Source organism: Streptomyces sp. NBC_01571, assembly GCF_026339875.1.
Classification (GTDB): domain Bacteria; phylum Actinomycetota; class Actinomycetes; order Streptomycetales; family Streptomycetaceae; genus Streptomyces.
Genome location: NZ_JAPEPZ010000001.1, coordinates 8,974,877 through 9,032,547 on the forward strand (window position 1 = coordinate 8,974,877; position 57,671 = coordinate 9,032,547).

Below are 57,671 nucleotides of genomic sequence, written 5' to 3' on the forward strand. Positions count from 1 at the left end.
CCTGTCCGACGTCGTCGGCCTCTCGATGGGCCTGTACGCCGAGTCGCTGCCGTCCTTCGTCGTCTGCGGCACCGCCCTGGTGCTCCTGGTCGTGGCGCGCCGCGAGTTCTACGCCGACTCCCGGCGCGGCGCCGTGTGGCGGGCCCTGGCCGTCCTGGTCGCCGGGCTCGCCGTGGCGATCCTGCTCGGCTGGGGCCTGGTCGAGCTGTTCCCCGGCACCCTGCCGCGCGGCGACCGGCTGACGTGGGCGGCCGGCCGGGTGTGCGGCGGGCTCGTCTCCGCCGACTCGTTCGGCGGACGCCCACCCCATCAGGTCTACTTCTTCCTCGGTCTCTTCGGCGCCGTCGCCCTGCTCAACGCCGCCGCCACGCTCTTCCGCTCCCAGCGGCTGGAGGCTGCCCTGCACGGCGACGAGGAGGCCCGCATCCGCTCGCTGCTGCGGGCCTACGGCGCCCACGACTCCCTCGGCTACTTCGCCACCCGCCGTGACAAGGCCGTCGTCTTCTCGCCCAGCGGCAAAGCCGCCGTCACCTACCGTGTCGAGGCCGGGGTCTGCCTCGCCAGCGGCGACCCGGTCGGCGACCGCGAGGCCTGGCCGCACGCCATCGACGCCTGGCTGGACCTGGCACGCCGATACGCCTGGGTGCCCGCCGTCATGGGCGCCTCCGAGGACGGCGCCACGGCCTTCGTGCGGGCCGGTCTCGGAGCACTCGAACTCGGTGACGAGGCGATCCTGCACGTCGCCGACTTCGACCTCGGCGGCCGCGACATGCGCGTCACCCGCCAGGCCGTCAACCGCGTACGCCGCACCGGGGCCACCTGCCGGGTACGCCGCCACTCCACTCTCACCGACGAGGAGATGGAGGAGGTCGTCGACCGGGCCGACGCCTGGCGCGACACCGAGACGGAGCGGGGCTTCTCCATGGCCCTGGACCGGCTCGGCGACCCCGCGGACGGGAACTGCCTCCTCGTCGAGGCCATGGACTCCGACGGCAGGCTCCTGGCGCTGCTCTCCTTCGTGCCCTGGGGCGACGACGGCATCTCGCTCGACCTGATGCGCCGTGACCGCAGAGCCCCCAACGGCGTCATGGAGTACATGGTCGCCGAGGTGTGCGCGGTGGCCGGGAAGTTCGGCGTACGCCGTGTCTCCCTCAACTTCGCGGTGTTCCGGTCGGTCTTCGAGGAGGGCGCCCGGATCGGCGCCGGGCCGGTCCTTCGGCTCTGGCGCAAGCTGCTGCTGTTCTTCTCCCGGTGGTGGCAGCTGGAGGCCCTGTACCGGTCCAACGCCAAGTACCACCCCGAGTGGTACCCCCGCTTCCTCTGCTACGGCGACGCGGGCTCCCTCGCCCGTATCGGCATGGCGTCCGGTATCGCCGAGGGCTTCGTCTCCGTGCCGTCGCTGCGCAAACTGTGGGGCAAGGGACGCACGAAGGCCCGGACCGCACCGGTGGTCACCGAGGGCCTGTCCGCACCGCCGGCCGCGGGCCCCGGCGGAGGGGCGACGGCCGAGGCCCCCGATCCGACGGCCGGACTGCCCGAGCAGGTCCGCGTCCGGCACCGCACGCTCGAACGGCTCCGCGCCGCGGGCACCGACCCGTACCCGGTCGGCGTCGCGGCGCGCACGCACACCCTCGCCGAGGTGCGCGCGGGACAGCAGGTGACCGTCGCCGGGCGGGTCATCCTCGTACGCGACTTCGGCGGCCTGGTCTTCGCCGTACTGCGCGACTGGTCCGGCGACCTGCAGATCGCCCTCACCCGCTCCCGATCAGGGCCCGCGCTCGACCGGTTCCGCGCGGACGTCGACCTCGGCGACCACCTCACCGCCGAGGGTGTCTCCGGTGCCGGCGACAGGGGCACCCTCACCGTCTTCGTGACCGACTGGCAGCTCACCGGCAAGTGCCTGCGCCCGCTGCCCGACAAGCACCGGGGCCTGACCGACCCCGAGGCGAAGGTGCGCCGCCGCCATGTCGACCTGCTGTCGAGCCCCGAGGCGCGTCAGGTCGTCCGGATCCGCTCCACCGCCGTGCAGGCGCTGCGCCAGGGGCTGTTGGACCGCGGCTACCTGGAGGTCGAGACGCCGATGCTCCAGCAGATCCACGGCGGCGCCAACGCCCGCCCTTTCACGACCCACATCAACGCCTACGACCTGGACCTCTATCTGCGCATCGCCCCCGAGCTGTACCTGAAGAGACTGTGCGTCGGCGGCCTGGAGAAGGTCTTCGAGATGGGCCGCACCTTCCGCAACGAGGGCGTCTCCCACAAGCACAACCCCGAGTTCACCATGCTGGAGGCCTACCAGGCGTTCGCCGACTACGACGTCATGCTCGACCTCGCCCGCGAACTGATCCAGGGCGCGGCGACCGCCGCGTTCGGGGCGCCCGTCGCCCGCAGGGCCGGCACCGAGTACGACATCTCCGGTCCGTGGCCGGTCAGGACGGTGTACGGCGCCCTCTCCGAGGCACTGGGGGAGGAGGTCGACGCCGACACCCGGGTGGAGGCGCTGCACGGGCTGTGCGACCGTGCGGCCGTGCCGTACCGGGCGGACGACGGCCACGGTGACATCGTACTCGAGATGTACGAACGACTGGTGGAGGCGAAGACCCGACTGCCCACGTTCTACAAGGACTTCCCGACCGACGTCTCCCCGCTCACCCGGCAGCACCGCACCGACCCGCGCCTCGCCGAACGCTGGGACCTCGTCGCCTTCGGTACCGAACTGGGCACCGCCTACTCCGAGTTGACCGATCCAGTGGAGCAGCGTCGGCGGCTGACCGCGCAGTCGCTGCGGGCGGCCGGGGGTGATCCCGAGGCGATGGAGCTCGACGAGGACTTCCTCGACGCGCTCGAATACGCCATGCCGCCCACCGGTGGGCTCGGCATCGGCGTCGACCGGACGATCATGTTCCTCACGGGTCTCACGATCCGTGAGACCCTGCCGTTCCCCCTGGTGCGCCGTCGCTGAACTGGTCCCATCGGGTGCATTCGCGGGTCCGCACCGGTGTTTCTCAGCCGCGTCGCCCGCCCGTTGGGCGACTGATGGGTCATGGAAAAGGACCAGTTGCTCCCGCGCCGCCGGGCATTGACCGCCGGCACCGCGGTCCTGGGAGTGGCGGGGGTGACGGGCACGGCCCGCGTCCTCACCTCCGCACCGGCCGGGAGCCCGGTGCGTCCTCCGGCCGCCGGCCCGCAGGCCCGCGCGGGCCGCAAGCCGTCCGCCTACCGCCTGCTGCCCATGACGGGAGACGGCCCCGCGAGCAGCAGACCCTTGCGTCCCCCCGTCCGGCGCGAGCCGCTCCTGCACGTGTCCGGACGCGGCCGCGCCATGGTGCTGACCTTCGACGACGGCCCCGATCCGCGCTACACCCCGACCATCCTGAAGACCCTGCGCGAGCACGACGTGCGGGCGATGTTCTTCGTCTGCGGGAGGATGGCCGCGGCCAACAAGAACCTGTTGGCCGAGATGGCCGACGACGGGCACGTCGTCGGCAACCACACCTGGACGCACCCGTTGCTGACCCAGCTCCGGCGCTCGCAGATCCGCTCCGAGATCGAGCGCACCTGCGACGTCATCGAGGACGCCTACGGTGAGCGGCCCCTGTGGTTCCGCGCGCCCTACGGTGCCTGGAACCGAGCGACCTTCCAGATCGGCGCCGACCTGGGCATGGAGCCGGTGGCGTGGACGGTCGACTCCCTCGACTGGACCACGCCCGGCACCGGGGCCATCGTCCACCGGGTGGAGCACGGCGCCGCCCCGGGCGTCATCGTGCTCTCCCACGACGCGGGCGGCGACCGCTCGCAGACCGTACGGGCGATGCGCGACTACCTGCCCCAACTCCTCGACCGCGGTTACCACTTCACCGTGCCGCGGCGGCGCTACGCCTGAGACCGGCATACGCCGGCACGAGCCGTGCCGGGACCTGGGACCGGTGACCGCCGACCGCCGACGGCCGGGACGAGCCAGGCCCGGCCCCGGGGCCGCCGGCGTGCCGGGACCTTCCGCCCGCCGCCGGCCGGTGCGTGAACCCCGGCCGGTGCGTGAACCCCGGCCGGTCCGTGGTCCCCGGCCGCTCCGTGAACCCCGACCGGGAATCCCGGCCGGGCCCTCGCGCCGGGTCGGCGGGCCGGAAAGCGTTCGGTGGACTCCCTGCGACGCTCAGCGGACGCCGGCGAGACGGGCGAACACGACGACATTGCCGTCGTAGCCGTGCTCCTCGGAGAAACCCCCTCCGCAGGTGATGACGCGCAATTCCGGGGTGCCCTTACTGCCGTACACGCGGTCACCGGGGAAGGCGCTCTTCTGGAACACCTGGATGTCGTAGACCTCGAATGTCGCGGTCCTCCCGTCCTTGCGCAGGACCTCGACCCGGTTTCCCTTCTTGAGGGCCCCGAGCGCGTAGAAGACGGCGGGGCCCCGCGCGTTGTCCACATGGCCGACGACGACGGCGGTGCCCTTCTCGCCGGGAGAGACCGCGCCGGTGAACCAGCCCGCGAGATTCGGGTCGTCGGGGGGCGGCGCGCCGACCCAGCCGTCCGTGTCGAGACCGACCGGGACGACCGGTGCGTCGACCCGGATCGCCGGGATCCGCACCCGGTCCACCACGGAGTACGGCAGAGGAGCGGGCGCCTTCGCGAGGGTGCCGGCGGGGGTCCGGCCGTCGGCCGCTGCCGCCGCCGCGGGCTGCGGAGGGCCCACGTCGAACTCACCGGAACCGTTGCGCATCAGTGCGAGGCCGGTCAGCAGAACAAGCGCCATCACGCCCCAGGGGACCCGCTTCCTCTGCCGTTCCTCCTCTTCGGGCCATGCGGACGAAGACATTCGCCATCCCCTCTCGACACGGCCGTCACCGCGTCCGTCGCGCATACGAGAAAGCTAAGTGGAGCATGCCCGGCGGCCGACGGGGCACGGGCGAACAGATGGCGGAGCACCACGGTGGTGCGCCATCCGAGTTGCCGAGTGCAGGATATTTCCGGCAGTCCGTGACCTGCGGCAATATCTGATTATGTGTAAGTCATTCGGCGTGTCTTCTCACCAGGACGGACCATTCTCGAAATGCGGCCTCTCGCGCGGCATCTGAGGGTCTGACTGGGAGACGCTTTCTCGCCGATCGACCGGGGACGGGTCCCGGGGCGTCTTCCGCGGAGGATCACATGCGTACCATCCGTGCCCTCGCGGTCTCTGCCGCCGCGGTCGCCGCGCTGGGGTTCGCCGCCCCCGCGGCCATGGCTTCGAGCGAACCGGGCTACGGCGAACGGGGAGCCGGTGAAAGCCTGGACGACAGCGGGCGAGCGTACGACGACGCGGATCCGGGCGACTACGGACGCTTCGGCGACAGCGGGTCCTGGGACGACGAGGGCCCGGAGGACGGCTGGGGCGAGGGGAACAGCGGGAGCGGGCAGGACGACGGTCCGAGGAACATCAGGGCCAGGCCCGGTGTCGTCGTCCAGGGCGGCCCGTTGACCGTCGCGGTCGACGGCGACTCGTGCCGGAGGCCCGGCAGCGCGGTCTCGTCGCGGGCCTTCCGCACCACCTGGCTGCGACGCTCGGGCGCCGGCACGGCCACCGCGCGCGTCTTCATCGACCGGGGCGTGCGGCCGGGGTCCTACGACATCACGGCCCGCTGCGGCGAGGACCGTACCCTGACCCGGCCGGCCGCCTTCACCGTCGTCGGCGGTGTCCGCGGTGGTCTCGGCGGCGGCACCTCCACCGGAGCGACGCCCACCGACATCGCGATCGGCAGCGGCCTGGTGGCCGCCGCCGTCCTCGGCGGCGGGGTCCTGTGGCTGCGTCGAAGGTCCGGCCGGCGGATCTGAAAGGGGCGCACGAGGTCGTGCTCGCGGTGACGCGGACGGGAGAAGCCTCGCAGACCGTGCGGGGACTTCACGTGCGCGGCCGGGGGACGGACACGGTGTGTCGCCCGTCCCCCGGCCGCACGGTCGCTAGCGGGGTTCCTCGTGCGGTCCCGTCATCCCGGAAGGTGGGGGAACAGCGTCAGGAACGGCTCCGCCGAGGCCGCGATGCCCCGGCTGTAGGGCGCGTCGAAGTCCCAGATCAGGAAGAGCAGGAAGGCGATCAGGGCCGAGAAGAGCCCGGCCAGGATCAGTTCCCGCCTGGTGCGCCGGATCTGCAGCGCGAAGACCATCCCGATCGTGACGACGGCGCCGGTGATCAGCCCGAACCACACCACGCCCGGCATGGTCGCTCCGGTCGACTCCGCCCGTGAGTTGCGTGCGGTGTCGGCCGCGGTCACCTGGTCGACGAGCGGCTGGTAGGCCTGGGCCTCGAAGTCCGTCTTCGGCTGGTAGTCGGTGACGTCCGCGCGGATGCGGTCGAAGAGCCGTCCGCCCTGGGCCGTCACACGACCGTGGTCCGCCATGGTCTTCCACTCGGTGGTGACGACGTGGCCGACGTACGCGTTCACATCGCCGCGGATGCGGTCCCGCACGTCCGCCGGGTAGACCCGGACCCGCTCCGAGATCTCGTGCAGGGCCTGGGCCTCGGTCTGTACATGATCCTGGGCGGCACTGCGGGCCTCCCAGACGCCGGCGATGGCCAGCCCCAGGACGATGGCGTAGACCACGCCGATCATCATGGTCATGTACTCGATCACGTCCGGGGTCTCGGACGGATCCTCGTCCTCGGGGGCCCGCCGGTTGCGCAGCAGCGCCACGACGAGGACCACGAGGCACGCGGCCGCCATCGCAAGGACGAGAACAAGCCAATCCGACAAAGTTGCCTCCAAGGGTCAGCGCGGACGCAGTGCCGCGACGGCGAGCACCGCGGGCACGGTGACGAGCAGGGTGAGCGAGACCAGGGACGGTCCGCTGCGGACCGCGTGCTTGTGCGCCGGTGCGCGGTACACCGGGTAGCTCACCGGGGTGGGCGACGGCCGGGGACTGGCCTTGTGCGTCGGCGTGGGCGTGGGAGTGGGCGGCGGCGGTGGTGGTGGTGGCGTGGGCCTCGGCGCCGGTGCCACGGCGGCGGGCCGCGGGGCCGGCGGCGGGGGTGGCGGAGGCGGGGGTGGTGGTGTCGGTCTGGGTCTGGGCGGAGGAGGAGGCGGTGGCGGTGGTGGCGGCGGCTTCGGGGTGGGCGTCGGCGTGGGAGTGGGCGGTGCCGGGCTGACGGTGCAGAGCCCGTCGCCGGCGACCGCCACCGCGTCCGTGCCGTCCGGTCCGACGGAGGCGTACGCGCAGGCGTCCGCGACCGCGGACGAGACCGGCGCACCGCCGAGGATCCAGGTCAGCGTCAGCAGCGCCAGTACCCGTATGACGAGGGCGGACGGGGTCCGCTGTGGTGCATGCACGACCGAGATCATGAGGCGTGCCGTCCCCGCGCACGCCGGAGTGGCGGGGTATTGCCCCGAACGAAGGACTTGTGGACCGGGGCGGTTTGACGACCGCGCGGGAGACGGCGGCCGGCCCGGGCGCAGATGTGCGAGAAGAAGGGAACGGGAGTGTGGCGGACAACCGTACGAGGTTCCGTCGGCGGACGGTGTCACAGCGTTCCGAAAGTTTTTTGTGAGCCGGTTGAACACAACGGCGGCCCCCGTCCGTACCTAGGGCCATGCGCGGCGCTGCAGGGCGCTGCAACCCTTATGCGAACAGTGGGAGTTACCCAATGAAGACCTCCTGGCGGAGCGCCTCCCTCGTAGCGACAGCTGCGGCCGTGCTGGCGCTCACGACGGCGTGTGGTCAGGATTCGGGCACCCAGTCGACGGGCAGCCAGAACGTGGGCGCTGCCGCGGCTGCCAACGGATACGGACAGGTCAGCAGCACCGCGACCCCGAACGGCTACGGCGCTGACCAGCAGGGTGCGGCGGCCCAGGCCGAGTCCGCCGGGCAGCTCGCCGTCGCCGAGAGCACGACGCTCGGCAAGGTGCTGACCGACAGCGCGGGATTCACCCTGTACCGCTTCGAGAAGGACACCGCCGAGCCCCCGAAGTCGAACTGTGACGGCGACTGCGCGAAGGCCTGGCCCGCCGTTCCCGCCGACGGTGCCACCGCCGCCACCGGAGTGGACAAGGCCCTGCTCGGCGAGGTCACCCGCACGGACGGCACCAAGCAGCTGACCATCGGCGGCTGGCCGATGTACCGGTACGCCAAGGACACCAAGGCCGGTGACACCAACGGCCAGGGCGTCGGCGGCATTTGGTACGCCTCCGCCCCCGACGGCAAGAAGGCCACGCTGGCCGCCCTGCCGGGCCTGTCGACCCGCAAGGACCCCAAGCTCGGCGAGATCGTCGTCGACAAGAACGGCATGACGGTCTACCGCTTCATGAAGGACCAGGCCTGGCCGGTCTCGAAGTCCGCCTGTGTCGGCGCCTGCCTGGAGAAGTGGCCCGTCGTCGCGCCGGTCAAGGCCGCCGACACCAAGGGCGTCCAGAAGAAGGGCCTGATGGGCTTCACCCGCCCGGACGGCGCCAAGCAGATGACCGTCAACTGCTGGCCCATCTACACCTTCTCCGGTGACACGAAGGCCGGGGACACCAACGGTCAGGGCGTGGGCGGCACGTGGTACGCCGTCGCCCCCGACGGAAAGCCGGTCGGCGCGCAGAAGTAGAGGATCATCACCTCCCCAGGGTTGGTCGTCTCGTCCGCAGAGCAACGGAACGCGGAAGGGGGAGTGGATCAGAACTGGCAAGAGTGCCGGACGAACAGAACAGCGCGCGCGACCCCGGTCCGCCCCCTCCGCACCGCACGGAGGGGGCGGACCGTTCGGCGTGTGCGCCGCGCCCACGCCGGCCGCGGCTCCGGTACCGGAGCCGCGGCCGGAGAATTTTCCACACCGGGGATACCCGCCACCCCGGACGGCATGACGACGCTTCGTGACCCCCGAGAACTTTTTGGAATGCTTCGCATCGATTTCGCGGTGACACTCGACGGCGTGTCCGAAGACCCCGCGCAGCGGCCGATTCGGCACATGCCCGAGGCAGTGCCGGTGAACGGACGGTCAATTTCCGTTTTGGCTCGCCCGTTTGGCGGGCGATCAGTAGCCTCAGCTCGAACACCGGATCGCCTACGTCGTCGACTACGCCTTGGAGAGATAGATGGAGCGTCCCGCCTGGGCCCCACGCAGCATTGACATCTCGGTGCCGAGCGTGTCCCGAATCTATGACTACTACCTGGGCGGTTCGCACAACTTCGAGGTCGACCGGGAAGCCGCTCGCAAGGCGATGGAGTTCCTGCCCGGACTGCCCAAGATCATGCAGGCGAACAGGGCGTTCATGCGTCGCGCCGTGCGCTTCGCGGCGGACGAGGGCATCTCGCAGTTCCTCGACATCGGCTCCGGCATTCCGACCTTCGGCAACGTCCACGAGGTCGCCCGGGCGGCCCGCCCCGGAGCCCACGTCGTGTACGTCGACCACGACCCGGTCGCCGTCGCGCACAGCCAGGCCGTCCTGCGGGACGTCGAGGACACGGACGTGGTCGCGGCCGATCTGCTCAAGCCCCAGGAGATCCTGGCGAGCGCCGAGGTGCAGCGGCTGATCGACCTGAACCGGCCGGTCGCCCTGCTGCTCGTTGCCATACTTCACTTCGTGGAGGACGCGGACGACCCGTACGCTGCGGTGGCCGAACTGCGCGACGCGCTCGCGCCCGGCAGCCTGCTCGTCGTCACGCACGCCTCCTACGAGGGAATTCCGCTCCCGCCCGAGCGGACCGAGGGTGCGGTCGACGTGTACAAGGACATTCGCAACCCGCTGATCATGCGCTCGCGCGAGGAGATCGCGCGGTTCTTCGAGGGGTACGACATGGTGGAACCCGGACTGGTGCCGATGCCGATCTGGCGGCCCGACACCGCGCCCGAGGACGAGGATCCCTATTCCTTCTCCGGGTTCGCGGGCGTGGGGCGCACGGCGTGACCGCGGAGCCGGACGGGCCGGAGGACAGACTCCGCAGGTTCGCGACGATCTGGAGCCGGGCGGTCTTCCCGGTCACCTCGACCTCGCTCACCAGGCCCGAGTTCGAGCAGCAACTCGTGCCGCTGGCAAGGCGGTTGAGCGAAGCTCTGCGTGCCAGGACCTTCGAGGCGACCGAGGGACAGGAGGTCGGCGCCGCGATCGTCTCCGCACACTGCACCGATCCGGAGGCGCTGAGCCGCACCCTCGACTGCGTCGACGCCTATCTGGTGCTCTACTGCGGCGAGGACGGACCCCAGGAGGCCCTGCGTACCCGCTCGGCACGCCTGCAGCACGCCATGGCCGCCGGATTCGCGCAGGCGCTTCGGGAGCGGACGCTCAGCGAGCAGGAGGCCATCTACCAGGCCGCGTTGAACGCGCGCAGCACGGTGGCCGAGGCGCTGCACGCCAGTGAGGCACGCTTCCGCGCGGTCTTCGAGGGCGCGGCCATAGGTATCGCCATCGCCGACCTCGAGGGCAACATCCTGCAGGCCAACGGCGCCCTTCTGCGGATGTTCGGCGGCTCCGAGCAGACGATGCGCGGCCGCCGGGTCCCCGAGTGGACGCACCCCGACGACGCGCCCCAAGTCTGGAAGCTCTACGAAGAGTTGGTCAACGGCGAGCGCGAGCACTACCACGTCGAAAAGGCCTTCTACCGACCCGACGGTACGGCCCTGTGGACCAACCTGACCGTGTCCCTGCTGCGTGACGCGGACGGTGAACCCCAGTACCAGCTCGCCCTCATGGAGGACACCACCGAGCGCCGCCTGCTCAATCTGCGGCTGCGCTACGAGGCCACGCACGACGCGCTCACCGGACTGCCCAACCGGACCCTGTTCTTCGAGCGCCTGGAGAAGGCGCTGTCCGCGGGCGACGAGCAGCGGTTCGGCCTGTGCTACCTCGACCTCGACGGCTTCAAGACCATCAACGACAGCCTCGGACACGCGGCCGGGGACCGGCTGCTCGTGGAGGTCGCCGACCGGCTGCAGTCCTGCGCGACCGCACCGGGCGAGATGGTCGCCCGGCTCGGCGGCGACGAGTTCGTGGCCCTCACCACCGGCCCCGACACCGAGCGCGAGGTCGACGAACTCGCCGGGCGCATCATGAACGCCCTGGTCACCCCGATCAGCATCGACGGCCGTGAGCTGGCCGTGCGCGGGAGCATCGGCATCGTCGAGGGGCCGGCGGGCGAACGCGGCCCGGCGGAGGTGCTGCGCAGCGCCGACATCACGATGTACCGCGCCAAGTCCGCGGGCGGCAACCGCTTCGAACTCGCCGATCCAGAGGCGGACGCCCGCGCGATCACCCGGCACGGGCTCACCACGGCCCTCCCGGCGGCCCTCGACCGGGGCGAGTTCTTCATCGAGTACCAGCCGCTGGTGCACCTCGGCGACGGCAGCGTGCACGGCGCGGAGGCGCTGGTGCGCTGGCTGCATCCGCAGCACGGCGTGCTCGGACCCGACCAGTTCATCCCGCTCGCCGAGCACACCGGGCTGATCGTGCCGCTCGGCCGCTGGGTCCTGGAACAGTCGGTCCGGCAGGCCCGCCAGTGGCAGGAACGGCGTGCGGGGACCGGCCCGCTGCGGATCAACGTCAACCTGTCGCCGTGCCAGCTGACCCATCCGGGTCTGGTCCAGGACACCGTGGACATCCTGGAGCGCGAAGGGCTCGACGCGGGCGCACTGTGCCTGGAGGTCACCGAGTCGGCGCTGATCGGCGCCGACGACGACCTCCTCAAGCCGCTGCGCCGGCTCGCCGAGATGGGCGTGGACATCGCCCTCGACGACTTCGGCACCGGCTACTCGAACCTCGCCAACCTGCGCCGGCTGCCCGTGAGCATCCTCAAGCTGGACCGCTCGTTCACCCAGGGCATGCAGCAGTTCCCGGCGGACCCGGTCGACCTCAAGATCGTCGAGGGCATCGTCTCGCTCGCCCACAGCCTCGACCTCGCGGTCACGGTCGAGGGCGTCGAAACGGGCGCCCAGGCCGAACAGCTGCGGATACTGGGCTGCGACACCGCCCAGGGCTGGTACTACGCCCGGCCGGGTCCGCCGGAGCGTCTGCACGAGCTGGCCCTGGTCGACGCCACCGGCTGAGACTTCGCCCGCTCGGTGGTCTCCGGGACAGGAGGCCACCGAGCGGCGCGGGGCAGGAGCGGGGAGGTGCGGCATGGCGGTCGTACCGGTGGGCGTCGTCGACGGTCACCAGCAGCGGCCACCGGGGGCCGGCGGATCGAGTACGGCGTCGCCCAGCGCCGTCACCGGGAGCGACTCGCCCGTCGTACGCCCGAAGGCGGTGCCGAAGGATGTGCGGCCGGGGTCCTCGACCGGGTCGGCGCGGCGCCGGGGGCGCGCGGACCCGGGCCGACCCGCGCGCCGCCGGAGCCGCCACGGGCCACGACACGGAGGCCCATGGCACGAAGGCCCATGGCACGAAGGCCCACGGCACGGGGGCCCATGGCGCGGACGGCCCATGGCGCGGGCACGGTGCTGCCGCACGAGCGGCAGGGCGCCGACCGCGCCGCGAGCGGACCGGGTGACAAGGAGACCGGCGCTCGGCTCAGCCCCTCGCCGCGCAGGGTCGGGACGGACCTCTACCGCGTGCTCGCCGAGCTCGGCGTCTCCTCCTGGGCCTCGCCGCGGGATGCGCCGGCGGGGAACTCCGCCGAGGCTGGACGAGTCGCCGTCGGGACGCTCGTACCGGGCACCACAGCCGACCGGGGCGACTCGCAGGAGGTCACCCACCTCGAGCGGTCGTGGCCGCACCTGCCCGCACCGGGCGGCCTCCGCGCGACAATCGCATCACCCACCCGCACCACATCCAGCACTCTCCGAACCGGGCTTCACAGCACAGGAGTTGAGAAGAATGAGTACGGAACTTCAGGGCCGGACCGCCATCGTCACCGGTGCCAGCAAGGGCATCGGACTGGCCATCGCCCAGACGCTGGCCGGAGCGGGCGCGACGGTCGTCGCCGGGTCCCGCACCACGACGGAGGCGCTGGACACCCTGGTGAAGGAGGGACCTGTCACCTGGGTCCCGGTCGACCTCGCCGAACCCGGCGCCGCCGAACGCCTGGTCGCGGCCGCCGGCGGACGTGTCGACATCCTCGTCAACAACGTGGGCGCCGCCCCCGCCCGCACCGGCGGCTTCCTCTCCGTGACCGACGAGGACTGGCAGCGCACCGTCGACCTGAACCTGCTGACCGCCGTACGGGTGACCCGGGCCGCCCTGCCGGTGATGCTCGCAGCCGGTCACGGCTCGGTGGTGACGGTCGCGTCGGTCAACGCCACCCTGCCCGACCCCCTGGTGATCGACTACAGCGCCGGCAAGGCCGCGCTGGTCGCCTTCTCCAAGGCGCTGTCGAAGGAGGTCGGCCCGAACGGCATCCGGGTCAACACCGTCAGCCCGGGTCCGGTGGAGACCGAGCTGTGGCTCGGCGGCGGGGGAGTGGCCGAGACCGTCTCGGCCGCCGCCGGTATCACCCCGGACGACGTGATCGCGCAGGCGTCCGGTGCCACCGTCACCGGCCGGTTCTCCCAGCCGTCCGAGGTCGCCGAACTGGTTCTCTTCCTCGCCGGGGACCGCGCCCGCAACATCACCGGCAGCGACCTGGTGATCGACGGCGGCTTCATCCCCACACGGTGAGCTCTCTCCCCACGCGCCGACCGGACGGCTTCAGCGCTCCAGCAGCATCCGCTGCAGTTCCCGGGCGGCCCGTGGCGGTGCCACGTCACTGCGGTGCGCGAGTGCGATCGTCCGGTGCAGTCCGGGCGGGGCCAGCGGGGTGACCCGCAGGCCCCGCCCGGACCGCGTCGCGACCATGCGCGGTACGACGGCCAGACCGAGACCCGAGCGGACGAAACCCAGTACGGCGTCCATCTCGCCGCCCTCCACCGCGAAGACCGGCTCGAAGCCCTCGGCACGGCAGGCGGCCACCGTCAGTTCCCGCAGGTCGTAACCGTGCCGGAACATGACCATGCGTTCGCCCTCCAGATCGGGGATCCGGACCGTACGGCCCGCGCCGGGCGCGGGCGACTCCGGCGAGGACACCACCACCAGATCCTCGCGCAGCAGCTCCACCGTGGTCAGCGCCGGAGACGGGGTCGGCAGCGGGAGCACGACCAGGGCGAGGTCGAGCGCGCCGCGGGCGAGCTCCCGGACGAGGTCGTGGGAGCCGCCCTCCTCGATCAGCAGCCGGATGCCGGGATACCTGTCGTGGAAGGCGCGCAGCACATCGGGCAGCAGACCGGTGCACACGCTCGGGGTGGCGCCCAGGCGGACCCGGCCGCTGCGCAGCTGGGCCAGCTCCTGCACCTCGTGCCGGGCCGTGTCCGCGTCGGCGAGGATGCGGCGGGCCAGCGGCAGCAGCGCCTCGCCCGCGTCGGTCAGCGTGATGTTGCCGCGCGCCCGCAGAAAGAGATCCGCCCCCAACTCCCTTTCCAGCGAACGGATCTGCTGGGAAAGGGAGGGCTGGGCGACATGGACGAGCTCGGCGGCCCGGGTGAAGTGCCGGGTCTCGGCGACCGCCACGAAGTACTGGAGCTGCTGGAACTGCACCCCCTCACGATAGGCCACCCCTATCGAAACGAGCCACACCATGTCTTGGACCGATCGGCCCCTCGCAACCTAGCGTGCGGGGTTATGGCTCTGGCAACGCGGACGGACCGACGACCGTCCATGACCCGCTCCTTGTGGGACAGCTCGCTCGGGAAGAAGACCGTGATGGCGGTGAGCGGCCTGATCATGCTGCTCTACCTGGTCGTCCACATGCTCGGCAACCTGAAGATCTTCTTCGGCCCGGGCGATTTCAATCACTACGCGCACTGGCTGCGCACCCTCGGCGAACCGTTCCTGCACTACGAGTGGGCCCTGTGGATCATCCGCGTGGTCCTGGTCGTCGCCGTCGTCGCGCACGCCACCGCCGCCTACCAGATGAGCCGCCGCGACATCAGGGCGCGCCCGAGCCGGTACGTCCACAGGAAGCCCCGGTCGAGCTACGCCACGCGCACCATGCGCTGGGGCGGGATCATCCTCGGCCTCTTCATCGTCTGGCACCTCCTCGACCTGACGACCGGCACCGTGCACTCCGGCGGCTTCCAGTCCGGACACCCGTACCAGAACGTCGTCGACACCTTCTCGACCTGGTACGGCGACGTGATCTACATCGTCGCCATGCTCGCGCTCGGCCTGCACATCCGGCACGGCTTCTGGAGCGCGGCACAGACCCTGGGCGCCGGCAGTCGCACCCGCGACCGCGCCCTCAAGACCGTCGCCAACGTCCTCGCGCTGGTGCTGACCGCGGGCTTCGTCGCCGTACCCGTGGCCGTGATGACCGGAGTGGTGAGCTGAACATGACCGCATCGTCCGTATACGCCGACTACGCGACCGGTGAGCCGGTCGCCGACGGCAAGGCCCCGCAGGGCCCGGTCAACGAGCGCTGGGACACCCGCCGCTTCGAGGCCAGACTGGTCAACCCCGCCAACCGCCGCAAGCACCGGGTGATCGTCGTCGGCACCGGCCTCGCCGGCGGTTCCGCCGGCGCCACGCTCGCCGAACAGGGCTACCACGTCGTCCAGTTCTGCTACCAGGACTCACCCCGCCGGGCCCACTCGATCGCCGCCCAGGGCGGCATCAACGCGGCCAAGAACTACCGCAACGACGGCGACTCCGTCCACCGGCTGTTCTACGACACCGTCAAGGGCGGGGACTTCAGGGCCCGCGAGTCCAACGTCCACCGGCTCGCCCAGATCTCCGTCGAGATCATCGACCAGTGCGTCGCCCAGGGCGTGCCCTTCGCCCGTGAGTACGGCGGCCTGCTCGACACCCGCTCCTTCGGCGGCGTCCAGGTCTCCCGCACCTTCTACGCCCGCGGCCAGACCGGCCAGCAACTGCTGCTCGGCGCATACCAGGCACTGTCCCGCCAGATCGCCGCGGGCACCGTCGAGATGCACCCGCGCACCGAGATGCTCGACCTCATCGTGGTCGACGGCCGGGCACGCGGGATCGTGGCCCGCGACCTGGTCACGGGCCGTGTCGACACCTACTACGCGGACGCGGTGGTCCTGGCCAGCGGCGGATACGGCAACGTCTTCTACCTCTCGACGAACGCCATGAACTCCAACGCCACCGCGATCTGGCGGGCCCACCGGCGCGGCGCCTACTTCGCCAACCCCTGCTTCACCCAGATCCACCCCACCTGCATCCCGCGCACCGGCGACCACCAGTCGAAGCTGACGCTGATGAGCGAGTCGCTCCGCAACGACGGCCGCATCTGGGTCCCCAGGGCCGCCGGGGACACCCGCCCGCCGAACGAGATCCCCGAGGACGAGCGCGACTACTACCTGGAGCGCATCTACCCGTCCTTCGGCAACCTGGTGCCCCGCGACATCGCCTCCCGCGCCGCGAAGAACGTCTGCGACGAGGGCAGGGGAGTGGGACCCGGCGGCCAGGGCGTCTACCTGGACTTCGCCGACGCCATCCGGCGCATGGGCAAGGCGAAGGTCGAGGAGAAGTACGGCAACCTCTTCGACATGTACGCCCGGATCACCGCCGAGGACCCGTACACCGTCCCGATGCGGATCTACCCGGCCGTGCACTACACGATGGGCGGACTCTGGGTCGACTACGACCTCCAGACCACCATCCCCGGCCTGTTCGCCATCGGCGAGGCCAACTTCTCCGACCACGGGGCCAACCGCCTCGGCGCCTCGGCGCTGATGCAGGGCCTCGCCGACGGCTACTTCGTCCTGCCCTCCACGATCAACGACTACCTCGCCCGCAACCCGCACCACGAGGAGGTCACCGACGAACACCCCGCCGTGCAGGAGGTGCTGACGGAGACCGAGGACCGGCTGCGGCTGCTCCTCGCCGTCGACGGCGACCGCACCCCCGACTCCTTCCACCGTGAACTCGGCGAACTCATGTGGGAGTTCTGCGGCATGGCCCGTACGGAGACGGGACTGCGCAAGGCCCTGGAGCGCATCCCGCAGATCCGCGAGGAGTTCTGGCGGCGCATCAAGGTCCCCGGCACGGGCGAAGAGTTCAACCAGTCGCTGGAGAAGGCCAATCGCGTCGTCGACTACCTGGAGCTCGCCGAACTCATGTGCCTCGACGCACTGCACCGGGCGGAGTCCTGCGGCGGCCACTTCCGTGAGGAGTCCCAGACCCCGGACGGCGAGGCGGAGCGCCGGGACGAGGAGTTCTCGTACGCGGCCGCCTGGGAGTTCACCGACACCGGTGCCGCACCCGTCCTGCACAAGGAAGACCTCGTCTTCGAGTACGTCCACCCCACCCAGCGGAGCTACGCATGAAGCTCACCCTGCGCGTCTGGCGCCAGAAGAACGCCGACGCCGACGGAGCGATGTCCACGTACGAGGTGGACGACATCTCGGCCGACATGTCCTTCCTGGAGATGCTCGACACCCTCAACGAGGAGCTCATCCTCAAGGGCGAGGACCCCGTCGCCTTCGACCACGACTGCCGCGAGGGCATCTGCGGCGCGTGCTCGCTCGTCATCAACGGCGACGCCCACGGCCCCGAGCGCACGACGTCCTGCCAACTGCACATGCGGTCCTTCCAGGACGGCGACACGATCGACGTCGAGCCCTGGCGCGCCGCCGCCTTCCCCGTCGTGAAGGATCTCGTGGTCGACCGGTCGGCCTTCGACCGGATCATCCAGGCCGGCGGCTACGTCACCGCCCCGACCGGCGCCGCGCCCGAGGCCCACGCCACACCCGTGCCGAAACCGGACGCCGACTTCGCCTTCGAGCACGCCGAGTGCATCGGCTGCGGGGCGTGCGTGGCGGCCTGCCCGAACGGCGCGGCGATGCTGTTCACCTCCGCGAAGATCAACCACCTGAACGTGCTGCCGCAGGGGGCACCCGAACGCGAGACACGGGTGCTCGACATGGTGGCGCAGATGGACGAGGAGGGATTCGGCGGCTGCACCCTCGCCGGGGAGTGCGCCACCGCCTGCCCCAAGGGCATCCCGCTGGTCTCCATCACCAGCATGAACAAGGAGTGGCTGCGCGCCACCCGCAAGGCCGGACGGCGCTGACGCCGAGGCCACTTGTTCACGGAGCGTTCGCCGGACCGGTGCGGACGGGCGGGGCCGGGAGTGGTGCTCATCCCCGGCCCCGTCTCGCACACGGGGGCAGCCCCTGGCATTCAACATCCCCACATCCCGGCTCCTGGCACAGGTCACGCGCACGCCAACCGGTATCGGAAGAACAGGAGCGCGCGGACCGCACCGAAACGGCCCGCCGCCTCACCGCCGAACCGGCCCGTGACCAGGAGAGTGCCATGACCGGCGTTTCCACCCTCGACAGCCCCCCGCAGCCGCTGGCCCCCACCCGCTACACCGTCTCCCTCGCTCGCTCCGAGGAGGACGTCCGGGCCGCCCAGCGGCTGCGCCACGACGTCTTCGCGGGGGAGATGGGCGCCCTGCTGACCACTCCGCAGCCGGGCCTCGACATCGACTCCTTCGACGCCTACTGCGACCACCTGCTGGTCCGCGACACGCAGACGGACCAGGTCGTCGGAACCTACCGGCTGCTGCCGCCGGACCGGGCCGCGGTCGCCGGCCGGCTCTACTCGGAGAGCGAGTTCGAACTCGGCCCGCTCGACGCGATCCGCCCCGGACTCGTCGAGGTCGGCCGCTCCTGCGTGCACCCCGACCACCGCGACGGCGCGGTCATCGGCCTCATCTGGGCCGGCATAGCCCGGTACATGGTCGACGGCGGGCACGAGTGGCTCGCGGGCTGCTGCTCGATCCCGCTCGCCGACGGCGGCGCGCTCGCGGCGGGCACCTGGGACCGGGTGCAGGCCAAGTACCTCGCGCCCGAGGAGTACCGGGTACGGCCCCGGCTGCCCTGGTCCGCCGAGGGCGTCGCCCGCCCGTCCCGCACCGAGCTGCCCCCGCTGCTGCGCGGCTACCTCCGGCTCGGCGCCTGGGTCTGCGCCGAACCCGCGCACGACCCGGACTTCGGCGTCGCCGACCTGTACGTGCTGCTGTCGATGCGGCGGGTCGACCCGCGCTATCTGCGGCACTTCCTCTCGCTCGTACCGGCCTGATGACGCTCACCGACGCCGGGGTACGGAGCGTCTGGCTGCCCAGCGCGCCCTGCACCCCGGGGGTCTGCGTGGAACGCACGGGATCCGTCGCGGCCGTACCGCGGGCCGTGCTGCGGCTCACCGCGGTCGTCGTCCTGCTCGTCGTCGGCGTCGTGCTCTGCCCGGTCGGCGGACGGATCCCGTCCCGGGTGGTGCGGACCTGGGCCCGCGGCGTCGCCCGGGCGGCGGGCGTCCAGGTCCGGATCGACGGCGCCGCCGCACCCAGCGGCGGTCTCCTGATGGTCGCCAACCACATCTCGTGGCTGGACATCCCGCTGCTCGCCGCCGTCCGGCCGGCCAGGATGCTCGCCAAGTCCGAGATCCGGCAGTGGCCGGTCGCGGGTCCACTGGCCGCGCGCGGCGGTGTCCTGTTCATCGAGCGTGACCGGCTGCGCGCCCTGCCGGGCACGGTCGCGCACATCGCCGGGCTGCTGCGTGACGGTGCCGCCGTCGTGGCCTTCCCCGAGGGCAGCACCTGGTGCGGCAGGGCGCAGGGGCACTTCCGACGGGCCGTCTTCCAAGCCGCGCTGGACGCCGGGGTGCCGGTCCAGCCGGTGCGTCTGCACTACCGGCTCGCCCGGGGGGCGGCGAGCACCACGCCCGCCTTCGTCGGGGACGACTCCCTGCTCGCCTCGCTGTGGCGGGTGGTCTCGGCGCGCGGGCTGGTCGCCGAGGTGGAGGTGCGGCCCGCGCTCATGCCGGGCAGCCACGCCGACCGCCGGGACCTGGCCCGCGCGGCGCAGGGAGACCCGCATCCCCGGGAGGCCCTCGCGCGGACACCCCTCCACCTCTGACGTGGCGTCACGGACCGGGGCGTACGCTCCGGACAGGTACCCGGGAGCGTACGGTCCCGCCGGACGGCCGCCGCCACCGCGCCGGGCGGAGTGGAGACGAGGCCCGGCTGAGCGTGGTGCAGGACCGTGCTCGGCCGGGCGCGGTCACCGCCCTCCGCGGCGGGCTTCGGCCGACGGCCGCAAACCTTCGCTTCGGTGCCCCGAGTGTTCAGGGGATGCGTATGGTCACCGACTTCCCGGGTTCGAGGGCGATCTGCCGACGGAACCCGCCGGCCCGCAGTTCGGTGCGTGTGCCGCCGACGCTGCGGATCGTGACCGTGGTCGCCTTGCCGTTCCGCCAGGAGAAGTCCACCTCGAAGCCGCCCCGGGCGCCGATTCCGGTGACGGAGCCCTTCGTCGACCAGGCCTGCGGCAACGCGGGCAGCAGTTCGACGACTCCTGGGCGTGAGTAGAGGACCATCTCCAGGGCCGCGGTGGGGCCGCCGAGGTTGGCGTCGATCTGGAAGATCGTGTAGCTGCCCTGGCTGTACATGTCGAACCAGTTGGCCGAGGTGCCGTTGCCGTTGTTCATCGACGGCCGCAGGACGGTGAGGTAGAGCTGGTACGCCTTCTCCGCGTCCTTCAGCCGTGACCAGCACAGCGATCGCCAGGCGCAGGCCCAGCCGAAGCTGTCCATGCCTCTCGCGGTGAGCAGTTTGCGTACGCCGTCGATGAGTTCGGGAGGGCTGGTGTCGGCGGCGATCCGGTCGCCGGGGTAGAACCCGATGAGGGGCGACAGATGGCGGTGTGTGGTCTCACCGAGGTTGTCCGGGCTCATCCACTCCTCGAGCCAGCCGCTCTTCGGGCTGACCCGGGGGAGGTAGAGATTGTCCCGCATCCCGTCGAGTTCTGAGGCGAGTTGTCCGTCGCGGTTCAGGACACGGGCCGCGGTCGTGAACTCGCCGAAGAGTTCCCAGGCCAGTTCCTGCGCGTACGTGTTGCCCTTGCCGTCCGGTCCGTGCTCCGGCGACCAGGCGGTGTCGTCGACCAGGACCTCGCGCGAGGAACCGTCCGGGTCGGTGACCGTGGTCGTGAGGAGCCGTGCCCTCCAGAACTCCGCGGCTCCCTTGAGGACGGGGTAGATGGTCTCCAGGTACGCGCGGTCCTGGGTGTACTCGTAGTGGCGCCACAGCGAATTGCAGAGCCAGGCGTTGCCCGAGGGATGCCAGGCCCAGCCGCTGCCGCCGTGGATGTTGGTCGAGAAGGCGATGGCCCAGCCCGCGATCTTCCCGGTGCTGTTGCGGAAGCGGTTGTCGGGGTTGTTGTAGAGCCGGTGGGTGACGTCCGTCCAGACGGGCAGCTGGGACCGGCAGTACCGGGCGAGGGCCTCGGCGTTCTCGCCCAGCCCGGCCGGATCGGCCAGCCAGTAGTTCATCTGGACGTTGATGTCCGTGTGGTAATCGGCGTACCAGTCCGGGTTGTTGTTGTGGATCCACAGGCCCTGGAGGTTCATGGGCAGCCAGTCCCTGGAACCGGTGATGGTCAGGTAGCGGCCGTACTGGACGTAGGCCGCCTCCAGTTCCGGGTCCGGGGTGGAGGCGTCGGTGTGTCTGACGGCGATGCGCGACCAGGAGTCCAGCGACCGTTGCACCGCGGAGGACGCGCCCAGGTCGAGGGAGAAGCGGTCGTAGAGGCGCCGGTAGTCGGCCACGTGCGTGGCGAGCAGCGTGGTGCCGGGGACCTTCGCCGCGGCGGAGACCTTGCCGCGGGCCACGGCGAGCGGGTCGGTGGCCGGTTCGCGGAAGTCCTTGCCGGCGTCCGCCGAGTAGTCGGTGCCCGCGCACACGACGATGAGCAGTTCGCGGCACCCGGAGAAGGACAGCTTGTCGCCGTCCGCGCGGATGGTGCCCGTGCTGCTGACCGCTCTCACCGAAGCCGCGTACCGCAGGCCGTTCTTGAAGGTGCCGGCGAACGAGAGTTGGCGGTCGCCGTACGAGGTGGACTCGCCGTGGGTGCCTTCCAGCGAGACGGTGCCGGTGTGGCTCCCGTCTCCGGTGAGTCTGATGACCACGACGTCGTCCGGATGGCTGGCGTAGACCTCCCGGCGGAAGCGGACTCCCTGGTGTCGGTAGGCCGCGGACACGACGCCGTTGCTCAGGTCGAGGCTGCGTCTGTAGTCGCTGATCGTGTGGGCCGTGTGGTCCGGCAGCGTGACGCGGAGCTTGGCCAGCAGGCCGAAGCTGCCGAAATCATCGGGCCCGTAGGGGAGTTGGCCGTCATCGGTGGGGGTGTCGTTGCGTCCGCCGGTCCAGAACGAGCCGTCGGTGAGGTAGAGGAAGTCGTCCGCCGGGTCGCAGCCGACCAGGGCGCCGAGCCGGCCGTTGCCCAGCGGCAGTGCCTCCTGAATGGCGTGTGACTCGGCGGCGGGCGTGCGATACCAGAGGGTGGTCGCCTCGGCTTCCGGGACGAGGGTCACGTGGGCCGGGCGCTCGGGAGCGGCGTGGGCGGCGAACGGCGGCAGGCCGGCGAAGACCGCGAGACCGCCACCGGCGGCCCCGGTGAGGCGAAGGAAGTCACGACGGGAGGAAGAGGGCACGGCACAGGGTCCCTTCAGCGGGAGGCACGCAAGATTAATTCATAAAATATGAGCCACGTCTTTGCCGCGTCAACGGGCGCGTGCGCCATTGCTCCTATCTATCGGGGGAGGCAATCGCTCCAGAAGGGATTTTTGCGGGTAAAGCGCGACCACTCATCCGATGAAAGTGGCCGGCCGAAGCCCTATCGGCCCTGCCCGGGACGGCCCTGGTGGTGGCCCTCCCGCCCCGACGGGACGGCCAGTGCGCGGGCGAGATAGGGGGCTGTCGTGCTCCCCTCCGCCCTCGCGACCTCGACGGGCGGCCCCACCGCCACGATCCGGCCGCCGGCCTCCCCGCCGCCCGGCCCCAGGTCGATCACCCAGTCCGCGCCCGCGACCACCGCCATGGTGTGTTCGACGACCACGACGGTGTGTCCCGCGTCCACCAGCCCGTGCAACTGGCGCGTCAGCACCTCGGCATCGGCCGGATGCAGCCCGGCCGTCGGTTCGTCGAGGAGGTAGAGCGTGTGCCCCCGGCGGACCCGCTGCAACTCGCCGGCCAGCTTGATGCGCTGGGCCTCGCCGCCGGACAACTCCGTGGCGGGCTGGCCGAGCCGAAGGTAGCCGAGGCCCACGTCGAGGAGCGTGGTGAGACTCCGGACGGCGGCGGGGGTGTCGCCGAAGAACTCCGCGGCGGTCTCCACCGTCATGTCCAGCACCTGCGCGATGTTCCGTCCGCGGTGGGTCACTTCGAGGGTCTCGGGGTTGTAGCGGGCCCCGCCGCAGTCCGGGCACGGCGCGTACGTGCTCGGCAGGAAGAGCAGCTCGACACTCACGAACCCCTCGCCCTGGCAGGTCTCGCAACGACCGCCGGCGACGTTGAAGGAGAAACGCCCGACCCCGTACTTCCGCTCGCGTGCTTCCTCGGTCCCGGCGAACACCTTGCGTACGACGTCGAAGAGTCCCGTGTACGTGGCCAGATTGGAGCGCGGGGTCCGCCCGATGGGCCGTTGGTCGACCGAGACGAGCCGTCCGACCCCTTCCAGCTCCTCGGTCACCTCACCGATGAGTGTGGACTTGCCGGAACCGGACACGCCCGTCACGGCGGTGAACACGCCGAGCGGGATCTCGGCCGTCACCCCCCGCAGGTTGTGCCGGTGCACCGGCCCGACCTTCAACTGTCCGTGCGGGGAGCGGACTTCACGCACCGGCGCGGGCGAGTGGCCGAAGAGGAAGCGGGCCGTGGCCGACTCCTCGACCCCGGCGAGCTCCGCCACCGGACCGCTGTGCAGCACCCGGCCGCCGTGCTCGCCCGCCCGCGGACCGACGTCGACGAGCCAGTCCGCGGCGCGCACGACGTCGAGGTGGTGCTCCACCACGAACACCGAATTGCCCGCCGACTTCAGCCGGTCCAGGACCGTGAGCAGGGCCTCCGTGTCGGCCGGGTGCAGACCGGCGGACGGCTCGTCGAGGACGTAGACCACTCCGAACAGACCGGATCGCAACTGCGTGGCCAGCCGCAGCCGTTGCAGCTCTCCCGTGGAGAGGGTGGGGGTGGCGCGGTCGAGGCTGAGATATCCGAGGCCGAGCTCGACGACGGGGGCGATACGCGCCCTGAGGTCGTCCGTGAGCACCCGGGCCGTCTCCCCCTCGGGGCGCAGCGTCCCCGCCAGCTCGGTCAGCGGCAGCGCGGCCAGCTCGGCGATCGTCCGCCCGGCGAAGGTCACCGCCAGCGCCTCGGGGCGCAGCCGGCTGCCGCCGCACACCGGGCACGGGGCGCTGCTGAGGAACCGCTCGGCCCTGGCCCGCAGGGTCGTGCTCTTCGAGTCCGAGAAGGTCTTCATGACATAGCGCCGGGCGCTCATGTAGGTGCCCTGGTAAGGGCGTTGGATGCGCTCCGCGTCCCGCACCGGATGTACGGTGACGACCGGCTGCTCGTCGGTGAACAGGATCCACTCCCGCTCCCCGGATGGCAGTTCGCGCCACGGACGGTCCACGTCGTGGCCCAGCGCGTCCAGCACGTCGCGGAGGTTCTTGCCCTGCCAGGCGCCGGGCCACGCGGCGATCGCGCCCGCGCGGATCGACAGCGAGGGATCCGGCACCAGCAACTCCTCGCTCGTACCGTGGACCCGGCCGAGCCCGTGGCACTCCGGGCAGGCTCCGACCGCCGTGTTCGGCGAGAAGGCGTCCGAGTCGAGGCGTTCGGCGCCGGCCGGATAGTCACCGGCGCGGGAGAACAGCATCCGCAGGGAGTTCGAGAGGTGGGTGACCGTGCCGACGGACGAGCGCGAGGTGGGCGCCGAACGGCGCTGCTGGAGCGAGACGGCGGGCGGCAGCCCGGTGATGTCCCCGACCTTCGGGGCGCCGACCTGGTGGATCAGTCGCCGCGCGTACGGCGCGACCGACTCGAAGTAGCGCCGCTGGGCCTCCGCGTAGATCGTCCCGAACGCCAGCGAGGACTTGCCCGAGCCCGAGACACCCGTGAAGACGGCGAGGACGTCCCGCGGGATGTCGACGTCCACACCGCGCAGGTTGTGCTCACGGGCGTTCCGCACACGGACGTACGGGTCGTGGGGGCCGTGCGGATCGGGCATCGACGGGACTCCTGAGGCGGTCTGCGACCTGGGGGTGGACGGGGAGGGGGCAAACCACACCATTCTAGGCCGGGAGGAGTCCCGCGATCCGGGCGAGCCCGCGGAAGGAGTCCAACAGGGCCTCCCGGTCGTAGGTGCTGGTCGTGACGAGCACCTCCTGCGCGCCGGTCTCCTTGATCACCGCCGCCAGCTCCTCGGCGACCTGCTCCTCGGTCCCCGCGAGCCCGCCGGTGAGCCCGGACTCGTAGAGGTCCCGCTCCTTGCCGGTCATCACCAGGCCCTCGACGCGCTCGGCGGGCGGCAGCGGCGGGAAGGTGCCGTGCGTGCGGGAGTACGCCGTCGACCAGGCCTCCGGGATCAGGATCCGGTGCGCGTCCCGTGACGTCGCCGCGACCACCACCGTGCCGGAGACCACGACGTACGGCTCGCGCGCCCACGCGGACGGACGGAACGCCGCGCGGTAGCGATCGATCCCGCGCCGCATCCTCTCCCGGTTCTTGAGGTCACCGATGACCAGCGGGAGGCCCGCCCGTGCCGCGATGTCCGCGCCCTCGCCCAGGGCGAGCACGAAGGGCGGCACCGTCAGGCCCTCCGGGGGACGCGCGTGCACCCCGGTCGGGGACGTGCCGCGGAACCAGCCCAGCAACTCGTCGAGCTGGGCCGCGAAGTCGGCGGACTCGGCCGCGTCCTTGTCCCGTCCCAGCGCCCTGCGCACCCCGGGCGTGAACCCGACGGAGCGGCCCAGGCCCATGTCGATCCGGCCGGGGAAGAGGGCCTCCAGCACACCGAACTGCTCGGCCACGACCAAGGGTTGGTGGTTCGGCAGCATCACTCCTCCGGTGCCGACCCGGATGGTCCGGGTGGCGGCGGCCACCGCGGCGGCCAGCACCGTCGGGGCGGACCCGGCGACGCCGGGCACGCCGTGATGCTCCGAGACCCAGAACCGGTGGTAGCCGAGCCGCTCGAGCTCCTGGGCCAGGCGGACGGTGTCGCGCAGCGCCTCGGCGGCGTCGTGCCCCTCGCGGGTACGGGAGCGGTCGAGGACGGAGAAGCGCACGCCCGCCCCGGCCGGACCCTCCTCCCGCGAGACGCCCGGCCGCTCCTGGCCGTGCGCCACCGCCCCGGAGGGGACGGCTCCTGCCCCGGTGCCGGTCTCGCTCTTCTCGGTCGTCACTGTGCTCACTCTCCACTGCGGTTTCCATGATCCGCCCGCTCTCCTGGACGGGCAAGGCAAGGCTGATCTCCGCGGTGTGCGTCGGTTCGTGAACCACCACGGCTTCTGGTCCAACACCGATGCCGCCGCAGTGTTTCCGGGGTGCTACCGACGGTAACAACACGGGTGTCGCAGCCACACCAGCGGCGTCTCCCGCACCTCACGTACCCCCTACGGAAGGCAGCCCATGGAGAATTCTGTGTCCCCCACCGTGATCAGCAGACGCCGGGCCCTGACGGCGGCGGGCGGAGTGCTGGCCGGTGCCGCCCTCGCGGCGCACGCGGTACCCGCCTTCGCGGCCGGGTCGTCGGACGCGGACGCGATCGTCGTCGGCGGCGGGCTCGCCGGGCTGGTCGCGACGGCCGAACTGGCCGCCGCGGGCCGCAAGGTACTGCTTCTGGACCAGGAACCCGAGACCAACCTGGGCGGACAGGCCTTCTGGTCCTTCGGCGGTCTCTTCCTGGTCGACTCCGACGAGCAGCGTCTGATGGGCATCAAGGACTCCCAGGAACTGGCGTGGCAGGACTGGCTCGGGGCGGCCGGATTCGACCGCGGCGTCGCAGACCCGACCGGCCAGGACCACTGGGGCCGCAAGTGGGCCGAGGCGTACGTGGACTTCGCCTCGGGGGAGAAGCGGTCCTGGCTCTACGGGCTGGGCGTGCGGTGGTTCCCGATCGTGGGCTGGGCGGAGCGCGGCGGCGGGCTCGCGGACGGGCACGGGAACTCGGTACCCCGCTTCCATGTCACCTGGGGAACCGGTCCCGCCGTGGTCGAGCCGTTCGAGAAGCGGGTACGGGCCGCGGTCGCGGACGGGAAGGTGACCTTCAGGTTCCGGCACCGCGTCGACGAGATCGTGCGCACCGGCGGCACCGTGACGGGGGTCCGGGGCGCGGTCCTCGAACCGAGCACCGCGGCGCGCGGCAAGGCCAGTTCGCGCACGGTGGTCGGAGACTTCGAACTCCGCGCTCCGGTCGTGATCGTCACCTCGGGAGGCATCGGCGCCAACCACGACCTCGTGCGGCAGAACTGGCCGGCCCGGCTCGGCACCCCACCCAAGTTCATGGTCACCGGTGTGCCGGCCCACGTGGACGGCCGGATGCTCGGGATCACCGAGGCGGCGGGCGGGCGCATCGTCAACCCCGACCGCATGTGGCACTACACGGAGGGTCTCAGGAACTACGACCCGATCTGGGCCAACCACGGCATCCGTATCCTGCCGGGACCGTCGTCGATGTGGTTCGACGCCACCGGCAAACGCTTCTCCGCCCCCGACCTCCCCGGCTACGACACCCTCCACACGCTCAAGTCGATCACCGACACGGGCTATGACTACTCCTGGTTCGTGACCACGCAGAAGATCATCGCGAAGGAGTTCGCGCTCTCCGGCTCGGAGCAGAACCCGGACCTCACCAACAAGGACGTCTGGATGCTGCTCTCGCGCATCTGGCAGACCCCCGAGCCGATCGAGAAGTTCAAGAAGAACGGGGTCGACTTCGTCGTCGCCGCCACGCTGTCCGAACTGGTCACCGGCATGAACAAGCTGACCGGTGACGGACTGATCGATCTCACCGACCTCAAGCGGCAGATCGACGCGCGGGACCGGGAGATCGACAACCCCTACACCAAGGACGTCCAGGTGATGGGGATCCGCAACGCGCTCGCCTACACCGGGGACTCGCTCAGCCGCACCGCGCCGATCCACAAGATCCTGGACGCCGGCGCCGGCCCGCTGATCGCCGTACGGCTCAACATCCTCACCCGCAAGACCCTGGGCGGTCTGCAGACGGATCTCTCCGGCCGCGTCCTGGACGCCGGCGGCACCGCGATTCCCGGTCTGTACGCGGCCGGTGAGGTCGCGGGATTCGGCGGCGGGGGAGTGCACGGATACCGCTCGCTGGAAGGCACCTTCCTGGGTGGCTGCCTGTTCTCCGGACGACAGGCGGGACGGGCGGCGGCCGCCGCGATCTGAAACCCGGCTTACGGATCGCCGGAGGCGACCTACCGGCGGTCCGTACGCCGGCCCGCCGCCGGTCCACCGGCGATCCCTACGTCGGCCCGCCGCCGGTCCCGTGCCCGCCGTCGACCTGCCGGCGGCCAGTATGGAGCTCCGCCGCCTGTCCGTACGCCAGCCTGCAGCCGGTCCCGTGCCCGCTGTCGACCTGTCGGCGGCCGGTATGGCGGTCCACCGCCTGTCCGCCGCCTGTCCGCCGCCGGTCCGCGACCGACTCGCCGCCGGTCCGTCCGGCGGTCTGGACGTCGAGGGCGGGTCGGCCGCGGGTCGGCGTACAAAACGCCACACGCACCGCCGCAGGACCGGTCCGCGAGGCGTTCTGTGCGCCGGTCCGTCCGGCAGTCCGCGCGGCGGTCTGGACGTGGTGTCTCCGGCGTCCCGTGCGCGGGCCCGTCCGGCGGTCCGCGCGGCGGTGTCTCCCACAGTTCCTACACGGTCGGTCCGGTCCGGCGTGTTCCGGAGGCGGATCTCGTGGACCGGGGGCGCGCGCGGGTGCGCGGAGCGCGGGGCGCCACGTCCATGCGGCCGATCGGCGGTGGCTGTGCGACTAAGGGAACCGCGATCGGGAAATGGCATTCCCGGAGCCCTTGCCGCCGGCTCGCACGGACGCGGCGGCAGGAACGGCTCCACCCCCACGAAACGCAGGAGTGCCCATGCAGTACGTGAAGCTCGGTTCGACGGGACTGGACGTGTCCCGGATCTGCCTCGGCTGCATGAGTTTCGGGGTGCCCGGCCGGGGGACCCACGAGTGGACCCTCGACGACGAGGCGTCCCGCCCGCTGATCCGCCGGGCACTGGAGGCCGGCATCACCTTCTTCGACACGGCGAACGTCTACTCCGACGGCACCAGCGAGGAGATCGTCGGCCGCGCGCTCGCGGAGTTCGCCCGCCGCGACGAGATCGTCATCGCCACCAAGGTCAACGGCGCGATGCACGAGGGCCCCAACGCGCGCGGTCTGTCCCGCAAGGCCGTCATGACAGAGATCGACAACAGTCTGCGCAGGCTGGGCACCGACTACGTGGACCTCTACCAGATCCACCGCTTCGATCCCGCCACGCCCGTCGAGGAGACGATGGAGGCCCTGCACGACGTCGTGAAGGCGGGCAAGGCCCGTTACATCGGGGCGAGTTCGATGTACGCCTGGGAGTTCTCCAAGGCGCAGTACACGGCCCTGCTGCACGGCTGGACGCGGTTCGTGTCGATGCAGAACCACTACAACCTCCTCTACCGCGAGGAGGAGCGCGAGATGCTGCCGCTCTGCGCGGACCAGGGCGTCGGCGTGCTGCCCTGGAGCCCGCTCGCGCGAGGCCGTCTCACCCGCGCCTGGGACGTCACCACCGAGCGCAGCAGGACCGACGAGTTCGGCAGGAAGCTCTACCAGGAGGGTGACCGGGACATCGTCGACGCGGTCGGCCGGATCGCCGCCGAGCGTGACGTCCCGCGCGCCCGGATCGCCCTCGCCTGGCTGCTGCGCGGCAGCACCGTGACCGCTCCCATCATCGGCGCCACGAGGGCGGGGCACGTCGACGACGCGGTGGCCGCCCTCGACGTGGAACTCACCGAGAAGGAGGTAGAGGAACTGGAACGGCCGTACACGCCCCGGGCGATCAGCGGTCACTGATCCACGGGCCCGATCCGTTCGCCACGCAAATCTCTCATCGGGCAAAAGTAATGCGCACATGAGCGGCTCCGGGTGGCTGGTGAATCCGGTGCCGCCGTCGCAAACAGGCGGACGACGGATATTGGGAGCGCTCCCAATAGAGGGCGGCCTATGCGCGGCCAACACCGCCGGTCGACCGGGTGAAGGTCCTTCCCGCCTGGGGGCCTCGCGAGGCTGGTGCCGCGCACGGCGCCCCAGGGGAAGGCCGGGGGATTTCTGTTTTTCTTTTGCGGACGCTTCTATTGACGTTTCGTCAATCCCGGTCGCGCCAGGTGGAATGCGGAAAACGAGAGGATCGCTTGTTTCGGCAAGGTCCGCTGTGCAAAGGTGTGCCTTGTTGGCGTGCAGACAATATTTACTTCCTTCTGTGCGTGCACGGTGTGGCCGCCCGCCTGCTTCCTGAGAGCCTTCGAAGTGGGTGTTTGCGGCGACACGGTCCCCCCATGGGCAGCCCCTCGCCTGACCCGGCGAGCCGCCTGCCTATTGGTATGGACTAATTCATGCGTTGCCTTTGGGAGGAAAGCGGACGTGAATGACCCCGCCCTGTCTCAGTCCCCGGAATCCGCTCGCTTGTTCGAGATATCGGATGAGCGACTGGCGGCCGAACTGAAGATGAGCTCGGGGAACACGCCCGCGCACCACCCCGTCGGCGAACTCCTCGACCGCCACTGGGAAGCGGTCTTCGGCTACGCGCGGCTGTGCACCAACGGCGTGCGTCCCGCCGGAATCCTCACCACGGGGGCATTCACCCGACTGTTCGGCGAATCCCTGCGGCAGACCGGACCGACGGCGGCCTGGCGGCCGCAGCTGCTCGTCACCGTGCGCCGCATGACCGCCGAATGGCTCGCGGACCAGCGGCGGGAATCGCTCCACCCCGAGCTGCTGGCCGGTCCGGACGGCGAGGAGCGCGTCGTGGCGCGGCTCCTTCCGCCGGAGGGCAGGCGACTGCTGTCCCGCGCGTTCCAGCGACTTCCGGAGGCAGGTCGTTGCCTGCTCTGGCACGCCGAGGTCGAGTCCGAACAACTGGCCCTGCCCGCAGCGCTGTTGGGCATCCGCGAGGACGCCGCCCTCGTCGAGCTGGCACGGGCCCGTGAACGCCTGCGTGAGGGCTGCCTGGAGATCCATCGCGAACTGGCCCCCGAGGAGGAGTGCCGCCAGTACCACCGCATGCTGGACGTGTCGCTGCGGCGCGGCGGTGACGACCTCGACCCCGATCTGCGCCGGCACATGGGCCGCTGCCGCCACTGCCGTTACACCGCCGACCAGTTGAACCATTTCAACGGCGAACTCGCCCTGCCACTGGCCGAGTCCGTACTCGGCTGGGGTGCCGAGGCCTATCTCGCCTCCCGTCCCGGACGCGCCGTCGCGATCGTGGAGGTGACGGGCGACGCGCCCGGCGACTCCGGCGTTCACGCCGCCCCTCATTTCCCCGGCGACGCTCCGCTCCCGCCGAGCCGGCCGCCGCGAGTGGCGCCGCGCGGCCAGTCGGCCACCGACTCGCGCCGGGCGACGCACAAGGCACCCCGGCGTTCGCCCGGCCGCCGCAACATCGCGCTGGCCGCACTGACCGCGAGCGGCCTGATCCTGGTCCCGCTGGCCCTGTGGGCGGCCCAGGGCTCGGACGGCACCGCCGAGAACGCCGGGCCTACTGGCAGGCCGAGTTCGGGCCCCGTCAAGGCACCCGGTGCGAAGCCGTCCTGGATAGGCGACACGTCGAACGGCACCGTGCGTGGCCGGTTGCGCAACCTCAAGACCGGGCTGTGTGTCGGCATCGTCGGCGAGAGGCTCGTGAAGGGGGCCGAGACGGCACTCACCTCGTGCTCCTCCGCCGCTGCGCAGGAATGGTCGTACGAGGCGGACGGGGTGCTGCGCGACGTCGCCGACCCGGGCCTGTGTCTCGACTCCCACCTCGGCTACTCGATCCAACTGGCGCCCTGCACCGGAGAGTCCGGCTCGACCGGCAAGAACGTGCGCTACGACTTCACCCTTCAGGGGGAGCTGGTGCCCCGAGGCAACCAGGACCTGGCCCTCACCCCCGCCGCCACCAACGGCACGGGAGCCCTGGTCCTCAAGCTCCGCAAGGACCAGGCCGTCCAGCACTGGACCCTGGACACCTCGTCGCCCTCGCTCCAGATGGCGGCGGTGAACTGGGACGCCGACGGATCGGCCACCGCGCCCGTGACCCGGGAACCCACCGGGGCCTCGCGGTCGGGTACGCCGAACGGCGCGCCCGGCCCCTCGGCCGGGCCGTCGACGTCCGCGGGCGACCCCTCCGCCCCGAGTCCCACGTCGTCCTGCTCCCCGTACGACTGCCCGCCGGCGAACAGCCAGTACGACAACCCGGGATACGGCGACGGCGACTCCTGGGGGAACGGCGGCTACGGATACGGCGGTTACGGCGGCTACGGGTCCGGAGGCGGCTGGGGCGGCCGTCACTGACGCCGTTCCCCGCGGTCCCGCCCCCGGGGCTCGCACCGGCCGGGGCCGACCCCCGGGCCCGGACCGCCTTCGCCACGAGACGTCACGACGCCGCGGTGGCCGACCCCGCGGTGGCCGAAGCGGAGGCGGCCGTGCCCAGGAACTCCGCCCAGCCGCCGAGGGGGGACCGTCCGGGATCGAGCGTGCGCAGCTTGCGCAGCACCGCGGGGTCCTGGACCTCCAGCCACTCCACGAGTTGGCGGAACGAGACCAGGCGTACCTCGTCGTGCCCGGCTATCCGCTCGATGGCCTCTTCCACGGCGTCCATGTATATGCCCCCGTTCCACCGTTCGAAGTGGTTGCCGACGAAGAAGGGGGCCCGGTTGCTCTCGTAGGCCCGGCGGAAGCCGGCGAGATAGCTGTCGCGGGCCTGCGCGCGCCAGGCGTCGTACTGGGCACGGTCACCGAGCGGGTTGGCGTTCGACTGGTTGGCCATCAGGTTGTAGTCCATGGACAGGACCTGGAAAGTGTGGCCGGGGAACGGGATGGACTGCAGCGGGAAGTCCCAGACACGGCCGTTCTGGACTTTGCCGGGCCACATCTGGAGGCCGCCGGGGCAACTGGCGTCGTACTTCCATCCGAGGGCGGCGGCCGTCGGCAGCAGGTTGGACTGCCCCTCAAGACACGGGGTGCGGCCGCCGATCAGCTCCTTGTCGTAGTCGAAGGGGAGCGGTTCGAGATCGGTGAAGCCGGTGTTGGTCTTCCACCCGGTGACGAACTTCTTCGCCTGGTCGATCTCGCTGCGCCACTCGGCGGGGGACCAGCGGCGCACCCCGTCCGCGCCGCAGAAGTGACCGTTGAAGTGGGTGCCGATCTCGTGCCCCTCCAGCCAGGCGCCCCGGATCTGCTGAAGTGTCGCGTGGATGTGCCGGTCGGAGAGGTAGCCGATCGCGGAGGCGCCCACCGGGTGCTGCGGCGGGCTGTACAGGTGCTTCTTCGACTCGGGCAGCGTGTAGATGCCGCTGAGGAAGAACGTCATCGACGCGCCGTGGTCGGCGGCGACTTTGCGGAACCGTGAGAACAGCTTGTTGCTGAGCTCGCCCGCACCGTCCCAGGAGAACACCACGAACTGCGGCGGACGCTCGCCGGGCTTCAGCCGCTCGGCCTTCGGCTGCTTGGGCTGGGCCCCCGTGTCGGCGGTGGAACCGTCGCCGATGAGCCGGGGCCGCGGGGTCGCGTCCTTCACCCGCCCCTTGCCGTCGCTGCCCACCGACCAGTCGTGCGCCGAGCAGGCGGAGAGCGCCCCGAGCGCTCCCGCCGCGGCCGTCGTGGTCAGCAGACGCCTGCGTGAGATGCCGGTCATGATGAACCCCCGATGTCCTCGATACCGCTCCCGCGCCGGGCCGGAGCTTCCGTTCCCGCGACGCGCCGCCCTGCCGGCAGGTGCGTCAAACGGTGTGATGCGCGGATGTCCGGGAAAGGTCGCCGGCGGGGGGACGTGTTGCCGTTCCGTGACAAACCCCGCCGGTCCGCGGACGGACGGCGGGGCGGACAGCGGCGGGGTGGACAGCCGGGAGCGGCGAGGCGGGAGGGGTCAGGCGCCGGTACCGGCCCGGACGACCGCCAGGGAGACCGAGGAGGAGTTCCCGGACACCGGGACCTTGCCGCCCTTCCAGACCGCCTTGAGCGGGTCGCGCTCGTCGGGCGGTGTGACGACCAGCGACGCCGGCGTGGCCGTGTGCGCCCCGCTGATCTCCGGGTTGGAGAACGTCAGGCCGGCCCACGCGCTCTGCCCGGGGGCCAGCGTGACCGTGGTCGGCGACCCGGGGGAGCGCTTCGGGTCGGGCCCGAGCTGCTTGCCCGACGCGTCCACGAAGGCCGCCCCGGGGTAGCCGCGCAGGGTGCAGGTGCGGTGGGAGGTGTTGGTGAGGACGACGGGGAAGTTCTCCTGGCCCGCGCCCGGGTCGTTGGCGCCGACCGAGGCGCGCAGTTCGGAGGTGTGGCAACGGGTGCTCGCCGCACCGCTTCCCGCCGACGCCGTGGTTGACGCCGTGGCCGAGCCCGGCACCGGTGCCGATGTCCTGCCGCCGCCGGCCGACGCCGTACTGGTGGCGGAGCCGTCCGGGGTCGTGTCACCGGAGGCCGGCTGCGCCGTGCCGGGGAGTTTCTGCGGCGTGCCGCCCGTGCCGCTGTCGGTCCCGCAGGCCGAGAGCGTGCCCAGCAGCGCGATACCCGCGACCACCGCCGCCCAGTGTGCGGGGGAGGACGTACGGCGTACCGGAACCTCGTCGCCGTGCCGGAAGGTCGCCATGTCAACACTCCTTCGAATTCAGCGCACGCCGTGACGCGTGCGTACGGCGCTCCGTGCTCCGTCACCACTGTCCGATGCGCACCGGCCGGAAAAAGTTCGCCAGTCCGGCACGTCTTCTCGTCAGGTGCCTACCCGTACGGAGCCGAGCACACGGTCGGTGGCGTCGCTGTCGCTCTTCTGGCGGATCTGTACATACAGCTGTGGCTGTGCGGCGCCGCCCACGGGGGTGAGCCCGGCCTCCGTGAGCGAGCCGTGACCCCCCGGGCAGTCGCTCCAGGTCCTCACCAGCCCGTGCCAGCGCGCGCCGGTGTAGGTGCGGCCGCCGTCGTAGTGGCACCCGGTGTGGGCGAGGGAGGCGACCCGGGCCCGGACGTCCCCGCGCTCGCTCAGGCCGACGAACACCCCGTCGACAGCAGAGCCCAGGTCCTGCCACGTCGCCAGGTCGTCGGCGACCGCCAGCCCCGGTTCGTGGGTGTCCGACAGGCCCACGGTCCGCGGGTTCCAGCCGGAGTCACGCAGCTGACGGCCCCAGGCGTGCGGCACCTCGACCGTGAGCCGTCCCGAGGCGTCCGAGACCCGCACGGACCCGCCGGAGGACTGCCGGCTCACGAGGGCGGCGGTGATGCCGCCGGCGGCGACCACGACCGCGACGGCCACCGCGGCGACGACGGTCCTCCGACGGCGCCGGGGCGTGCCGGCGGCCGGAGCCGGCGTCACTTCGGCCAGCCGCTCCAGCTCCTCGGCCAGGCCCAGCGCCGTGGGCCAGCGCCGCTCGCGGTCGGGTTCCATGGCGCGCAGCAGCGCCCGCTGGACTCCCGGCGCGAGGCCGGTACGGAGCCGGTCGGGGCGTACGACCTTGCCGGGCGGCCCGGGCACCGTGCCCGTGACCAGGTGGTAGCCGAGTGCTCCCAGGCTGTACACGTCGGCCCGCGCGTCGATCCCCGACCCGGGCTGGGCCTGCTCCGGCGGGGTGTAGCCCGCGGAACCCGCGGCCATCGTCAGCCCGGAGGCCTGCGCCAGGCTCTTGGCGAGACCGAGGTCCGCCAGCAGGACCCGCTCGCCCGCGCCGGGTGCCGTGCGCAGCAGCACGTTGGACGGCTTGATGTCGCGGTGCACGATCCCGGCCTGGTGCAGCGCGGCCGCGCCGCGGGCCGCCAGGGCGGTCAGCCGCAGGGCCTCGGACACCGGGAGCGGTCCACCGCCGACCCGGTCCGCGAGGGTGCCCCCGTCCGCGTACTCCATGACGAAGTAGGGCCTGCCGTCCGGGAGTTCACCGATGTCGTAGACCTGGACGACCCGGCTCGAGTCGGCCTTGCGCAGCAGCCGGGCCTCGGAGAGGAAGCGCTCCCGCACGTCCAGGTGGTCGACCCAGTTGTCGGACAGCACCTTCACGGCGACGACCGCGTCCAGCACCTCGTCGTGGGCGAGCCAGACCACGCCGAAGCCGCCGGCGCCCAGGCGCCGGTCCAGACGGTAGCGGCCGATCCGCTGCGGAGGGTGCATGCGACTATCATGCCTGGCCTCTGATCGACACCGAGGGGAGCACCCAGTGCAGGACGCGGCGGGAACCGAAGAGCTCGCGCTGCGCGCCGCCGCGGGCGATCCGGACGCCCTGGATCTGCTCCTCCAGCGGCTGGGGCCGGAGGTCATGCGGCGCTGCGGACGCTTCCTGCCGTGCCGCGAGGACGCCGAGGAGGCGGCACAGGACGTCCTCCTCCAGGTGGCGCGGAAGATCACCGCCTTCGAGGGCCGCAGCCGGTTCAGCACCTGGCTCTACACGGTCGTCGCCAACTGCTCCCGACAGAAGTACCGCGAGCTGAAGCGGCGGGCCGCCGAGCAGCCGGACGTCATCGACGCCTCGCAGCACGTCGACCCCCGCACCACGAGCGTCATCGCCGGTTCCCGCATCGACCTCCTGGAGGCGCTGGAGCGGCTGGAGCGCGAGCATCCGCACCTGGTGGCGCCGCTGGTCTACCGGGACATCTGCCAGCTGGAGTACGCCGAGGTCGCCGAGCGGGTCGGCATTCCGCTCGGCACCCTCAAGTCCCGTCTGCACGAGGCCCGTAAGCAGGTCAGGCCCTGGCTGGCCGACGCCTCGTGACGTCGTGGCACTCCTGACGGGTCGTCAACTCCTCTTTCCTCGTGAGGAGTTCGACCATGGCGCGAGCTCGTCACAGGTCGGGACGCGGGCGTGCCCGTCGGTCCCTCCGCCGGCGGGTCCACGGGGTGCCGCGTGCCCTGACGCGCCGGGTGTCGCGGGCCCTTAGGGTGGTCGGCGTGACCCAGAAGAACAGCAGACCGCTCGCCGTGTTCGACCTCGACGGCACGCTCGCGGACAGCGCGCACCGGCAGCGGTTCCTGGAGCGCAGCCCGCGCGACTGGGACGCGTTCTTCGCGGCCGCTCCGCAGGACCCGCCGCTGGCCGAGGGCGTGGCCCTGGCGATGGAGAGCGCGCGGGAGTGCGATGTGGTCTACCTGACCGGACGTCCCGAGCGCTGCCGCCGTGACACCGTCGCGTGGCTGGCCGCCCATGGCTTGCCCGAGGGGCCGGTCCGGATGCGGCGCAACGACGACCGCAGGCCCGCCCGCCGGACCAAGTCGGAGATCCTCCGCCGACTCGCTCGCGACCGTGAGATCCGTGTCCTCGTGGACGACGACGAACTCGTCTGCGACGACGCCGAGCGGGCCGGGTTCACGGTCGTACGGGCACGCTGGGCGACCGCGTCGGCGGCTCTGAAGAACGCGCAGGAGCGCGAGGGACGGACCTGACCGGGATGACGTGAACGGCGCGGCCTGGCGTGACGGGCACCCCGGGCGTGATCGGGCTGATGTGACCGGCCCGGTCTGGCGTGATCGGGCTGATGTGACCGGCCCGGTCTGGCGTGATCGGGCTGATGTGACCGGCCCGGTCTGGCGTGATCGGCCTGGCGTGACCGGCGCGGCCTGACGTGATCGGCCCGCCTGGCTCGGCCTGCCCGTCCTGACGAGGTCGGCCCGGTCAGGATGGGGGTGGCCCGAGAGGCCGGGCCGGCGGCCGGATGGTGTCCAACCTGCGGTACGTCACTGGGCCGGAGCGTGACCGGCCGGATCGACGGCAACGGGCTTGCGGTCGGCCATGGCCCGCCGTGCGATCGGCGGGGCCGGTCCCGCCTGATGCCCGACCGTCGGCGCACGACCGGACGGCGTGGACGGGTGGACGGGTGGACGGAGTGGAGGGTGCGGGCGGCGCGGGCGCCCGCTCGGGTGACGCGAAGGCCACCGGTCGGCCGTTCGGGGGTTCGCCCGCGATCCCGCTCCCCGGTCAGGGTGCGAGCGGGGGGCGCGGTCACGGGTCCGGGCGCGGGGTCGTGCGGGGCCCGGACGATCCCGTCCGCGCGTGCCGGCGTGCGGCGCCGCGACGGATCGGACCTGCGCGCGGCCCCGCGGTGGATCGGCGTACGGCTCGGCGGGGGGAAGCGGCATGTGGCCCCGGGGCGGGGCCACATGCCGGGAAACGTGGCGCCCGGTCGCGTCAGGCGCCGTCCTCCAGGCGGAAGCCGACCTTCAGACCTACCTGGTAGTGCTCGACCTCCCCGTCCACGATCTGCCCCCTGACCTGGGTGATCTCGAACCAGTCCAGGTTGCGCAGGGTCTGCGAGGCGCGGGCGATCCCATTGCGGACGGCCTGGTCGACCCCCTCGGTGGAGGTGCCGACGATCTCGGTGACCCGGTACGTGTGGTCGGTCATGCGGGTGCTCCTCTCCGCCGTGGCGGGTGTGCCACGCGTCATTCCACGGTGCCTCACGGCGCCGCGGTACGCGAGATGTCGGTGGTGTCTCGACGGTCGCCCTTGACGGTTTTGATTGGTCCATACCAAAATCAGAACACCCGTACGAGCGCTGAGCTCGACCCCCACGCCGGGCTCCCTTTCCGCTGTCCGCAAGACAGAACAGGATCCCCTTCGTGACGCGTCGTCTGCTCGCCCTCGCCTGTGTGACCGCCTCCCTGCTGACCGCCTGCGGAGCCCTGCCGGAGGGAGGCGGCGGACGTCACACCGTGACGGTGTGGCTGATGAAGGACAGCGCGTCCGAGGAGTTCCTCAAGCGGTTCACCGAGGACTTCGAACGGACCCACCGGGGCATCGCCCTGGACATCCGCATCCAGCAGTGGACCGGGATCGTGCAGAAGGTCCAGGGAGCGCTGGAGGGCGAGCGGGGCAACGGGCCGGACGTCATCGAGGTGGGCAACACCCAGGTGGCCCAGTACGTGGACCGGGGCGGCCTGAGCGACCTGACGCTCGAGTCGGTGCGCGACTGGGGCATGGACGACTGGCTCCCGGGCCTCGCTCAGCCGGGCCGGTTCAGCACCCGCCAGTACGGCATCCCGTGGTACGCGGCGAACCGTGTCGTCATCTACCGCAAGGACCTCTTCGACCGGGCCGGCATCAAGAAGTCGCCGAAGACCCGCGAACAGTGGATCGAGGACACGGGACGGCTCAACTCGGCCGGTAACCAGGGGATTTACCTGGCCGGGCAGGACTGGTACACCCTCGCCGGGTTCGTCTGGGACGAGGGCGGTGAACTCGCGACGGAGTCCGCCGGAACCTGGCAGGGCTCCCTGCGGACGCCCGCGGCCCTGCGCGGCATGGACTTCTACCGGCGGCTCCAGGCGCTCGGCTCCGGGCCCGTCGGCGCCGACGAGGAACACCCGCCGCAGGCCCGGGTGTTCGCCGGTGGCCATGTGGCACAGATCGTGGCCGTACCCGGGCTCGCCCAGGCGATCGTCGAGCAGAATCCGGCGCTGCGGAAGAAACTCGGGTTCTTCCCCGTCCCCGGCAGGACGGCCGCCGAGCCCGGCGCCGTCTTCACCGGCGGTTCCGACCTCGTGGTGCCCAAGAACACCGACGACCGGCGGGCGGCCACGGCCGTCGTGTCGGCCCTCGTCGGCGCCAAGTGGCAGACCGAGCTGGCCCGGACGATGAACTACGTGCCCAACAAGACCACCCTCGCGGGCGCGGTGGCCGGCGAGGAGGGCGCCGCGGCCATGGCGGTGGGCGCCGCGCAGGGCCGGGCGACACCCGCCTCGCCCCGGTGGGCCGCCGTCGAGGCCGACAACCCGATCAAGTCGTACATGACCAAGGTCCTGACCGGGGCCGACCCCGCGACCGAGGCAGGGCGCGCCTCCCGGCTGATCACGGAACGGCTGGCGGAGACCGGGGGATGAGTCACGGGCCGCCGTCCCCAGGGGGTGTCACCGGAGGAAGCCCGTGTAGTTGTGCTGCTCGATCTGGCTGCTGATCTGTTTCACGGTCTCCAGGCCCACGCTCACGATGATCAGGATGCTCGTGCCGGTGAGCTGGTTGGCGCCGCCGAAGCTCGCGAACGCCACGGTGGGGACCAGGGCGATCAGGCCCAGATAGAGGGCACCCGGCCAGGTGAGTCTGTTCAGGACGTAGCCCAGGTACTCGGCGGTGGGCCGGCCCGCCCGCAGGCCCGGGATGAAGCCGCCGCTCTGTTTGATGTTCCCCGCCACCTCCTCCGGATTGAACGTGATGGCCACATAGAAGAAGGCGAAGAACACGATCAGCAGGAAGTACGCGAGGACGTAATAGGGATGGTTTCCCCGGACGAAGTTCTGTGTGACCCAGGTGGCCCAGCCCGCGTGCGAGTTGGAGAACTGTGCGATGAGCGCGGGAATATAGAGGAGCGAGGAGGCGAAGATGACCGGAACCACACCGGCCTGGTTGACCTTCAGCGGGATGTAGGTCGCCGTTCCGCCGTACGACTTACGGCCGATCATCCGTTTCGCGTACTGCACCGGAATGCGGCGCTGCGCCTGTTCCACGAAGACGACCAGGGCCACCATCGCGAACCCGACCAGAATGACGACGCCGAAGCCGAGCCACCCGTCGGCGATCTGCCCCTCCTGTTTGACGGTCCACAGCGCGCCGGGAAACGTGGAGGCGATCGAGATGAAGATGAGCATCGACATTCCGTTGCCGATACCGCGTTCGGTGATGAGCTCGCCGAGCCACATCACGGCGGCCGTCCCCGCGGTGATCGTGAGCACCATCACCAGCGTGGTGAGGATCGAGTGGTCCGGGACGATGCCCGCGGCGGTCGGGCAGCTGGGGAACAGCGCGCCACTGCGGGCGGTCGCCACCAGGCCCGTGCCCTGCAGGATGGCGAGAGCCACCGTCAGATAGCGGGTGTACTGGGTGATCTTCCCCTGCCCGGCGGCGCCCTCCTTCTTCAGCGCCTCCAGTTTCGGGATGACCACCGTCAGCAGTTGCAGAATGATGCTCGACGTGATGTACGGCAGAATTCCCAACGCGAACACGGTGATCTGGAGCAGCGCCCCGCCACTGAACAGATTGACCAGACCCAGCAGACCGCCGTTGGCCGTCGCCGCGTCCACGCACGCCTGGACGTTCCGATAGTTCACGCCGGGCAGCGGCACATGCGACCCCACGCGGTACAGCACGATGATGCCGAGCGTGAACAGCAGCTTCTTGCGCAGGTCCGGGGTTCCGAAGACCTTGGCGAATGCGCTCAGCAAGGGTTCCTCCTTCGCCCCTGCGTCAGCACGTCAGAGGTGCACAGAAGCAGATTTTCCGAGCTCGGGAACATGCTCCGGAAACGCAACGCGAAGTAATGCTTCGCGAACGTAGGGAAATTCAAGCACCATCATCGAATGGGACATCCGGGTCGGCAACCGGAAAGGCCCCGGCGGGGGAGCACGGGACAGCCCTGGGGCACTCTTCGGCGGGCGGAGACGCCACGCCGGGCGCCGGTACCGGACTCCGGAGGGGACATGGACAACGGGCGCCGGCGGTGTACATCGCCGGCGCCCGTTGCCCGATGGTGCCCGGGTTCACCACCCGGGCGGTCTCTCACACTGCTTGTGACGTCACCTGACCACGCTCAACGACAGCGCGAAACGGCCTTCGCGGTCCGTCCACCAATGGGCCAGGTCGAGCCCCGCGGCGGCGAGTTCGCGCCGTACCCCCTCCTCGCGGAACTTCGCCGAGATCTCGGTGCGCAGATCCTCACCGGCGGCGAAGTCGACGGCGAGGTCGAGGGCGGGGATCTTCACGGTCTGCTCGGTCCGCGAACGCAGCCGCATCTCGATCCACTCGTGCTCGGCGTCCCAGAGGGCGACATGGGTGAACGCGTCCGGATCGAAGTCGGCGCCGAGCTCGCGGTTGACGACCGTCAGCACGTTCTTGTTGAACTCGGCCGTCACTCCGGCCGCGTCGTCGTACGCGGCGACGAGCACCGACTCGTCCTTGACCAGGTCCGTGCCCAGCAGCAACGTGTCGCCGGGGGTGAGCAGTGCCCGTACGGAGGCCAGGAACGCGCCGCGTTCGGCGGGCAGCAGGTTGCCGATGGTCCCACCGAGGAACGCCACGAGCCGCGGTCCGGGCGTGCCCGGAAGCGCGAGACCACCCGTGAAGTCGGCGATCAGCGCGTGCACACCGAGCTCCGGGCGTTCGGCGATCAGCGCGTGCCCGGCCTGGGTCAGGGCGCTCTCGCTGACGTCGACCGGTACGTAGGTGTGCAGCCCGGGCAGCGCGTCGAGCAGATGACGGGTCTTCTCGGACGAGCCCGAGCCCAGTTCGACGAGGGTGCGCGCACCGGTCGCCGCGGCGATCTCGGTGGCCCGGGCGGCCAGGATCTCGCGCTCCGCCCGGGTGGGGTAGTACTCGGGCAGTTCGGTGATCTTGTCGAAGAGCTCGCTGCCGTGTGCGTCGTAGAACCACTTCGGCGGCAGCGTCTTGGGTGTGTGGGACAGGCCGTGCAGGACGTCGGCGCGCAGCGCGGCGTCCGTGGCGTCTTCGGGCAGGGTGCGGGTGAGAAGGAACGGACTCACGTGCTGGGCTCCTTCGGACGTGCGGATGCCATGGGGTGGTGGGGGTCCTCGTGGTCGGGCACGCCTTGGCGGTCGTGCGGGTCCTTGAGCGGGGTGAGCAGGACGTCGGTGCCGGTCGCCACGAGCAGCGTGCGGTCCGGCACCTCCTGCCACCGTGGGTCGTCGTCGTACGGCTCTGAGGCCACGACGGTGCCGTGGCCGGGTTCGGCGAGGTACCACAGGGTGTCGCCCCAGGCCGTCGCGGTGATCGTGTCGCCGTCGGTGAGCAGCAGGTTGAGCCGGGAGCCCGGGGCGGCCTCGGCGACCTCCAGGACCGTGTCGGCCAGCGCCCGGCTTCCGTCGTCCCCGGTACGCAGCCGGTGCAGGACCAGCGCCCAGACGAGCGCCGAGTCGCAGCGGGCCTCCAGCGACAGCAGTTCCACGGCGGGCAGAGCGCGGGTCAGCGGGGCGAGGGAGTGCGGCCAGCCGAGGACGGCGCCGTTGTGGCTGAACAGCCAGGTGCCCGCGGCGAACGGCGCCGCCGCGGCCTCCCCGTCCGCTCCCGCCCGGGTGGCGTCCCGTACCGCGCCGAGCAGCGCACCGGTCCGTACGACACGGGCCAGGTCCGCGAAGGACTGGTCGCCCCAGATGGGCCCGGCGCGCCGGTACCGCGCGGGCACCGGATCGCCTTCGGCATACCAGCCGACCCCGAAACCATCGGCGTTGACCGTCCCGTACCGCTGCCGCCGGGGTGCCCACGACTGCCGGAACAGACTGTGCGGCGGTTCCGACAGCAGGCGGCCGATCGGTGTCTCGGGGCCCAGGTAGGCCAGATGACGGCACATCAGGCTTGCTCGTCGCGGGCCGTGCGGAACCCGGAGAAGATCTGCCGCCGGATCGGGTAGTCCCAGTTGCGGAAGGTGCCCCGGCAGGCGACCTTGTCCACGGCGAACGAGCCGCCGCGCAGAATCTTGTGCTCCGGCCCGAAGAAGACCTCCGAGTACTCCTTGTACGGGAAGGCCGCGAACCCCGGGTAGGGCTGCAGGTCGCTCGACGTCCACTCCCACACGTCGCCGATCAACTGCCGTACGCCGAGCGGGGACTCGCCCGCCGGATAGCTGCCGGCCGGGGCCGGGCGCAGATGGCGCTGGCCGAGGTTGGCGTGCTCGGGGGTGGGGTCGCCGTCGCCCCAGGGGTAGCGGGTGGAGCGGCCGGAGGCCGGGTCGTGGCGGGCCGCCTTCTCCCACTCGGCCTCGGTGGGCAGCCGGCGCCCCGCCCAGCGGGCGTAGGCGTCGGCCTCGTACCAGCACACGTGCAGCACGGGCTCGTCGAGCGGTACCGGCTCGGTGACGCCGAAGCGGCGGCGCAGCCACTGCCCGCCCTCGCGGCGCCAGAACAGCGGCGCCTCGATGCCGTGGGTCCGGATGTGTGTCCAGCCCTCGGGGCTCCACCAGCGTTCGGTGTCGTAGCCGCCGTCCTCGATGAAGGCCTGGTACGCGGCGTTGGTCACCGGAGTGGTGTCGATGAAGAACGCCGGGACCTCCCGCCGGTGCGCGGGCCGCTCGTTGTCCAGCGCCCAGGGTTCGGTGGACGTGCCCATCGTGAACGGGCCGCCGGGGACGAGGACTTCGGCCGGTCCCGTGAACGGCGGGGCGGGATCGGGGTCCGGCGCGGTGAGGGCCGCCGGTCCCCTGCGGAGCTGATGCGTGATCAGCATCGTCTCGTCGTGCTGCTGTTCGTGCTGCGCGATCATGCCGAAGGCGAAGCCCGCCTCGGTCAGCGGGGTGCCCCGGAAGGCGGTGCCCTCCAGGACGTCCAGTGCGCGGCCGCGAACCTCGGCGGCGTACTGCCGGGCCGCCGCGGGAGCCAGCAGCGGCAGTGAGGGCCGCTCGGCGCGCGGATGCTCGAACGCGTCGTACAGCCCGTCTATCTCGGGCCGCATGGCGTCACGTCCGGCGACCGCGCGCAGCAGCCACAGCTCCTCCTGGTTGCCGATGTGCGCGAGGTCCCAGACCAGGGGGGACATCAACGGCGAGTGCTGCGCGGTCAGTTCGGGCTCCTCCACGCAGGACGTGAGGAGCGCGGTGCGGTCGCGGGCCGTGGTCAGTGCGTCGAGCGCGCGCTCCCTGAGCGACTCGGGGTCCGTGGGTGAGGTGGGGGCGGTCATGTGCGGATGTCCTTCCCGTGGGAACGGTCCTGGGACCGGTCGTGGGACCGGTCGTCGAGCCGACCGTGGAATTGACTGTGGAACCGGCTCAGCAGATCGTCGGCGGGGCAGCGCCCCCGGGCCACATAGCGCTCCGTGAACTCCGCGACGGCCTCCCGCACCTCGGCGGTGGCACCGAGGCGGGGCAGCGCCTCGGCGGCGGCCGCGAAGCAGATGACGGCGGCCTCGCGCAGCTCGGGGTCGGTCAGGCCGTGCCGGGCGGCGCCGATCCACAGCGGATTGCACGGAGCCGGCAGACCTTCCGCCCGCTCCGCGAGGGGCTTGACGGTCCGGTAGGCGATCTCCGCCGCCTCCGGGTCGTCGAACAGCGCCGCCGTCACCGCCAGTGGCACGATCCACCCGTCCTCGCCCGGCTGCGCGTCGATCATGCGCAGTTCCAGGTGCCCGCGGGGGCGGACCGGCGGGAACAGGGTCGTGAGGTGGTAGTCCAGGTCCGCCCGGTTCGGCGGTGTGCCGGACCGGGTCCACTCCCGGAAGGTCAGGCCCTCGGGCACCTCCCAGGGGCCTTCCGGCGCCCGGACGCACATCACCGGCGCGTCCAGGACGTGCCGGGCCCAGGCGGCGCGTGGATCGCCGCGCAGCGAAGGCGCGGCGGACCGGCCCGGGTCCATGGCCGTCCACAGGGACTGCCGCGTGGAGCGCCAGCCCGTGTAGCGGCCCCGGGCGAGCGGGGAGTGCGCGAACGCGGCCACCAGGACCGCGCCCAACTGGTTCGCCAGCCACCAGCGGCGCCCGTGGCCGAGCGGGCCGGGCTCCTCGTACCCGGCGTCCAGGCACACCTGGACCGAGGCTGAGGAGCACATCATCGCCCGGCCCTCGGGGCCCGTGCGGTCCAGGTAGCGCTCCATGGCGTCGTAGCGCGGCTCACGGAGGTAGCGGCTCGGGGGGTTCCAGGGTTCGTGGCCGTGGCCGCTGAGGCCGAGATCCCTCTCGCGCAGTACCGCGCGCACCGCGTCGAGATCGGCCGACACGGACCCGATGCACTCCATCAGGGAGCCGGCGGGTGCGGAGCTGAGCTCCAGCTGGCCGCCCGGTTCGACGGTGAGCGCCGAACGCAGGGGCAGGGTCCGCAGAGCGGCGTACGCCGCTTCGAGCTGTTCAGGTGTTGCGGGGAGCTGCGGCCGCCGCAGCTCGTGGACGAGCCATTCCACTTCGACACCGAGGGTGCGGGGCGGCCCGGTCTTGAAGCATATGCCTCGGACCAGCGCTTCCACCTCGGCCTCGGTGACGGCGGAGCGCTGCTCCGTACAGTCACTCACCGAATCGGACATGTAGGGATCCTCCTGAGATTCCACCATGCCGCCGGCCCGGCGTCTGTGGTGCCGGACCGGCATTGCTCGTCCCACCCAAGACCCTCTCGGCGGTTCGCACAAGGGTGCAAATCATCATGCCCAGGGTTCGGGGGCACCGCGGGGGCGGCCCGCGCGCCACTGCGCGCGGGGCCGCGAAAATCTGTTGCGCCGCACGACCAGCATCGCTCACGATGCGTCCGTGGGCACGACGGGGGAGATCGCGCGGGGCGTTCGCATGGCGTGTACGGGGGTGGCGCCATGAGCGCGCGCCTGCGCGCGATCGCGCGGCAGACCGAGGAGGCGTGGCGGCGGGTTCATACCGCGGGTCGCACGGACGGGTGGTGTCGATCGCCGCGGCGGTCGAGGCCGCGCGAGCCGGGACGCGGATGTACGGGCCGGGTCCGATCGGGGTCCCGGCCGGGGGCCGTGCGGCCTCCGCCGCGGGCTTCGCGGGCGCGTCGTTCGAGGTCACGGGCGAGAGCAGCACGCAGGCCGCGAGACGGCTGACGGATGAGTACGCCCAGGGTCCCAACGGCCGCGTCGCCGTGCTGAACTTCGCCTCGGCGCGCAATCCCGGCGGTGGCTATCTGAACGGCGCGCAGGCCCAGGAGGAGGACCTGTGCCGGGCGTCGGCGCTCTACGCCTGTCTGCTGCGGGCCCGCGAGTTCTACGACCACCACCGCGCCCACCGGGACCCGTTCTACACGGACCGGGTGATTCATTCGCCCGCCGTGCCCGTCTTCCGTGACGGCCGCGGCGAGCTGCTCGACGAGCCGTACACCGCCGGTTTCCTGACGGCCGCGGCCCCGAACGCCTCAGTCGTGCTGCGCACGGCCCCCGAGCGCGCGGACGAACTGCCGCGCGCCCTGGCCGTCCGGGCCGAGCGCGTCCTGGAGACCGCCGCGGCCCAGGGGTACCGACGCCTGGTCCTGGGCGCCTGGGGCTGCGGCGTCTTCCGCAACGACCCGGCACAGGTCGCCGCGGCCTTCCGTGACCTGCTGGTCGGGGGCCGCTTCGAGGGGTACTTCGACCAGGTGGTGTTCGGAGTCCTGGACCGTACTCCGGGTGCGGCGACACGATCCGCATTCGAACGTGCATTCGCATCCGTGTCGCACGGACATCCGGACACGGACACCCCGCCGATCGGGTGAGGGAGACGTCCCCGGCGCTCAGCGCCAGCCGTAGCGCTCCCGCAGACGGTGCACCACCAGGTTGAACCGCATCCGGTCCAGCGCGCACGCCTCGCGCCGCATGCCGTCCTCGTGCAGCCGCAGCACCCGGTCCACGGCGACCCACGAGTCCCGGCCCGTCCGGTCCCACGGACCGCTGCCTATCGGCACCCACTCCCGGTCGCCGTCGTGCCGTTTGCTCGACAACTGGACGGCGAGCAGAGTGCCCCCGTCCTCGCGTGCGACGACGAGCACCGGGCGGTCCTTGCCCCGTCCGTCGTTCTCCTCGAAGGGCACCCAGGTCCAGACGATCTCGCCGGGGTCGGGGTCGCCGTCGTGCGCGGGCGAGTACTCCGTGCGCACCCGGCCCACCACGCGGGGCTCGGCCTCCGTGGTGGCCGAAGGGCCGTAGCGGCCGGGGACATGCTCGTCGGTTTCATCGGTAAAGGCATTCACGCGCGCCACGTTAGAACCCGCACCTCGGCGGCTCGTCGACGGGGGCCCACGGCACGGCCCCGGGACGGGACACACGCGGCCCCCGCACGGAACCCGCGCGGCCCCGCACGGAACACACCTCGGGCGTACGGGAGCCAACTCCCGTACGCCCGAGGCCTCAGCGGGTCACTTGCCGTCCCCCTCCACCGGCACCTTCTCCGCACGCGGCGGCACGAATCCGTTGACGACGGCGCCGTTGCCCGCGCCGGCCCCGTCCTGATTCATCGACGAGAGCAACTGCCGGGCCAGACCCAGGCCCGTGCCGCCCATGGTGAGCGCCTTGGCGAACATGTCCGACATGCCGTCGGCGCCGTTGAGCAGCACCATGTGGTCGACGTTGCCGAACGCGCTCGCGCCCGCCTGGACGATCTCCGGCCAGTTCTCGGCGAGTTGCTGGGCGACCACGGCCTCCTGGTTCTCGGCGAGGGCCGCGGCCCGCGCCTTGATGGTCTCCGCCTCAGCGAGACCCTGCGCACGGGTCGCCTCGGCGGCCGCGAGGCCCTTGGCCTGGGCGGCGGCGGCCTCGGCCTCACCGGTGGCCTTGGTCGCCATGGCGGCCGCGGCACCCCGCGCCTTCGTCGCCTCGGCCTCGGCGTTGGCGGCGGTCTTCACCCGGTTCGCCTCGGCCGCCGCCGCGAGTTCGGTCTCCTTGGCCTTGGCCTGCGCGGCGGAGATCCGCGCGTCGCGCTCCGCCTCGGCCCGCGCACGGGTCTCGTACGCCTGGGCGTCCGCCGGCTTGCGGACGTCGGCCTGGAGCTGCTGTTCCCGCCGCTGCGCCTCGAGTTCGGCGATCCGGGTCTCCTGCACGACGACGTCCTGCCGGGCCGCGGCCTCGGCGAGCGGACCGGCCTGCCGCGACTTCGCCGCCGCCTTGTCACGCTCGGCCTGGTAACCGGCCTGCAGGATCTCGCTGTCCCGGGTCGCCTCCGACATCCGGGCCGCCGCCTTCTGCTCGGCCTCGGTGGCGAGACGATTCGCCTCCGCCTGCGCGATGCGCGCGTCGCGCTGTACGGCGGCGGCGTGCGGCATCGCGAGGTTCTTGATGTAACCGGTCGGGTCCTCGATCTCGTGGATCTGCAGCGAGTCGACGATCAGACCCAGCTTCTCCATCTCGGTACCGCACGCGGCCCGCGTCTGACCGGTCAGTTTCTCCCGGTCGCGGATCATGTCCTCGACGGTCAACCCGCCGACGATGGACCGCAGATGACCGGCGAACACGTTGTGCACCCGCTCCGACATCATCTTCTGCTGGTCGAGGAACCGCCGCCCCGCGTTGGCGATCGACACGAAGTCGTCGCCCACCTTGAAGATGACCACGCCCCGCACCTTCAGCGGAATGCCCTGCGTGGTCACGCAGTCCACGTGCAACTCGGTCTCGTTGAGGTCCAGCGAGATCTTCCGCACCGCCTGCACACCCGGCATCACCAGCGTGCCGCGCCCCGTCACGATACGGAAACCCATGCCCTCTTCGAGGCCTTCGGTCCGATGCTTCGAACCGGAGATGATCAGTGCCTCGTTGGGCTCCGCCACCCGCCACATGAGCTTGAAGACCACGATCACGAAGATCAGTGCGAGGACAACCGTCCCCGCCACGACGCCGACAACCATCGGCATACGCCCCCTTTTGATGGTGCCCTATCGGCACCGAACGAAGGGAGTGTGCTCCTGTGCGGGACCGGGGTGAAGACGCTGACGATTCCTTGTTGCAATCTTGACGCACACCGCTCTCACCTGGGGCGGAGCGTGCACAGACGAGCTGTCAACTGTCGTACGCGGCCGATACGTACACCGTGCGCGGCGCCAGGTACTCGACGACCATCACCACCGTGCCGCGCTCGATGCGCTCCTTGGCGGTGGCGGGGTAGGCAAGGAAGTGCTCGGCGCCCCCGCGTACGCGGACGATCACCTCACCGACGAGCCCGGGTCCGACCGTCCCGGTCACCCGCCCCATCAAACCGACCATCGACGCATCGTCCATGGCCCCAGGGTACGGCGCGAAGTGGGCTACACCGCAGGGGAATCCGCCGCCGCCTCACGCGGCGGCCACCGCTCGTGCCAGCGCTGGTCGTCCTCCAGCTGGGAGGCGAGCGAGACCAGCAACGGCTCGCTGTGCGCCGGGCCGAGGAGCTGGGCGCCGACCGGCAGCCCGTCGCCGACGAAACCGGCGGGTACGTTCACACCCGGCCACCCCAGGACGTTCCACGGCCAGGCGTACGGACAGGCGGCGATCATGGCCCGGTCGGTGTCCAGCCCGCTCAGGTTCGCCATCGAGCCGACGCGGGGCGGGGGAGCGGCCGTGGTGGGCGCGAGCAGTACGTCGTAGCTGTCGAAGAGCGCGCCGATCCGGCGGTGCAGGGTCGCCTCGGCGCGCCGGGCCACCCGCAGGGGCGCGCCGCCGAGCAGCCGGCCGAGGCGGGCGGCTCCCTGGGTGCGCGGGTCCAGGAGGTGCGGGTGGGGCGCGTCGCGCACCCGTTCGGCGATACCCGCCGTCGCGCGCGGGACGAACGTGAGTCCGATCCGTCCGTAGCGCGGTTCGGCCTCCTCCACCGTGTGGCCGAGCGCCGCGATCCGCTCCGCGAGTGCCACCACCTTCGCCCGTACGGCCGGGTCGAGCCGCGCGGGCACCGCCGTGAACGGCGGCTTGAGCGACAGCGCGATCCGCAGCCGGCCCGGCTCGCGGCCCACCGCGTCGGACACCCGCAGCACGGGCGGGCGGTGCAGATCGCCCTGGTGGTTGCCGCTCGCCGCGTCCAGGAGCAGCGCCGCGTCCGCCACCGAGCGGGCGAGGGTGCCGTTGACCGTGATGCCCTGGAAGGACTCCGGGCGCGGCCAGGTGGAGATCCGGCCGCGCTGCGGCTTGATCCCGATCAGATGGGTCCAGGAGGCCGGGATACGGACGGAGCCGGCGCCGTCCGAGCCCAGCGCCGCCGGGACCAGGCCCGCCGCGACCGCCGCCGCGGAGCCGCCGGAGGAGCCCCCGGGGGTGTGGTCGGCGTGCCAGGGATTGCGGGTGGCGCCGAAGGCCGGGCCCTCCGTGAACGGCCACTGGCCGAGTTCGCAGGTGTTGGTCTTGCCGATGACGATCGCCCCGGCCGCGCGCAGCCGGCGTACCGCCTCCCCGTCCCGGGCCTCGGGCGGGAAGACCCCCCGGCAGCCGAACGCGGTCGGCTCCCCGGCCACGTCCATGTCGTCCTTCACCGCCACCGGCACTCCCAGCAGGGGCCGGCGGTGTCCCGCCGCGAGTTCCCTGTCCGCCGCGTCCGCCTCGTCGAGCGCGGCCTCGGCGCGCACCAGACGGAAGGCGTTCAGGGACGGCTGGGTGGTCTCGATCCGGGCCAGCGCCCGTTCGACCAGTTCACGCGAGCTCACCTCGCCCGCGGCGAGGGCGCGGGCACACTCCGCCAGACCTGCGGCACGGTCGTCAGCCATACGGGACACCTCCGAAGGCACATCGTCCACCGCACGGTAACCGCCTGGGGAGGTATCCCGCACGAGGGGCGGAAGTTACTTCGTGCAAGCGGGTGTTCCCGGGGCGCGCGGGCCGCGGGGTTCCCCCGGCGCCGAGCGGTGCCCGGGCCTTCTGCAAGGATGCGGGGCGTCATGGTGCAGATACCGAATCAGCCCGTCCCGCCGTCGCCCGCACAACGACCCGTGCCGACGAGCGCCGATGTGGCCCGCCTGGCGGGCGTCTCCCGGGCCACCGTCTCGTACGTTCTGAACAACACCAGCGCCGTCCGGATCAGCGAGCCCACCCGCCGCCGCGTCCACGAGGCGGCCAAGGATCTCGGGTACGTTCCGCACGCGGCGGCCCGCAGCCTGCGCGCCGGACACAGCCGGATGGTCCTGATGCCCGCCCCGAGCGTCCCCGTGGGCCCGCTCTACAGCCAGTTCTTCAACGAGCTGCAGTGGGCGCTGGGCCGTTTGGACTACACCGTCGTCCAGTACGGCAGTGTCGGTCTGCACGGGGACGAGGCCGCCCGTGCCTGGGCGGAGCTGCGGCCGGTCGCCGTGCTGGTGCCCGGCAGCGGTCTCGGCCCGCAGGGCGTGGCCGTCCTCAAGCGCTCCGGGGCCCGGGCCGTGGTCACCCTGGGCCCCGAGCGGGTCGAGGGCGCGCACGCGCTCCTCATGGACCACGACCGGGTCGGCCACAGCGCGGGGGCCCATCTGGTGGCCCGCGGCCGGCACCGCGTCGGCGTCGTGGTGCCGGAGGAACCCGGCCTGGAGATCTTCTCCAGGCCGCGCCTCGAAGGCGTACGCCGTGCGCTGCGCGGCACCGGCGCCACGGCGACCGAGTTGCCGCTCGCCTACGAGGAGGAGGCCGCCGCCCGGCTCGCGGCCCGCTGGCGCGCGCTCGGCCTGGACGGGGTGTTCGCCTACAACGACGAGTACGCCATGCTGCTGATGAGGGCGCTCCAGGACGCGGGAATCGTGGTCCCGGACGAGACGGCCGTCATCGGCGCGGACGACCTGATGCTCGGGCGGCTGCTGCGGCCCCGGCTCAGTACCGTCCACATCGAACTGCCGTCCGGTCGGGACCTCGCGGAGCTGGTCGACCGCGCGGTGCGCGAACCCGGCGCGACGCCCGAGACCCACGAGGTACTGGGAGCACGGATCGTGCACCGCGACTCGAGCTGAGAGAGGCTGTAGCTGGTCGCCGCCCGAAGCGAAGCGGACCGGACCGGAGACGGGAGGCGCGTCATGCGGACCACGGTCGGCATCGTGGGCGGCGGCCCCGCCGGGCTCCTGCTGGCCCGGCTGCTGCACCGCGCGGGCGTCGGCTCCGTCGTCCTGGAAGGCAGGTCGCGCGCCTACGTCGAACGCCGCCAGCGCGCCGGGATGCTGGAGCAGGGCACGGTCGACGCGCTGCGGGAATGCGGCGCCGGCGACCGTCTCGACGTCGAGGGCCTGCCCCACAGCGGCATCGAGCTGCGCTTCGAGCGCGAGCGCCACCACATCGACTTCCCCGCCCTGACCGGCGGCCGCGGCGTCATGATCTACCCGCAGACGGAGATCGTGAAGGACCTGATCGCCCTCCAACTGGCGGACGGGCCACCGCTGTTGTTCGAGGCCCAGGTGCTCGCCGTCGAGAGTCCGCTGAGCGACTCACCGGTCGTGCGTTTCGTGCACGAGGGCCGCGAACAGACCCTGGACTGCGCCTACGTGGTGGGCTGCGACGGCGGTCACAGCGTCGCCCGCGAGGCCTTCCCCGCCGGGACGCTCCGCACCTACGCCCGCGACTACCCGTACTCCTGGCTCGGGATCCTCGCCGATGTGCCGCCCGCCGGCCAGGAGTTGGTCTACGCGCGCGGGGCGACCGGTTTCGCCCTGCAGAGCATGCGCTCGCCCACGGTCTCGCGGCTCTACTTACAGGTCCCGAACGGCACCGACCCCGACGACTGGTCCGACGAGCGCATCTGGGACGAGCTCGCCGCGCGCTTCGCGGTCGACGGCGACTGGCGGCTGAACCGTGGCCCCATCACGGCCAAGTCCGTGACGCCGCTGCGCAGTCGCGTCCACGAGCCGCTGCGCCACGGCCGGCTCCTCCTCGCCGGGGACGCCGCCCACACCGTGCCGCCGACCGGCGCCAAGGGACTCAACCTCGCCGTCTCCGACGTGCGGGTCCTGGCCCACGGCCTCATCGAGCTGCACCGCACGGGTTCCGCCCAACTCCTCGATCGTTACTCGCAGTTGTGTCTCGACCGGGTCTGGCAGGCCACACGGTTCTCGTACGACATGACTAGGATGTTGCATGCTCAACCAGATGGGGATGTCTTCGACCACCGGATCCAGCTCGCCCGGCTCCGTCGGATCACGACCTCCCGCCCGGCGGCCGCGGAACTGGCCGCGAACTACACGGGACTGCCGTTGGGACGGTGAGCCCCGCGTGCTGATCAGCGAACGATCGGAGCCCCGACATGCCGCTGCTCGACCCCAGGACCTGGCAGTCCCGCACTCCGGCGGGCGGTGAGTACGCCGTCACCGAGCCCGCCACCGGCGAGACACTCGCCACCGTCACCCTCGCCGCCGCCGAGGACGTCACGGCGGCCGCGCGGGAGGCCCATACGGCCCGGTCCGCCTGGGCCGGTACACCGCACTTCGTCCGCGCCGCGGTCCTGCGCAGGGCCGGCGACCTCTTCGCCACGCACGCCGACGAACTGCGCGAGTGGATCGTGCGCGAGTCCGGCTCCGTTCCCGGCAAGGCCGACTTCGAGCTGCACGTCGCCGCCCAGGAGTGCTACGAGGCCGCCGCCCTCGCCTCCCGCCCCACGGGCCAGATCCTGCCCTCGGAGGCGCCGCGGCTGTCGTACACCCGGCGCGTCCCGGTCGGCGTCGTGGGCGTGATCGCCCCCTTCAACGCCCCGCTCATCCTGTCCATCCGCTCGGTGGCCCCGGCACTCGCGCTCGGCAACGCCGTGGTGCTGAAGCCGGATCCGCGCACCGCGGTCTGCGGAGGCCTCGCGCTCGCGGCCGTCTTCGCCGAGGCGGGCCTCCCGGAAGGGCTGCTCCACGTCCTGCCCGGCGGCGTCGAGGCGGGCCGGGCGCTGGTGGCCGACCCGCTGGTCCCGGTGATCTCCTTCACCGGCTCGACGGCCGCCGGACGCGCGGTGGGTGAGGCGGCCGGCCGGCACCTCAAGCGCGCCCACCTGGAACTGGGCGGCAACTCGGCCCTCGTCGTACTGGAGGACGCCGACATCGACGCGGTCATCTCGACGGCGGCCTGGGGCTCGTTCTTCCACCAGGGCCAGATCTGCATGACGACGGGCCGCCACCTCGTCCACGCGTCGCTGTACGAGGAGTACGTCGAGCGGCTCGCCGCCAAGGCCGACTCGCTCGCCGTGGGCGACCCGCACCGGGAGCAGGTACACCTGGGGCCCGTCATCGACGGCGCCCAACTCGCCAAGATCCAGGGCCTGGTGGAAGCCAGTACGGCGCGCGGGGCGAAGCTGGCGGCGGGCGGCACGCACGAGAGGCTGTTCTACCGGCCGACCGTGCTCGCCGGGGTCGACGACGCGAGCCCCGCGTACGCCGAGGAGGTCTTCGGCCCGGTCGCGCCGGTACGGTCCTTCGCGGACGCCGACGAGGCCGTGGCCCTCGCCTCGGCGGGACCCTACGGCCTCTCGCTCGGCATCGTCACCCGGGACACCGCGCGCGGCCTCGACCTGGCCGAGCGCATCCCGACCGGGATCGCCCACATCAACGACCAGACCGTCAACGACGAGGCGGTCGCCCCGTTCGGCGGCACGGGCGCCTCCGGAACCGGCGCCCGCTTCGGCGGCGAGGCCAACCTGGAGGCCTTCACCGAGGTGCGCTGGACGACCGTGCGCGGGGACGTGGCACCGTACCCGTTCTGATCCGTACGAGGGCCCCGGCCGGAACCGTACCGACCGTAACCGTACCGACCGGGGCCCACGGGGCTTCCCCCGAGCTCACTCGCCCTGCTGGGCCTGCTGTCCCTGCTGGGCCTGCTGCTGGTCCGCGATGGACTTGCGGACCTCGTCCATGTCCAGCTTCCGGGCCTGTCCGATGACGTCCTCCAGAGCGGCCTCGGGCAGCGATCCGGGCTGGGAGAAGATCGCGACCTGGTCGCGGACGATCATCAGGGTCGGGATGGACTGGATCTCGAAGGCCGCGGCCAGCTCCGGCTGCGCCTCCGTGTCCACCTTGGCGAAGACCAGGTCGGGGTTGGCCTCGGCGGCCTTCTCGTAGACCGGGGCGAACTGACGGCACGGCCCGCACCACGAGGCCCAGAAGTCGATCAGGACGAACTCGTTGTCCGTGACCGTCTGGTCGAAGTTCTCCTTGGTCAGCTCCATCGTCCTGCTCATGGCGTGACTACCTCTCCCTGCTCTCGGGCCTCGGGGCGAAGCCGGTGTCCACAACACCGTCCCCCACCCGCGTATTCCGCGCACGTACCCCTGTGGCCACGGCGCACACCAACAACCAGACTGGGCGCATGACGGAAACGGAATCCATCGCCTACGACGTTGTGGTGCTCGGCGCCGGTCCCGTGGGGGAGAACGTCGCCGACCGCGCCCGCGCGGCCGGCCTCTCCGCCGCGATCGTGGAGAACGAGCTGGTCGGAGGCGAGTGCTCGTACTGGGCCTGCATGCCCAGCAAGGCCCTCCTGCGCCCGGCCATCGCCCGCGCCGACGCCCGCCGCGTGCCCGGCCTGAGCGGGGCCGTGCAGGGCCCGCTCGACGCCCCCGCGGTGCTCGCCCACCGTGACTACTACACCTCCAACTGGAAGGACGACGGACAGGTCGCCTGGCTCGACGGCATCGGAGCCGATCTCTACCGCGGACACGGACGTCTCGCCGGGCCGCGCCGGGTGAGCGTCGAGGGCCCGGACGGTGAGCTGCGGTTCCTCACCGCGCGGCACGCGGTAGCCGTGTGCACCGGCACCCGCGCGCTGCTGCCCGGCCTGCCCGGACTCGCCGAGGTCAAGCCCTGGACCAGCCGCGAGGCCACCAGCGCCCACGAGGTGCCGGACCGGCTCATCGTGGTCGGCGGCGGTGTGGTCGCCGTCGAGATGGCCACGGCCTGGCAGGCCCTCGGTTCCCGGGTCACCGTCCTCGTCCGCGGCCACGCCCTGCTGCCCAGGATGGAGCCCTTCGCCGGTGAGCTGGTCGCCGACGCGCTCAAGGAGGCGGGCGCCGAGGTCCGCACCGGTACCTCGGTGACCGGGGTGACGCGCGAGGGTTCGACCGTGGTGGCCCTGACGGACACCGGCGACCGCATCGAGGCGGACGAGATCCTCTTCGCCACCGGGCGGGTGCCCCACACCGAGGACATCGGCCTCGACACGGTCGGCCTGGAGCCGGGCTCGTGGCTCGACGTCGACGACAGCCTGCGGGTGACCGGCAGCGAGTGGCTGTACGCCGTCGGAGACGTCAACCACCGCGCGCTCCTCACCCACCAGGGCAAGTACCAGGCGAGGATCGCGGGCGCCGCCATCGCCGCCCGCGCCGCCGGCGTCCCGCTCCTGGAGAGCGACCCCTGGGGCGCGCACGCCGCGACCGCCGACCATGCGGCCGTCCCTCAGGTCGTCTTCACCGACCCGGAGGCCGCGGCCGTGGGGCTCTCCCTCGCCGAGGCCGAGAGCGCGGGCCTGCGGGTCCGCGCCGTCGACGTCGACATGTCCTCCGTGGCGGGCGCGGGCCTGTACGCCGACGGCTACCGCGGCAAGGCCCGCATGGTCGTCGACATCAACCGCGAGATCGTGGTCGGGCTCACGCTCGTCGGACCCGGGGTGGGCGAACTCATCCACTCGGCCACGGTCGCGGTCGCCGGCGAGGTGCCGGTCAGCCGCCTGTGGCACGCCGTGCCCTCCTATCCGACGGTGAGCGAGGTGTGGCTGCGGCTGCTGGAGGCGTACCGGGACGCGTAGGACCTGTCCTCCGGATCAGGGGGGACGGGACAGGGCGCGCGCATCTGCGTCGTCGTCCGTTGCCGCCCCCCGCTCGCTCCCCCCGCTCGACTTCGCTCGAGCGGGGGGAGGGACCCTCATAGCGTCGTCGCCCTCCGCCGCCTCGCCGCCCTACGCACCCTGCCCCGCCCGGCGGCCGGCAAAGCACCCCACGCACCCTGCCCTGCTCGGCCCGGCCGACAGGGCAGCGTGTGCCGGCGCCATCCGATCCGGACGACAGACCCCGGCCCCGTCCGCCACGCCGGTGGCACCGGCATCACGCCAGTGCCACCAGCCCCAGGTACTCCTCGCTCCACAGGTCCTCGTCCGCGTCCGGGAGCAGCAGCACCCGGTCCGGGCGCAGGGCCCGGAGCGCGCCCTCGTCGTGGGTGACCATGACGATCGCGCCCGGATACGCGCCCACCGCGGTCAGCACCTCGGCGCGGGAGGCCGGGTCCAGGTTGTTGGTGGGCTCGTCGAGCAGCAGGACGTTGGCGCCGGAGTGGACCAGCCCCGCCAGGGCGAGGCGGGTCTTCTCGCCGCCGGACAGGACGTCGACGCGTTTGCCGGCGTCGTCCCCGGTGAACAGGAACGCGCCGAGCACGCGCCGCACCTCCCCGTCGGTGAGGTGCGGGGCGGCTGCGGCCAGGTGACCGCGGACCGTGTCCGTCGGGTCGAGCGTGTCGTGTTCC

The 57,671-nt window shown here is 71.8% G+C and carries 44 protein-coding genes and 1 pseudogene (2 of these 45 running past the window's edge); 23 read left to right on the forward strand and 22 right to left on the reverse strand.

Features of this window, described 5'->3' with window-relative positions:
• Both lysX and OHB41_RS40145 read left to right on the forward strand, forming a co-directional pair.
• Window positions 1-2,962: the 3' portion of a bifunctional lysylphosphatidylglycerol synthetase/lysine--tRNA ligase LysX gene (gene lysX, locus OHB41_RS40140; protein ID WP_266704565.1), read on the forward strand. Its footprint begins 317 nt before the window's first position; the window shows 2,962 of its 3,279 coding nt (coding positions 318-3,279); its start codon lies off the left edge, out of view; the stop codon is at window positions 2,960-2,962.
• 81 nt (window positions 2,963-3,043) lie between these two features.
• Entirely contained in the window at window positions 3,044-3,883 is an 840-nt protein-coding gene (locus OHB41_RS40145; protein ID WP_266704566.1) for a polysaccharide deacetylase family protein, read from the forward strand.
• A 270-nt stretch (window positions 3,884-4,153) separates the two neighbouring features.
• Here OHB41_RS40145 and OHB41_RS40150 read toward each other — a convergent pair whose 3' ends face one another.
• Window positions 4,154-4,816: a class F sortase gene (locus OHB41_RS40150; protein WP_266704567.1), complete on the reverse strand. Its 663-nt coding sequence runs from the start codon at window positions 4,814-4,816 to the stop codon at window positions 4,154-4,156.
• A gap of 332 nt (window positions 4,817-5,148) precedes the next feature.
• Between OHB41_RS40150 and OHB41_RS40155 the strand changes: the two genes are divergently transcribed.
• Window positions 5,149-5,811 carry a hypothetical protein gene (locus OHB41_RS40155; protein WP_266704568.1) on the forward strand — a complete coding sequence of 221 codons (663 nt, stop codon included), beginning with the start codon at window positions 5,149-5,151 and terminating at the stop codon, window positions 5,809-5,811.
• Window positions 5,812-5,963: 152 nt separating this feature from the next.
• Here OHB41_RS40155 and OHB41_RS40160 read toward each other — a convergent pair whose 3' ends face one another.
• Window positions 5,964-6,728, reverse strand: coding sequence for a bestrophin-like domain (locus tag OHB41_RS40160; protein WP_266704569.1), 765 nt, complete (start codon window positions 6,726-6,728; stop codon window positions 5,964-5,966).
• A gap of 15 nt (window positions 6,729-6,743) precedes the next feature.
• Window positions 6,744-7,301 carry a hypothetical protein gene (locus OHB41_RS40165; protein ID WP_266704570.1) on the reverse strand — a complete coding sequence of 186 codons (558 nt, stop codon included), beginning with the start codon at window positions 7,299-7,301 and terminating at the stop codon, window positions 6,744-6,746.
• A gap of 314 nt (window positions 7,302-7,615) precedes the next feature.
• On the opposite strand from OHB41_RS40165, the gene OHB41_RS40170 reads away from it, so the two are divergent.
• The 4 genes from OHB41_RS40170 to OHB41_RS40185 all read left to right on the forward strand — a co-directional run bounded on the left by OHB41_RS40170 (window position 7,616) and on the right by OHB41_RS40185 (window position 13,538).
• A complete protein-coding gene (locus OHB41_RS40170) occupies window positions 7,616-8,557 on the forward strand; it encodes an SCO0930 family lipoprotein (protein WP_266704571.1) in 942 nt (313 codons plus the stop codon).
• Between the two features lie 487 nt (window positions 8,558-9,044).
• Window positions 9,045-9,857 (forward strand): SAM-dependent methyltransferase, encoded by an 813-nt coding sequence (locus OHB41_RS40175; protein WP_266704572.1) that lies wholly within the window; start codon window positions 9,045-9,047, stop codon window positions 9,855-9,857.
• A complete protein-coding gene (locus tag OHB41_RS40180) occupies window positions 9,854-11,989 on the forward strand; it encodes a putative bifunctional diguanylate cyclase/phosphodiesterase (protein WP_266704573.1) in 2,136 nt (711 codons plus the stop codon). The genes OHB41_RS40175 and OHB41_RS40180 overlap by 4 nt, the downstream gene beginning before the upstream one ends.
• Before the next feature lie 769 nt (window positions 11,990-12,758).
• Window positions 12,759-13,538 (forward strand): oxidoreductase, encoded by a 780-nt coding sequence (locus OHB41_RS40185; protein WP_266704574.1) that lies wholly within the window; start codon window positions 12,759-12,761, stop codon window positions 13,536-13,538.
• A gap of 30 nt (window positions 13,539-13,568) precedes the next feature.
• On the opposite strand, the gene OHB41_RS40190 is transcribed toward OHB41_RS40185, so the two are convergent.
• Window positions 13,569-14,450, reverse strand: coding sequence for a LysR family transcriptional regulator (locus OHB41_RS40190; RefSeq protein ID WP_266704575.1), 882 nt, complete (start codon window positions 14,448-14,450; stop codon window positions 13,569-13,571).
• Between the two features lie 120 nt (window positions 14,451-14,570).
• On the opposite strand from OHB41_RS40190, the gene OHB41_RS40195 reads away from it, so the two are divergent.
• From OHB41_RS40195 to OHB41_RS40215, 5 genes are all read left to right on the forward strand, one after another.
• Window positions 14,571-15,242: a succinate dehydrogenase gene (locus OHB41_RS40195; protein ID WP_266704576.1), complete on the forward strand. Its 672-nt coding sequence runs from the start codon at window positions 14,571-14,573 to the stop codon at window positions 15,240-15,242.
• 2 nt (window positions 15,243-15,244) lie between these two features.
• The gene (locus tag OHB41_RS40200; protein WP_266704577.1) at window positions 15,245-17,203 is read left to right on the forward strand and encodes a fumarate reductase/succinate dehydrogenase flavoprotein subunit; all 1,959 of its coding nucleotides are present in this window, start codon (window positions 15,245-15,247) and stop codon (window positions 17,201-17,203) included.
• Window positions 17,200-17,949, forward strand: coding sequence for a succinate dehydrogenase/fumarate reductase iron-sulfur subunit (locus OHB41_RS40205; RefSeq protein ID WP_266704579.1), 750 nt, complete (start codon window positions 17,200-17,202; stop codon window positions 17,947-17,949). Before OHB41_RS40200 ends, OHB41_RS40205 begins: the two co-directional genes overlap by 4 nt.
• Before the next feature lie 245 nt (window positions 17,950-18,194).
• A complete protein-coding gene (locus OHB41_RS40210; protein ID WP_266704581.1) occupies window positions 18,195-18,965 on the forward strand; it encodes a GNAT family N-acetyltransferase in 771 nt (256 codons plus the stop codon).
• Window positions 18,965-19,798: a lysophospholipid acyltransferase family protein gene (locus OHB41_RS40215; RefSeq protein ID WP_266704583.1), complete on the forward strand. Its 834-nt coding sequence runs from the start codon at window positions 18,965-18,967 to the stop codon at window positions 19,796-19,798. Before OHB41_RS40210 ends, OHB41_RS40215 begins: the two co-directional genes overlap by 1 nt.
• A 208-nt stretch (window positions 19,799-20,006) precedes the next feature.
• On the opposite strand, the gene OHB41_RS40220 is transcribed toward OHB41_RS40215, so the two are convergent.
• The 3 genes from OHB41_RS40220 to OHB41_RS40230 all read right to left on the reverse strand — a co-directional run bounded on the left by OHB41_RS40220 (window position 20,007) and on the right by OHB41_RS40230 (window position 26,003).
• Complete coding sequence (locus tag OHB41_RS40220) at window positions 20,007-22,373, reverse strand: glycoside hydrolase family 95 protein (RefSeq protein ID WP_266704585.1); 2,367 nt, start codon at window positions 22,371-22,373, stop codon at window positions 20,007-20,009.
• A 182-nt stretch (window positions 22,374-22,555) separates the two neighbouring features.
• Entirely contained in the window at window positions 22,556-24,946 is a 2,391-nt protein-coding gene (locus OHB41_RS40225) for an ATP-binding cassette domain-containing protein (RefSeq protein ID WP_266704587.1), read from the reverse strand.
• A gap of 64 nt (window positions 24,947-25,010) precedes the next feature.
• Window positions 25,011-26,003, reverse strand: coding sequence for an MsnO8 family LLM class oxidoreductase (locus OHB41_RS40230; protein WP_266706499.1), 993 nt, complete (start codon window positions 26,001-26,003; stop codon window positions 25,011-25,013).
• Window positions 26,004-26,346: 343 nt separating this feature from the next.
• On the opposite strand from OHB41_RS40230, the gene OHB41_RS40235 reads away from it, so the two are divergent.
• The 3 genes from OHB41_RS40235 to OHB41_RS40245 all read left to right on the forward strand — a co-directional run bounded on the left by OHB41_RS40235 (window position 26,347) and on the right by OHB41_RS40245 (window position 32,270).
• The gene (locus OHB41_RS40235; RefSeq protein ID WP_266704589.1) at window positions 26,347-28,128 is read left to right on the forward strand and encodes an FAD-binding dehydrogenase; all 1,782 of its coding nucleotides are present in this window, start codon (window positions 26,347-26,349) and stop codon (window positions 28,126-28,128) included.
• 695 nt (window positions 28,129-28,823) lie between these two features.
• Window positions 28,824-29,792: an aldo/keto reductase gene (locus OHB41_RS40240; RefSeq protein ID WP_266704591.1), complete on the forward strand. Its 969-nt coding sequence runs from the start codon at window positions 28,824-28,826 to the stop codon at window positions 29,790-29,792.
• A 609-nt stretch (window positions 29,793-30,401) separates the two neighbouring features.
• Window positions 30,402-32,270 carry a ricin-type beta-trefoil lectin domain protein gene (locus OHB41_RS40245; protein ID WP_323138436.1) on the forward strand — a complete coding sequence of 623 codons (1,869 nt, stop codon included), beginning with the start codon at window positions 30,402-30,404 and terminating at the stop codon, window positions 32,268-32,270.
• Between the two features lie 82 nt (window positions 32,271-32,352).
• Here the strand turns inward: OHB41_RS40245 and OHB41_RS40250 are convergent, their stop codons facing one another.
• From OHB41_RS40250 to OHB41_RS40260, 3 genes are all read right to left on the reverse strand, one after another.
• Window positions 32,353-33,612 (reverse strand): polysaccharide deacetylase family protein, encoded by a 1,260-nt coding sequence (locus OHB41_RS40250; RefSeq protein WP_266704593.1) that lies wholly within the window; start codon window positions 33,610-33,612, stop codon window positions 32,353-32,355.
• Window positions 33,613-33,843: 231 nt separating this feature from the next.
• Window positions 33,844-34,560: a DUF4232 domain-containing protein gene (locus OHB41_RS40255; RefSeq protein ID WP_266704595.1), complete on the reverse strand. Its 717-nt coding sequence runs from the start codon at window positions 34,558-34,560 to the stop codon at window positions 33,844-33,846.
• 120 nt (window positions 34,561-34,680) lie between these two features.
• Window positions 34,681-36,063, reverse strand: a complete 1,383-nt coding sequence (locus tag OHB41_RS40260) for a serine/threonine-protein kinase (RefSeq protein WP_266704597.1) — start codon at window positions 36,061-36,063, stop codon at window positions 34,681-34,683.
• Between the two features lie 46 nt (window positions 36,064-36,109).
• Between OHB41_RS40260 and OHB41_RS40265 the strand changes: the two genes are divergently transcribed.
• Window positions 36,110-36,661, forward strand: coding sequence for an RNA polymerase sigma factor (locus OHB41_RS40265; protein WP_266704599.1), 552 nt, complete (start codon window positions 36,110-36,112; stop codon window positions 36,659-36,661).
• 176 nt (window positions 36,662-36,837) lie between these two features.
• A complete protein-coding gene (locus OHB41_RS40270) occupies window positions 36,838-37,329 on the forward strand; it encodes a phosphatase domain-containing protein (RefSeq protein WP_266704601.1) in 492 nt (163 codons plus the stop codon).
• Between the two features lie 742 nt (window positions 37,330-38,071).
• Here the strand turns inward: OHB41_RS40270 and OHB41_RS40275 are convergent.
• The gene (locus tag OHB41_RS40275; protein ID WP_266704603.1) at window positions 38,072-38,287 is read right to left on the reverse strand and encodes a dodecin; all 216 of its coding nucleotides are present in this window, start codon (window positions 38,285-38,287) and stop codon (window positions 38,072-38,074) included.
• 215 nt (window positions 38,288-38,502) lie between these two features.
• On the opposite strand from OHB41_RS40275, the gene OHB41_RS40280 reads away from it, so the two are divergent.
• Complete coding sequence (locus OHB41_RS40280; protein WP_266704605.1) at window positions 38,503-39,762, forward strand: extracellular solute-binding protein; 1,260 nt, start codon at window positions 38,503-38,505, stop codon at window positions 39,760-39,762.
• A 27-nt stretch (window positions 39,763-39,789) separates the two neighbouring features.
• Here OHB41_RS40280 and secY read toward each other — a convergent pair whose 3' ends face one another.
• The 5 genes from secY to egtA form a co-directional block, all read right to left on the reverse strand.
• Window positions 39,790-41,097: a preprotein translocase subunit SecY gene (secY, locus tag OHB41_RS40285; protein ID WP_266704607.1), complete on the reverse strand. Its 1,308-nt coding sequence runs from the start codon at window positions 41,095-41,097 to the stop codon at window positions 39,790-39,792.
• Between the two features lie 351 nt (window positions 41,098-41,448).
• Window positions 41,449-42,411 carry an L-histidine N(alpha)-methyltransferase gene (gene egtD, locus OHB41_RS40290; RefSeq protein ID WP_266704609.1) on the reverse strand — a complete coding sequence of 321 codons (963 nt, stop codon included), beginning with the start codon at window positions 42,409-42,411 and terminating at the stop codon, window positions 41,449-41,451.
• A complete protein-coding gene (egtC, locus tag OHB41_RS40295) occupies window positions 42,408-43,235 on the reverse strand; it encodes an ergothioneine biosynthesis protein EgtC (protein WP_266704611.1) in 828 nt (275 codons plus the stop codon). The genes egtD and egtC overlap by 4 nt, the downstream gene beginning before the upstream one ends.
• Window positions 43,235-44,557 (reverse strand): ergothioneine biosynthesis protein EgtB, encoded by a 1,323-nt coding sequence (egtB, locus tag OHB41_RS40300; RefSeq protein WP_266704613.1) that lies wholly within the window; start codon window positions 44,555-44,557, stop codon window positions 43,235-43,237. The genes egtC and egtB overlap by 1 nt, the downstream gene beginning before the upstream one ends.
• Window positions 44,554-45,888: an ergothioneine biosynthesis glutamate--cysteine ligase EgtA gene (gene egtA / locus OHB41_RS40305; RefSeq protein ID WP_266704615.1), complete on the reverse strand. Its 1,335-nt coding sequence runs from the start codon at window positions 45,886-45,888 to the stop codon at window positions 44,554-44,556. Before egtA ends, egtB begins: the two co-directional genes overlap by 4 nt.
• 279 nt (window positions 45,889-46,167) lie before the next feature.
• On the opposite strand from egtA, the pseudogene OHB41_RS40310 reads away from it, so the two are divergent.
• Window positions 46,168-47,060: pseudogene (locus OHB41_RS40310) on the forward strand (TIGR02452 family protein).
• Between the two features lie 18 nt (window positions 47,061-47,078).
• Here the strand turns inward: OHB41_RS40310 and OHB41_RS40315 are convergent.
• The 4 genes from OHB41_RS40315 to OHB41_RS40330 all read right to left on the reverse strand — a co-directional run bounded on the left by OHB41_RS40315 (window position 47,079) and on the right by OHB41_RS40330 (window position 51,002).
• Window positions 47,079-47,534, reverse strand: a complete 456-nt coding sequence (locus OHB41_RS40315; RefSeq protein WP_266704617.1) for a type II toxin-antitoxin system PemK/MazF family toxin — start codon at window positions 47,532-47,534, stop codon at window positions 47,079-47,081.
• A 165-nt stretch (window positions 47,535-47,699) separates the two neighbouring features.
• Window positions 47,700-49,187: a flotillin family protein gene (locus OHB41_RS40320; RefSeq protein ID WP_266704619.1), complete on the reverse strand. Its 1,488-nt coding sequence runs from the start codon at window positions 49,185-49,187 to the stop codon at window positions 47,700-47,702.
• A 145-nt stretch (window positions 49,188-49,332) separates the two neighbouring features.
• Window positions 49,333-49,551, reverse strand: coding sequence for an NfeD C-terminal domain-containing protein (locus OHB41_RS40325; RefSeq protein ID WP_266704621.1), 219 nt, complete (start codon window positions 49,549-49,551; stop codon window positions 49,333-49,335).
• Between the two features lie 26 nt (window positions 49,552-49,577).
• On the reverse strand, window positions 49,578-51,002 hold the full coding sequence (locus tag OHB41_RS40330; protein WP_266704623.1) for an amidase: 1,425 nt from the start codon (window positions 51,000-51,002) through the stop codon (window positions 49,578-49,580).
• Window positions 51,003-51,173: 171 nt separating this feature from the next.
• Between OHB41_RS40330 and OHB41_RS40335 the strand changes: the two genes are divergently transcribed.
• The 3 genes from OHB41_RS40335 (at window position 51,174) to OHB41_RS40345 (ending at window position 54,925) form a co-directional block, all read left to right on the forward strand.
• Window positions 51,174-52,208: a LacI family DNA-binding transcriptional regulator gene (locus tag OHB41_RS40335; protein ID WP_266704625.1), complete on the forward strand. Its 1,035-nt coding sequence runs from the start codon at window positions 51,174-51,176 to the stop codon at window positions 52,206-52,208.
• A 63-nt stretch (window positions 52,209-52,271) separates the two neighbouring features.
• On the forward strand, window positions 52,272-53,450 hold the full coding sequence (locus OHB41_RS40340; protein ID WP_266704627.1) for a 4-hydroxybenzoate 3-monooxygenase: 1,179 nt from the start codon (window positions 52,272-52,274) through the stop codon (window positions 53,448-53,450).
• A gap of 38 nt (window positions 53,451-53,488) precedes the next feature.
• Window positions 53,489-54,925 carry an aldehyde dehydrogenase family protein gene (locus tag OHB41_RS40345; RefSeq protein ID WP_266704629.1) on the forward strand — a complete coding sequence of 479 codons (1,437 nt, stop codon included), beginning with the start codon at window positions 53,489-53,491 and terminating at the stop codon, window positions 54,923-54,925.
• A gap of 75 nt (window positions 54,926-55,000) precedes the next feature.
• Here the strand turns inward: OHB41_RS40345 and trxA are convergent, their stop codons facing one another.
• Window positions 55,001-55,399 (reverse strand): thioredoxin, encoded by a 399-nt coding sequence (gene trxA / locus OHB41_RS40350; protein WP_266704631.1) that lies wholly within the window; start codon window positions 55,397-55,399, stop codon window positions 55,001-55,003.
• Window positions 55,400-55,527: 128 nt separating this feature from the next.
• Here trxA and OHB41_RS40355 point away from each other — a divergent pair, with 128 nt between their 5' ends.
• Window positions 55,528-56,961 (forward strand): dihydrolipoyl dehydrogenase family protein, encoded by a 1,434-nt coding sequence (locus OHB41_RS40355; RefSeq protein WP_266704633.1) that lies wholly within the window; start codon window positions 55,528-55,530, stop codon window positions 56,959-56,961.
• Between the two features lie 295 nt (window positions 56,962-57,256).
• Here the strand turns inward: OHB41_RS40355 and OHB41_RS40360 are convergent, their stop codons facing one another.
• Window positions 57,257-57,671: the 3' portion of an ABC-F family ATP-binding cassette domain-containing protein gene (locus tag OHB41_RS40360; protein ID WP_266704635.1), read on the reverse strand. It continues 1,172 nt past the right edge of the window; only the last 415 of its 1,587 coding nucleotides appear in the window; the start codon falls outside the window, past its right edge; its stop codon occupies window positions 57,257-57,259.

Coding starts and splice junctions, on each gene's coding strand:
- OHB41_RS40145 (WP_266704566.1), top strand. CDS start 3,044: ATGGAAAAGGACCAGTTGCTCCCGCGCCGCCGGGCATTGACCGCCGGC.
- OHB41_RS40150 (WP_266704567.1), bottom strand. CDS start 4,816: ATGTCTTCGTCCGCATGGCCCGAAGAGGAGGAACGGCAGAGGAAGCGG.
- OHB41_RS40155 (WP_266704568.1), top strand. CDS start 5,149: ATGCGTACCATCCGTGCCCTCGCGGTCTCTGCCGCCGCGGTCGCCGCG.
- OHB41_RS40170 (WP_266704571.1), top strand. CDS start 7,616: ATGAAGACCTCCTGGCGGAGCGCCTCCCTCGTAGCGACAGCTGCGGCC.
- OHB41_RS40175 (WP_266704572.1), top strand. CDS start 9,045: ATGGAGCGTCCCGCCTGGGCCCCACGCAGCATTGACATCTCGGTGCCG.
- OHB41_RS40185 (WP_266704574.1), top strand. CDS start 12,759: ATGAGTACGGAACTTCAGGGCCGGACCGCCATCGTCACCGGTGCCAGC.
- OHB41_RS40195 (WP_266704576.1), top strand. CDS start 14,571: ATGACCCGCTCCTTGTGGGACAGCTCGCTCGGGAAGAAGACCGTGATG.
- OHB41_RS40200 (WP_266704577.1), top strand. CDS start 15,245: ATGACCGCATCGTCCGTATACGCCGACTACGCGACCGGTGAGCCGGTC.
- OHB41_RS40205 (WP_266704579.1), top strand. CDS start 17,200: ATGAAGCTCACCCTGCGCGTCTGGCGCCAGAAGAACGCCGACGCCGAC.
- OHB41_RS40210 (WP_266704581.1), top strand. CDS start 18,195: ATGACCGGCGTTTCCACCCTCGACAGCCCCCCGCAGCCGCTGGCCCCC.
- OHB41_RS40215 (WP_266704583.1), top strand. CDS start 18,965: ATGACGCTCACCGACGCCGGGGTACGGAGCGTCTGGCTGCCCAGCGCG.
- OHB41_RS40225 (WP_266704587.1), bottom strand. CDS start 24,946: ATGCCCGATCCGCACGGCCCCCACGACCCGTACGTCCGTGTGCGGAAC.
- OHB41_RS40235 (WP_266704589.1), top strand. CDS start 26,347: ATGGAGAATTCTGTGTCCCCCACCGTGATCAGCAGACGCCGGGCCCTG.
- OHB41_RS40240 (WP_266704591.1), top strand. CDS start 28,824: ATGCAGTACGTGAAGCTCGGTTCGACGGGACTGGACGTGTCCCGGATC.
- OHB41_RS40250 (WP_266704593.1), bottom strand. CDS start 33,612: ATGACCGGCATCTCACGCAGGCGTCTGCTGACCACGACGGCCGCGGCG.
- OHB41_RS40255 (WP_266704595.1), bottom strand. CDS start 34,560: ATGGCGACCTTCCGGCACGGCGACGAGGTTCCGGTACGCCGTACGTCC.
- OHB41_RS40260 (WP_266704597.1), bottom strand. CDS start 36,063: ATGCACCCTCCGCAGCGGATCGGCCGCTACCGTCTGGACCGGCGCCTG.
- OHB41_RS40275 (WP_266704603.1), bottom strand. CDS start 38,287: ATGACCGACCACACGTACCGGGTCACCGAGATCGTCGGCACCTCCACC.
- egtC (WP_266704611.1), bottom strand. CDS start 43,235: ATGTGCCGTCATCTGGCCTACCTGGGCCCCGAGACACCGATCGGCCGC.
- egtB (WP_266704613.1), bottom strand. CDS start 44,557: ATGACCGCCCCCACCTCACCCACGGACCCCGAGTCGCTCAGGGAGCGC.
- egtA (WP_266704615.1), bottom strand. CDS start 45,888: ATGTCCGATTCGGTGAGTGACTGTACGGAGCAGCGCTCCGCCGTCACC.
- OHB41_RS40320 (WP_266704619.1), bottom strand. CDS start 49,187: ATGCCGATGGTTGTCGGCGTCGTGGCGGGGACGGTTGTCCTCGCACTG.
- OHB41_RS40325 (WP_266704621.1), bottom strand. CDS start 49,551: ATGGACGATGCGTCGATGGTCGGTTTGATGGGGCGGGTGACCGGGACG.
- OHB41_RS40330 (WP_266704623.1), bottom strand. CDS start 51,002: ATGGCTGACGACCGTGCCGCAGGTCTGGCGGAGTGTGCCCGCGCCCTC.
- OHB41_RS40335 (WP_266704625.1), top strand. CDS start 51,174: ATGGTGCAGATACCGAATCAGCCCGTCCCGCCGTCGCCCGCACAACGA.
- OHB41_RS40340 (WP_266704627.1), top strand. CDS start 52,272: ATGCGGACCACGGTCGGCATCGTGGGCGGCGGCCCCGCCGGGCTCCTG.
- OHB41_RS40345 (WP_266704629.1), top strand. CDS start 53,489: ATGCCGCTGCTCGACCCCAGGACCTGGCAGTCCCGCACTCCGGCGGGC.
- trxA (WP_266704631.1), bottom strand. CDS start 55,399: ATGAGCAGGACGATGGAGCTGACCAAGGAGAACTTCGACCAGACGGTC.
- OHB41_RS40355 (WP_266704633.1), top strand. CDS start 55,528: ATGACGGAAACGGAATCCATCGCCTACGACGTTGTGGTGCTCGGCGCC.